This window comes from Paraburkholderia sp. BL21I4N1 (genome assembly GCF_002973525.1).
Lineage (GTDB): Bacteria > Pseudomonadota > Gammaproteobacteria > Burkholderiales > Burkholderiaceae > Paraburkholderia.
On record NZ_PVEN01000009.1, the window covers coordinates 1 to 56,676 of the forward strand.

Below are 56,676 nucleotides of genomic sequence, written 5' to 3' on the forward strand. Positions count from 1 at the left end.
ACAAGTCATGCCTGATGACCATAGCGAGTCGGTACCACCCCTTCCCATCCCGAACAGGACCGTGAAACGACTCCACGCCGATGATAGTGCGGATTGCCCGTGTGAAAGTAGGTAATCGTCAGGCTCCCCTGCAGAAAACAGAAACCCCACCCCCAAAAGGTGGGGTTTCTGCGTTTACGGCAGGGGAAATGCGCAATCACCCGTCGCATGCCGCAGCAAAACTCCACGATCAAGCTTTACTCCCTCCCAAGCGTGCAGAAGAAGCGCGAAGATTCATGCGCGCCCAAGAATAACTCGCATGAATTACCTCGCGCTCAGCGCCAACCATCCAACGCAGCACCGCCTTAAACAACGCCTGCGGCGCACATCGCTAGCTCGATCACTGCTAGCTAGATTCCCCCGCATCGCTTGCGCCTGCCGGAACCGTCGCATCAATAGCCATCTGGCCGACTTCCGCCAGCAGCGCTTCATCGCGTGCAATTACTTTCGGTAGGTGTGTGCGCAGGAACTCAACCCACGTCCGCGTTTTCGCGTCGATAAACTTACGCGACGGATACAGCGCATAAACATTCATCTTCTGCAGCGTATATTCGGGCAAAACACGCACTAGCGTACCATCACGCAATCCCGAAATCGCCGCGTAAAGCGGGACCATACCGATCCCCATTCCCTCGCGAATCGCCACAATCAGCGACTCCGCGATGTTGACGTGCACCGGCCCATTCACTTCCATCATCTCGCTGCCATTCGGGCCGTCGAGCACCCAATCGTGAGGCGGAAAAGCCGGCGTGTGCAAAATCAGACATTCGTGATGCGCAAGGTCCGCAGGCTTTTGCGGTGCGCCATGCGTGCGCACGTAAGCCGGCGACGCGCACAAAATGCTAAACGTCGTTCCCAGCGGCAGCGACACGAGATCTGAATTGGGTAGCGTCGACGCGCCGATCACCGCAACGTCGGCACTGCCTTCGAACAGATCGGGCATGCGTTGCGACAAAGTCAACTCGACAGTCACCTCCGGATATTGCGCGCGATAGCGCGAAATGGCCGGCAGCACGTAGTGTTGGCCGATGCTGGCAAAACTATGCATGCGCAGCGCGCCGCTTGGCCGCTCGTGTGCGCAACTCGCTTCTTCTTCCGCAGTGCCGACATCGGCGAGGATCTGCTGACATCTTGCTAGATAACGTTCGCCGGCCGTGGTGAGGGCGAGTCGTCGCGTTGAACGGTTTAGCAGGCGGGTGCGCAGGTGAGCTTCGAGTTCCGAGACGGCGCGGGACATTGCACCGGTCGTCGAGCTGAGCGACTGCGCGGCGCCGGTAAAACTACCGGCTTCGACCACGCGCACGAACACTCGCATATTTTGTAACGTATCCATCGATCCTTCTATTTCACGGCTGAAGCCGTATTGTCCGCCTGCCGGGCAAGCGCATTGTTGTTCGTTCTGGAAGGGACGTTTCGCCGCAGTCCTCTTAATGTGCGCATTGCAGGCTCCTACAATCGGCGCCTGGCTTGCCGGTGCGAACCTGCATCATCCGGTTCACCGGCGCTTCTCTTTGTGGCAAACCCGAGCGCACCGCTTTCCGATGAAACGTCAACATGCGATCAGACCGACGGCGGGCTTCCGCCGGCAGTGGAACGTTATGTTGCACAGACTCAGTCCGGCGTTTCGCGATTGGCTGAACAGCGACGGTCTGATCGGGCTGCATCTGCTGAAAACCGTCGCGGCCGGTCTGTTGGCGCTGGGCATTGCGATGCTGCTGGATCTGCCGCAACCGCGCATTGCCATGACGACGGTGTTCGTGCTGATGCAGCCGTTCAGCGGCATGGTGCTCGCGAAGAGTTTCTACCGGATTCTCGGCACCGCGGTGGGCACGCTCGCCGCGCTCGCGCTCGGCGCGTTGTTCGTCCAGCAGCCCGAGTTGTACATGATCGGCATGATCGGCTGGGTGAGCGCGTGTATCGCGGCGGCGGTCCGGTATCGGCATTTCAGGTGGTACGGCTTCGTGCTGGCGGGTTATACCGCCGCGCTGATCGGTATTCCGAACGTCACGACGCCGCCCGATCTGTTTCTGGCGGCACTCACGCGCGCGGCGGAGGTGGCGGTCGGCATTGTGTGTTCGAGCGCGGTGAGCGCGTTGATCGTGCCACAGCGATCCAGTCTGGCGCTGCGGCGCGCGCTGCAAATCCGTTACGCAAATTTTACTTCGTTCGCTGCGGACGTGCTGAATCGCGGCATCGAGCGAGGTCAGTTCGAGCGGCGTTTCGCGGACCTCGTCGACGAAATCGTCGGCTTCGAAGCAAGCCGTACGTTCGCCACTTTCGAAGATCCGGCGATGCGTTCACGCAGTCAGCATCTCGGCCGGTTAAACGGCGAATTCATGGATGCCTGCGCGCGTCTGCATGCACTGCATCAACTGCTTAAACGTCTGCGAGCCAATGGATCGGAGTCGAACGTCGGCGCGATAAGGCCGTATTTCGACGAGCTTGCCGCGCTCCTTTCGCCGCCCGCCAGCACGCTCGCGATGGCCGATGCGACGGGCGTCGCAAGTCGCTTGCGGCTGTTTCAGGCGAGCTTGCCGCGTCGCGTGCGTGAAACAAGGCGGCCGCTGGAGGCCACGCCCACGGAGTCGCTGGCCGACTTCGATACATCGGTGGAACTGTTGTACCGCTTCGTCGATGAATGGATCCGCTATTCGGAGACTTACGCGTCGTTAGCCGTGCGGCGCAAGCCGGTGGAGACGCGGCAACGTCATGCTAGCCGCTACGTGAGCAAGACGAACGGTTTTGTCGTCGCGTTCACCTTTATCCGCTCCGCGGCGGTGATGGCGATCGTCGGCTGGTTCTGGATCGAGACCGACTGGCCGAGCGGCGGGCTTGCCGTGATCGGGGCGGCACTGGCTTGCGCGCTGACGTCCACTGCGCCGAATCCATCGAAGATGGCCATGCAAATGGCGGCCGGCGCCGTCCTGGCCACCATGACGGGTTACCTCTTCACATGCTACGTGTATCCGAATATCGACGGCTTCCCATTGCTTTGCGCGACGCTCGCGCCCGTGCTGGCGCTGGGCGCATTCATCGCGACGCGTAAGCGCGCGGTGGGGTACGGCATCGGCTTTTCGGTGTTCTTCTGCCTACTTGCCGGACCGGACAATGTCGTGACGTATGCGCCGGATTTGCTGATCAACAACGGCATCGCGTTGACCGCGTCGATGCTGGTGGCAGCGTTGGCCTTTGCGGTGATTTTGCCTGCGGATATGCCCTGGCTCGTCGAACGGATCATGGGCGATTTGCGCGCGCAAGTCGTGTCCGCGTGCAACGACGCATTGCCCGGTCTCAACCAGCGTTTTCAGTCGAGCACGCATGACCTGACCGCCCAGTTGCGCATGCTGCTGACGCGGCGTTCGAGACGTCGACGGGATGCGTTGCGCTGGATGCTCGCGACGCTCGAAGTAGGGCACGCAGTCATCGATCTGCGCAACGAAGGGGCGCGTGCTGCTTATGCCGCGGCGCTTCATCCGCGCTGGAGCGCTTCCCTCGAGCGCACTTACGACGACCTAGCTCGGCTCTTCGCGCGCCCGAATGCGCAGGCGCTCGAACGTGCGTTGGTGTCTGTTCGCGCCGCGACCTGGATCGCGCAGGATGTTCTAGGCACCGTGCATGCCGAGCGCGATAAGCGTCATGACGTGCAGCGGATTCTGAGCTGTCTGCACTTCATTCGTACGGCGTTGCTCGACAAGGACGCGCCTTTCAATGCGTGAAGATTGCGGCCGCGTGGCTCGTGCGGTCGAACGGCGTGCGTCGGCGGATAGGCTATTGCCAGTGCCCGGCGAGACAACCCCGGCGACGCGGACCCCGCACAAGCATCACCCCCATGCCTCGGCACGAGCCCATTTCGATCCTTCCTCCAGATGGAAATATCACTTCCACCTAGCCCCGTTTATCTGCGGGGACCGCAGCCATATAGTTTCATCACTGCCACGCAGTCGCCACAAGTCGCCGCCGAGCAGTAACCGTAAGTCCTGGAGAACGAAATGAACGTGTTGAAGATTGCCCTGATTGCCTGCTCTTTGTCCGCAGTTGTTGCCCATGCACAAACGGCACCGGCCGCCCCCGAACAACAGCTTGCCCAAACGGGCGCGCAGCGCGCCAATGGTGTCGCCGGGCAAGGCCGCATCGCCTTACCGGCCGCTAAAGCGAACGCCAAGTCCGAAGAGTGCGTCGGCCCAGTGAGCTTCTGCAATCTCTACTTCGGCAGCTAAACAGCGCCACGTGTAACGCATGCCGTAACTGCAAGACCCGTCGCGCGAATGATCGCGCGGCAAAGCGCCCGACCGCGAGGCCGTTGCAAGCTGACGCCGCGGTCGGTGCGACAAACCGGCTACCGAGCGGAGCGTACCGCAGATGTGCGCACCGGTAGACTGGACTGGTGACTATGGAGAGACTCAGTTTCATGTACCAAGACCGGATTCGCTGTGCCGCGTTGCGCGGAAAAATCACGTCGGCCGCCGAGGCGGCGCTGCTGATTCAGGACGGCATGCGCGTCGGCGCCAGCGGCTTCACGCGCGCGGGCGACGCGAAGGCCGTTCCCGTTGCGCTCGCCGAACGGGTGCGCCAGCAAGGCAAGCCGCTGCAGATCACATTGATGACGGGCGCATCGCTCGGTCACGACGTGGACCGCATGCTCACCGAGGCGCGCGTGCTGGCGCGCCGTTTGCCGTTCCAGGTCGACAAGACCTTGCGCGATGCGATCAATCGCGGCGAAGTGATGTTCGTCGATCAGCATCTGTCCGAAACGGTCGAAATGCTGCGGGCAAACCAACTCGGCAAACTCGACGTCGCCATTATCGAAGCCGCCGCGATCACCGAGACCGGCGGCATTGTGCCGACCACCTCGGTCGGCAATTCGGCCAGCTTCGCGATTCTCGCGGACAAGGTGATCGTCGAGATCAATCTCGCGCAGCCGCTCGCGCTCGAAGGCTTGCACGACATCTGGATTCCGGGCCGCCGGCCGCACCGCGAGCCGCTGCCGATCATGTCCGCGCGAGACCGCGTCGGTACGCCGGCGATCGAGATTCCGTTCGAAAAAATCGCGGCGATCGTGATCACCGATATGGCCGACAGTCCGTCCACCGTGCTGCCGGCCGACACGGAAACCGAGTTGATCGCCGGTCATCTGATCGAATTCTTCCAGCATGAAGTGACGCTCGGGCGCATGCCCAAAAACCTGCCGCCGTTGCAGGCCGGTATCGGCACGATTGCCAACTCGGTGCTGGCCGGTTTCGTCGATGCGCCGTTCGAGCCGTTCGAAATCTACTCGGAAGTGCTGCAGGATTCCACCTTCGATCTGATGGACGCCGGCAAGGTCACGTTTGCGTCCGGCGCGTCGATCACGTTGTCGGCCGCACGCCAGGCGCAGGTGTTCGGCGAGCTCGAACGTTATCGCGATCGCCTCGTTCTGCGTCCGCAGGAAGTCAGCAACCACCCTGAAGTGATTCGCCGGCTCGGTTTGATTGCGTTGAATACCGCGCTGGAATTCGACATTTACGGCAACGTGAATTCGACCCACGTGGGCGGCACGCACATGATGAACGGCATAGGCGGCTCGGGCGACTTCTCGCGTAATGCATCGTGCGCGATCTTCGCCACCAAATCGATGGCGAAAGGCGGCCGCATTTCCAGCGTGGTGCCGATGGTGCCGCATTGCGATCACAACGAACACGACGTGGACGTCGTCGTGACGGAACAGGGGTTGGCCGATCTGCGCGGATTGGCGCCGCGGGAACGCGCGGCCTTGATTATCGAGAACTGTACGCATCCGCTCTATCGCGATCTGCTGCGCGACTACTATCGGGACGCTTTGAAGTGGGGGGGGCAAACACCGCACCAGTTGGATCAGGCATTCGCCTGGCATATCCGGCTGCGCGATACCGGCTCGATGTTGCCGGTGGAAGAGGCGGGGCTTTGACTTTGAAAATCAGTTGGCCTGGCTAGCGCTGTAAGCCATGCCGGCGTCAGACGGCCTTCGCCGCTGACGCCGTTAAATCAGATGCGGTACTCAGGCGCCTCGTCTGACGAGCCGGATAAGAAACAGCAGAATGACCGCGCCGATCACCGCCGTGATGATCGAACCGATCCAGCCGCCGCCCAGCGAGATATGCAGCACGCCGGCGAGCCAGCCGCCGATGAACGCGCCGACGATCCCGACGATGATGTCGACGATCAGGCCGAAGCCGCCGCCCTTGACGAGCACGCCTGCCAGCCAGCCAGCGATCGCGCCGATGATGAGCCATGCAATGATGCCGTGTTCCATAATCGAGACTCCCTAGTTGAGTGTGAAAAATTCACGGTGACAGAGCTTAGTCGAAGCTTATGGGACAGTCCATATTCAGGACGCGGAATTAACATTGTCTGAATCTATTGCAAGCTAAGTGTAGACGATGCGCGCGAATATGGGGGACTTACACGCGACGCTCATTCAGGCGTGGGCTCCGCTTCCCTCGCGGTCCAACTGACGCTGGACACGCTCTTTTCCATGCTGATGCGACTGGCCATCTGCTCCAGCTTCGACTGATCCTTGGGATGCAGCTTGACGATCGCGGTAACGCGAATGCGTTGCGAATCGTCGTCGACGTCTTCGCTCGTCAGGCTTTGAAACGACAGCGGCGTGGAATACATCGAGTTGGAGACGGCGGTGCGAATGTGGATCTCGTCGGCCTCGCGGCAGACGATCGTCAGCACATACTCGCGTACCAGATCCGCGTTGGACACCGGCGTGGCGTTGATCATACGGCTGACTTCGCGCAGCACAGTGTTGGTCAGCAGCACGACCGCCGTGCCGGCCAGTGCCGGTCCGTAGTGCCCCGCGCCGCACAGCACGCCTACCGCGGCCGAGCACCATAAGGTCGCCGCGGTGTTGATCCCCTGAATGGAACCCTTGTCGCGCATGATTACGCCGCCGCCGAGAAAGCCGACGCCGGACACCACATACGCCGCGATCTGCGTGATGCCGGCGGTGCCGTTGCCGGTCAGCACGCCGAGCGTAACGAACAGGCACGCACCGCTCGCGACCAGCGTGATGGTGCGCAGGCCGGCATTGCGCTGCCGCATCTGCCGTTCGAGGCCGATCGCGACGCCGCAGGCGAAAGCGGCGAGCAGCCGCCAGACGAATTCGATTGTCATGGTTAAGAAAGGTTGAGGCGCGTGTTCGCACAGTGTGAACCCAACGCATGACAGCAGCACGCTTTCCTCGATGGAACGCGGCGGCGGACAGGCGTGACGAAGCGCGCGCAAGCGAGGCTTGCGGTGCTGTAATGCATCGGTGTCGGCATGGCGTCGAGCCACGCGGCACTTCACTGGCAGTACGAGACTATCAACGCGAGACTATCAACGCGAGGGAATCGACGACGTGCACCGTCGGCCCGAAGGCAAGACGGCGACAGAAAAAGACTGACGCGGAAATCTTGCCGATCAGGCGATCGGGCGAATCGAAGCTCGACTGGTACAACTGCTACTGTCCAAGATCGTGATTCCGGTTAATTGAACTGGCCGAATTTTAGGCAGCTCTGCAAAATTAAGTCAAGCTGCGCCGACGCGTGATGGAGAACGTTTTGTCGTGGCCCTGGGAAGAGTGAGGTGGTACATACGGAATTATCCGTGCATCAATACGGACTCCGAATGTTGACGAAGGTCGTCTCGGAAAACAGACTATTCGCTCGCTCCCAAACGCGTCGTGCTCGCGTCGCGCAACTGCTACGGCGCCACCCATCCGCACGGCGTCGCCCGTTTATCGCCGTTCATTCCAATCGAGGAAACTATGAAAGCTAAAGCTCTTGGCGTCGTTGCCGGTGCGTTGATCGCAGCCGCGCCGCTCGCTTCGTTCGCCGCCGGTCTGCCCGCGCCGTTTGAAGGCAGCAGCACGCTGCAGGCGGACGGTCTCGTGAAATCGGTCGACCAGGTGAAACATTCGGTGACCGTGCTCGACGCGCAGGGCGGCGAAGCGTCGTTCGATATCACCGACCCGGCCAGCCTCGCGCAGATCAGGCAGGGCGGCAAGGTTCACATCCGGATGGTGCGCAATGCGATGGTCAGCGTGACGCGCGGTGCGGACGGTCACGGTGCCGGTGCCGGCGCGCAGAGCGCGCAGTCGAACACGATTCATAACGTGACCGCCGAGGTCCAAACCATCGACCATGCGTCCGGCATCATGGCGCTGAAGAGCCCGAACGGCGCGGTGTTTCATATCCAGGGCCGCGAACCGGCCAAGGTCGCCAGCGTGACGCCGGGTATGCAGGTGGTGGTGTCGTTCGCGCAGCAGGTCGACGTGGCGGTGTCGCCCGCGCAGTAAGCTTCGGCTTACGGGTCAGTCCGGCTCGCCGGGAACGAGACGCAGGCGCGTGATTTCAGACGGCGCGCCGAGACGCTTCGGCGGGCCCCAATAGCCGGTGCCGCGGCTCGTATAGACCCACAGACCGTTCAGGCGGGCGAGGCCGGCCGTGAACGGCTGCTGGAATCGCACGAAGAAGTTCCACGGGAAGAACTGGCCGCCGTGCGTATGCCCTGACAGTTGCAGCGTGAAGCCCGCGGCGGCCGCGGCTTCGGCTGAACGCGGCTGGTGCGCGAGCAGCACCTTGATCACTACGTCGCCCGGTGCGCCGGCCAGTGCCGCAACCGGATCGCTGCGATGCAGCGGATCGTGATGTCCCGCCGAATAGTCGGTCACGCCGGCAATCACGGCGCGTGCGCCGTCATGATCCACGATCACATGCTCGTTGAGCAGCACGTTGAGGCCCAGGCGCCGGAACTCGTCGATCCACGCATTCGCGCCCGCATAGTATTCGTGATTGCCGGTCACGAGAAACGCGCCATGACGCGCGCTGAGACGTGACAACGGCTGGGTGTGCCGGGTCAATTGCGGCACGCTACCGTCCACGACGTCGCCGGTCACGGCAATCAGATCGGGCTTCAGCCGATTGACCGCGTCGACGATCGCATCGACATAGCGGTGCTTGATGGTCGGGCCAACATGAATGTCGCTGATCTGGACGATCGTGAAGCCGTCGAGCGCGGGCGGCAAATCGTCGATCGGTACGTCGATCGTGACTACCTTCGCGCGGCGGCGGGCGTTGAAGAGGCCAACCAGCGTCGAGAGCAAGGCGAGCAGCGGCACTGCCGCAGCCGAGCCCGTGCGCCAATGCGCGATGTTGATCGTGTTCGGCCAGATCGCATCGACGGTGAGCAGCGAGGCGAGCATCAGATCGCGGGCGAAGGTCAGCACCAGCAGCGACGAGAAGAAGCCCATCGCCAGCAGGCCGACCCACGCGAGCCGGTCACCGAGCGGCTGCCGTTTGATCGTGCGCGCCAGCATGCCGAGCGGGATCAGGAAGATCGACAGCACGAGCCACAATGCGCACAGCCAGCGGCCGGTGGTGTCGACCGGCATGTCCGGAATCAGACGTAAGCCGACGTAGATATGCAGCAGGATGCCAATGAGGATGATGCGGACAAGAAACGATGAGCGGCGCATAGGGAGCACAAAGGCGGGAAGGGGCCGGCGCGAGCGGATGACCGGCGGCGACTCGCCGGCCGCGCTAACGTCGTGCCGAACGAGTCGAATCATTCTACCGGCATGCGCATCGGCTTGCCGGCGGTGCCAAATTCGCTGCCGCATCGGTCCCACGGCGCTTTCGGGGTGCGGTCAGAGAAGTCTGTCGCATCGCAGCATTCACGGTGGTTTCCGGCGCCATCTGATTGCCGCGGCAACCTAATTAAATGGGCTTTGAATTGTGTCCGCGCGTGGACTATGCTCAAAAAGAACCGCCTCGTATCAGGGGTGACCGCGCGTGCAGACGCGGCCATGCGGCGGTTCGCGCCAGTTGGATGGGGCGCCGGAACAGGGCGAAGCGGGAGGGGCATCATGAGACTGCTCAGATCAGACAATGAGTTGCATCACGGGCACCACGCCCATCATGTCGGGCGTGAGGGCAAGCGTGTGATGCTACCGCTCGTCGTCATCTCGCTGATGGCGATCGGCTTGTATTACAGCGTTCGCGGCATCGACTTTTCCGAGCTGGGCCGCAGCGCGCTGTTCGATGTCGTGATGCTCTGCGTGGCGCTGGGTATCGCGGGCTTGTTCGGCGTCGTCGGCGCATGGGTGCGTTCGAATGGCGACGACGCCGGCGAAGGCGAAGGTTTCTGCTTCGTCGGCGCATTGATCGGCGCCGTGGTGTTCTACGTCGCGCTGTTCAGTTGAGCGCGACGCCGTTCTCCACCTCTACGTATCAGACGATCTGGGCGGCTTCGTCGAATGCGAAGCGCGGGCTGCGCGCGAACAGTTTCGACGCATCGCCATAGCCCAGATTGATCAGGAAATTCGACTTGACGGTCGTGCCGGCAAAGAACGCTTCGTCGACCTTGGCGGCGTCGAAACCGGACATCGCGCCCGTGTCCAGACCGAGTGCCCGCGCGGCGAGAATCAGGTAGCCGCCTTGCAGCGTCGAATTGCGAAAGGCTGTGTCCGCGATCGACTTGTCGTTGCCGACGAACCAGCTGCGCGCGTCCGCGTGCGGAAACAGTTTCGGCAGGTGCTCGTAAAACGCCATGTCCATTCCGACGATCACCGTGACCGGCGCGGCCATGGTTTTGTCGAGATTGCCCGCCGACAAGGCCGGGCGCAGCTTTTCCTTGGCTTCCGGCGTTTTGACGAACACGAAGCGGCCGGGGCTCGAATTGGCCGAGGTCGGGCCGAGCAACACCAGTTCGGTGAGCTGCCTGAGCACGGCATCGTCGACCGGTTTGGCCTGCCAGCCGTTATGCGTGCGCGCTTCGCGAAAGAGTTGAGCGAGTGCCTGGTCGGATAGCATCATGGTGAAAGTCCTTGAAAGGTCTAAGAAGTTAAAGGCATGAACCGATTAATCCGGATGAAGCCAGCGGATGACAGCGCAAGCCGCGCGTATCAACGGCGTCTTCGGTGCCGCCATCATAGCCAAGGTTTCTACACGCACGCGCTTTGCGTGCGCCTTCGTTCCAGCGTCAGCATTCACATACGTATTGGTATCAGGCCATCTCATGACGGATCTTTTCGCGGGTTCCGCCGACTCCCTGCCGACGCCCGACGTCGACTGGTATCCCGACTGGCTAACGCCCGCCCGCGCGGCGCAGGTTTTGACGCAGCTAATCGACGAAATCGCCTGGCGTCAGGACGTGATCGGCACGCCCGCCGGTCGCGTGCCGCTGCCGCGTTTGACGGCGTGGCAGGGCGAGCCGGACGCCGTCTATGTCTACTCGGGCATTCGCAACGTGCCGCAACCGTGGACGTCGGCCGTTGCGGAACTCAAGGCCGCGGTGGAGGCAGTCTGCGAGACGCGTTTCAACAGCGTGCTGATTAACCGCTATCGCAGCGGCACCGACAGCATGGGTTGGCACGCGGATCGCGAACCTGAACTCGGCGCGCGTCCGGTGATCGCGTCGGTGAGTTTGGGTGTGGCGCGCACATTCGATTTGCGCCACAACAAAACCGGCGTCGTGCAGTCGTTTTCGCTGAAGGGCGGCAGCCTGCTCGTGATGAAGGGCGACACGCAGGCGGACTGGCGGCATCGGGTGCCGAAGGAGCCGCGCGTGGCCGGCGAGCGGATCAATCTGACGTTTCGCTGGGTGACGCCGAGGTGAGGCGCTGCCCGCTTGAGCGGGTTCGCGGCGCTTGCCGTTAAGGCGAGGAATCGGTGGCGGCGTATCTCATCTTGGTCTGCGGCAAGGACCGCCAACCGGCTTCGAGCCGGATCCGCTCACTCATACCAAAATTGGTATCGCCAACGCGAATCATAGGATTGGACGGTTAACGCCCCACACACTACGCTACATCACGATCCACCCACCGTGAGGGCTGCAAGCACCGGGCAGGTTCGATGGATCGCCGACACTACAACGATCAGGAGACAGTCATGGCGAATACACGACGCGCCGCATGTCGTGCGTTGGGCGCGCTCGCGTTCTGCGCGGGCATCGGTACGCTAGCGCTGACCGCGCCGGGCGCTTACGCGCAAGACAAACAGATCACCCTCGGTTTCGCGCAGGTCGGCGCGGAAAGCGCATGGCGAACGGCCAATACCGAGTCGGTGAAGTCGGCGGCGGCGGACGCGAAGATCAAGCTCAAATTCTCGGACGCCCAGCAGAAGCAGGAAAACCAGATCAAGGCGATCCGCTCTTATATCGCGCAAAAGGTCGATGTGATCGCGTTCTCGCCGGTCGTCGAATCCGGCTGGGAGCCGGTGCTGCTTGAAGCGAAAGCCGCGAAGATTCCGGTGATCCTGACCGATCGCAACATCGACGTAAAAGACACCTCGCTGTACGTGACGATGATCGGCTCCGACTTCATGGAAGAAGGGCGTCGCGGTGGGCATTGGCTCGAAGATCACTATAAAAGCGAGCAAGGGCCTGTCAACATCGCCGAACTGCAGGGAACGGTCGGGTCGGCGCCGGCCAACGACCGGCATTCCGGCCTGCTGGAGGTGATCAAGAACGATCCCAAATTTAAGATCATCGCGTCGCAAAGCGGCGACTTCACCCTGGCCGGCGGCAAGCAGGTCATGGAAGCGTTTATAAAAACTTATGGAAATAAAATAAATGTAGTTTATGCGCATAACGACGATATGGCGCTCGGCGCCATCCAGGCGATGGAGGAGGCCGGCATGCATCCGGGCAAGGACATCACCGTCGTTTCGTTCGATGCCACCAAGGGCGGCTTCCAGGCGATGGCTGCCGGCAAGATGAACGTCGACGTGGAGTGCAGTCCGTTGCTGGGACCGCAGTTGATGTCGGCGGTGAAGGACGTCGTGGCCGGCAAGCCGTTGCCCAAGCGCATTCTCACGCAGGAGACGGTGTTCCCGATGAGCGTCGCTGCGCAGACGCTGCCGACGCGTAAATACTGAGGCTGATGCCGACCCGACAAAGTCCTCAGGGTTACTGAGGAACGGCGGGACATGGCAAGCGAAGTGTGGATTGAGCGAAAAGGTTTCTCCAGCGGTGCCTGGCCGCCCGGTTGCTTCGGCAGCGGGCGGTCTATTTTCCGGTGAAGGTTGCGCGGAAGGCCGCGAAGAATCCCGTATGCCGTCGCACTCCGGTGCAACCCATTGAAGCACCGCACCACCCATCAAGCGAGGTCTATGACGTCTCCCGCTTCCGAACCGACTCCGCAGGCTGCGGGCGCTGCCGCTCACGGAACGGGCGACGCAATCAGTGCGGCCAACGCCGAAGCCCGTGCGCCCATCCTCGCCACCACCGCCGTCACCAAAACCTTCCCCGGCGTCAAAGCGCTGCAGCGGGTCGATTTTCGCCTGTTTCCCGGCGAGATCCACACGTTGATGGGCCAGAACGGCGCGGGCAAATCCACCTTGATCAACGTGCTAACCGGCGTGGTCGCGCCTGACGCCGGCACGATCCGTCTCGGCGGTGAAGTCGTGGCGTTTGCGTCGCCGCAGGAAGCGGAATCGGCCGGCGTGCGCACGTTGTATCAGGAAGTGAACCTGTGCCCGAACCTCTCCGTGGCGGAGAATATTTTCGCCGGCCGGCAACCGCGACGTTTCGGCGCGATCGATTGGCCGACCATCAAGCGCCGCGCGCAGGCCGCGCTGGCGCGTCTCGACGTGTCGCTCGACGTGACCCGTTCACTCGATGCCTACCCGATCGCGGTGCAGCAGATGGTGGCGATCGCGCGGGCGTTGTCGGTCGACGCGCGCGTGCTGATTCTCGACGAACCGACCTCGAGTCTCGACGACGGCGAGGTCAGTCAGCTTTTTAAAATACTTCGACATCTTAAGCAATCAGGTATTGCGATTCTGTTTGTCACGCATTTTATCGAGCAAACGTACGCCATTTCCGACCGCATCACGGTCATGCGCAATGGCGAGCGCGAAGGCGAGTATCTCGCGCGCGATCTGCCGGCGGATCAACTGGTCGCGAAGATGGTCGGCCACGAGCGGATGAGCGCACGCTTGCGCGAGGCCGCGCATGAAGGGCATGTCGGTCACGAGGGCCACGGCGGCCACGCGGACCAACCCGTCACGCAGACCTCGCAAGCAGCACCCCAGACAACCGAAGCCGCGCAAACCACGCAACCTGCCCATCCCTTCATCGAACTCCAGGGCGTCGGCCGCCGCGGCACGCTGCAGCCGATCGACCTGAACCTGCAGCGAGGCCAGATCCTCGGACTCGCCGGCCTGCTCGGCTCCGGCCGCACGGAAACAGCGCGATTGCTGTTCGGCGCGGACCGCACCGATAGCGGCGTGATCCTCATCGAAGGCCGCGCCGCGAAGCTACGCTCGCCGCGGGACGCGGTCCGTCACGGCATTGGCTATTGCGCGGAAGACCGCAAGAAGGAGGGCATCGTCGCCGAACTGTCGATCCGCGAAAACATTCTGCTGGCGCTGCAAGCAAGGCGCGGCTGGTGGCGCAAGATCAACCGGCAACGTGCGCGCGAGCTGGCCGATCTGTGGATCGAGCGGCTCGGCATCAAGGCCGCGGACGCCGAACAACCCATCGGCTTGTTGTCCGGCGGCAACCAGCAGAAAGCGCTGCTGGCGCGCTGGCTCGCCACCGATCCCCAACTACTGATCCTCGACGAACCCACGCGTGGCATCGACGTCGCCGCCAAGTTCGACATCATGGACCGGCTGCTGGCGCTGTGCGCGAACGGCCTGAGCATTCTGTTCATTTCGTCGGAGATCAGCGAGGTGCTGCGCGTCAGTCATCGCGTGGCGGTGTTGCGCGACCGTCGCAAGATCGCCGAAGTCGCGGGCACGGCCTCGAACGAAGACAACATCTATCGACTCATCGCGGGGAGCGGCGAATGAAACTGGCGAACTGGTTCGTGCGCGACGGCGCCGAGCGTCCGTTGATCTGGCCGTGCGTCACGCTGGCGTTGCTGTGCGGCCTGAACCTGTGGGTCAATCCGCACTTTCTGTCGCTGCGGATGCTCGACGGTCACCTGTTCGGCGCGCCCATCGACGTGTTGAATCGCGCCGCGCCGCTGGTGCTGGTGGCCACCGGCATGACGCTGGTCATCGCCGCGCGCGGCATCGACATTTCGGTTGGCGCGGTGGTGGCGATCGCGGGCGCCGCGGCGGCCACGCTACTCGCGACGCAACCCGAACCGGGCGCGGCGCTGATCGCGCAGGCGCTGGTGGCGGCGCTGATGGTCGGCGTGCTGAGCGGCATGTGGAACGGCTTGCTGGTGTCATTCGTCGGCATGCAGCCGATCATCGCAACCTTGATTTTGATGGTGGCCGGCCGCGGCGTCGCGCAATTGCTGACGGCGGGGCAGATCATTCCGATCGGCGCTCCGGGCTATCTTTTCGTCGGCGGCGGATACTGGCTAGGCGTGCCGTGTTCGGTGTGGATCGCCACCGTGGCGGTGCTCGCGACCGCGGCGCTCGTGGAAGGCACCGCGCTCGGCCTGTTCATTCGCGCGATCGGCATCAATCCGGTTGCGACGCGGCTGGTCGGGCTGCGCTCCAAAGCGCTGGTTTTCGCGGTCTATGGCTTCTCGGGACTGACCGCCGCGATGGCGGGCATTCTCATCAGCTCGAATGTGCGCAGCGCCGACGGCAACAACGCCGGCCTGCTGCTCGAACTCGACGCGATTCTCGCGGTGACGCTCGGCGGCACCTCACTGCTCGGCGGCCGCTTCAGTTTCGCGGGCACCGTGCTGGGCGCGCTGATCATTCAGACGCTCACGTACACCACGTATTCGATCGGCGTTCCACCGGAGGCGACGCTGGTCGTCAAGGCGGCGGTGGTGCTTGCGGTGAGCGTGATCCAGTCGCCGGCGGCGCGCGCGCTCGCCATGTCGTTCGGCAGATCGCTGCTCGGGCAACGCGGGGTGGCGCGATGAGACGACTCCTCGACGCGTTGGCTCACCTGGTCGATCCGCGTACGCTGCCGATCGCTGTCACGATTCTGCTGTTCTGCGCGCTATTCGGCTTTGGCTCGGTGATGTACACCGGTTTCTTCTCGTGGCAGGTGCTGCTCGATCTGTTGGTCGACAACGCGTTCCTGCTGATCGTCGCGATCGGGATGACGTTCGTGATCGTGTCCGGCGGGATCGATCTGTCGGTGGGCTCCGTCGTTGCGCTTACAACCATCGTCGAAGCGGTGCTGTCCGAGCATCTGCACCTGTCCGTCTGGGTGATCGTGCCGATCGTGCTGCTGATGGGCACGGTGTTCGGCGCGGTGCAGGGCGCGCTGATTCATTTCTTCCGTTTGCAGGCGTTTATCGTCACGCTGGCGGGCATGTTCTTCGCGCGCGGGTTGTGCTTTCTCATCACCACGCAGTCCATCACCATCACCGATCCGACTTTCCGGAAGATCTCCGCGTTCCGGCTTGATATCGGCGTGGGCTCGGTCACCGCGAACGTGCTGATCGCACTGATTGCGCTACTGGCAGCGATCTATGTCGCGCATTTCACGCGGTTTGGCCGCAATGTGTATGCGGTGGGCGGCAATGCGCGCTCGGCATTGCTGATGGGTTTGCCGGTCGCGCAGACACGCATCGGCGTGTATGCGCTGAGCGGTTTCTGCTCGGCGCTCGGCGGCGCGGTGTTTACGTTCTACGTGCTCTCGGGTTATGGCCTGCAAGGGCAAGGTATGGAACTCGACGCGATTGCGGCGACGGTGATCGGCGGCACGTTGTTGACGGGCGGCGTGGGCTATGTGATCGGCTCGCTGTTCGGCGTCGGTATTCTCGGCACGATCCAGACGCTGATCACGTTCGACGGCACGCTGAGTTCGTGGTGGACCCGTATCGTGATCGGCGCGCTGCTGTGCGCGTTCTGCCTGCTGCAGCGGTTGATCGAGCGGCACGCGAAATCGGTGCGGCGGCCTGGCGGCACCGATGCGGCGGTTGTCACGGCGGGGCGCGAACGCGGACACAGCGAGGGAGCGGCGTCGTCGGACTCACAGGTGATCGGGCGAGCGCCGGGGCAGGCTTGAGTGCGCGTTGCCGTTTTTTGAAACCGTGGTGTCATGCGGCGACACGCGAGCCACGCGTTGTGAGGGGCGCGATACAGCACAGCACCCACCGCCCCTCGGATCAAGCGCTCAGCTCTCGCCCCTTGGTCTCCGGCAACGTCAGCGCGGCAAGAATCACGACGCCGTACGCCGCCGCGGCAAACACGCCGATCGCATGGCCGAGCGTCATGGTTTGCGATACGTAGCCGATAAAAAACGGAAAGGTCGCACCGACTGCCCGGCCGACGTTGTAGCAAAACCCTTGACCTGAGCCGCGAATCCGCGTGGGAAACAATTCGGTGAGAAAGGCGCCCATGCCCGAGAAAATGCCTGATGCGCAAAAACCCAGCGGAAAACCCAGCACGAGCATCGACAGATTATCGAGCGGCAGTTGCGTATAAAGCAGCGCAATCGCACACGACGCCAGCGCAAATCCGATGAACGCACGCTTACGGCCGAACCGGTCGCTGACATACGCGCCCGTCAGATAGCCGCAATACGAGCCGGCGATCACCACGCCGAGGTAGCTGCCGGTGCCGATCACGCTCAGATGCCGTTCGGTTTTCAGATAGGTTGGCAGCCAGGTGGTGACCGCATAGTAACCGCCTTGCACGCCGGTCGCGAGCACCGACGCACGCAGCGTCGTCCAGACGATTTCGCAGCGAAAGATATCGAGCAACGAGCTGCGCGTTTGCATGGCGGCCTGCGCCGCTTTTTGCTGCCGATGCACTTCCGGTTCGTCGACGAAGCGGCGAATCCAGATCACGAACGGCGCTGGCGCTATGCCGATCGCGAACAGCACGCGCCACGCGTAGTCGGCCGGCACCAGCGAGAAGACGGCCATGAACAGCAGCGTCGCGATGCCCCAGCCGATCGCCCAGCCGGCCTGCACGAGCCCCACCGCTTTGCCGCGGTCGCGCGCGCGGATCACCTCGCCGATCAGCACGGCGCCCGCCGTCCATTCGCCGCCAAAGCCGAGGCCCATCAAGCCGCGCGCCCACAGCAGCTGCGAGAAATTCTGCGCCAGCGCGCAAGCCAGCGTGAAAATCGCGAACCACAGAATCGTGATCTGCAAGGTCTTCACCCGGCCGATGCGATCCGACAGCACGCCGGCGGCCCAGCCGCCCAGCGCCGAACTCAACAGCGTGACCGTGCCGATCAGGCCCGCGTCGCCGCGTGTGATGCCCCATGTCGCGATGAGCGTCGGTATCACGAAGCTGAGGAACTGCGTGTCCATCGCGTCGAGCACGTAGCCGATCTTGCAACTCCAGAACGCGCGCTTCTCGCTCGCGGAGGTCTGCCGATACCACGCGAACGGGCCTTTCCCTGTGCCGGATGCGCCGTAGCGCTCGGCGTCTGCGGTCAACTGCGCTTCGGTTTCCATGCTTAACTCCGGTCGTCGTGGTTGGCCGCGCGTCGTGCTGGCGCGCGGCTTTGGGTTGCGGCGGTTGAGGTGCCCTCGGTGCCCTCGGTGCCCTCGGTGCCCTCGGTGCCCGAGGTCTTCGCGGTGCTCGCGCGGAATCGGGCGCGCTTACAGCACCGCGAGCGAGGTGTTTGGAATGTCGGTCACCAGCATGTGCCCCGGCTTGTGCGCGATGGCAAACGGCAAACGCGCGCTTTCGATCGCGACTTGCGGTGTGACGCCGCAAGCCCAGAACACCGGCAATTCATCGCTGCGAATCTCGACCGCGTCGCCGAAATCGGGCCGCGCCAGATCGCGAATACCGATCAGCGATGGGTCGCCGATATGAACCGGCGCGCCATGCACCGCGGGAAAACGGCTGGTGATCTGGATTGCGCGGATCGCGTCGGCGGCTTTCATCGGTCGCATCGAGACGACGCGGTTGCCGCCGAACACGCCGGCCGCCACGTTGCGTTCGCGCGTGCGATACATCGGCACGTTGACCTGTTGTTCGATGTGACGAAGCGCGATGCCTTCGCGTCGCAGCATTTCTTCGAAGGAGAACGAGCAGCCGATCGCGAACACCACCAGATCGTCACGCCACAGTTCGTCGAGACTGTGGACTTCCTCGGCGCGTTCGCCATGGCGGTACACGTAAAACGCCGGTACGTCATGACGGATATCCAGATCGGCGCCTAGCGCGGGCACGCGCCAGTCGCCTGGTTCGCCGATGCCGAGTAGCGGACACGCTTTCGGATTGAGCATGCAGAAGCGCAGGAAGTCGCCGGCGTGCTCGCTCGGCAGAATCGCGAGATTGGCTTGCGCATAGTCGCCGCAATACCCGGCGGTCGGACCGGACAGGCGCCGCGTGCGAATCTGCTGACGAAACTCGGATGGGGTGTAAGGCATGAAGGTGCTGGCTCCAGATCGATGACGTCGCCGCTGCGGCCCGATCGGATGGGCCTGCGATGGAGCCAGATTAGTAACGTCAAAAATATCCTTCCAGCGAGTTTTTATTGCGTTTAGTTAAATTAAACTTAACGCCATCGAGGTGACTCGCGGCGCGTTTGCGGCGATGATCGCGTGCCATTCGTCGCCAACTGGAGAGCGTCCGTCATGAATACCCGCTTCGTCGAAACGTTTCTGACGCTCGCCCGCCTGGGCAGTTTTCGCGCGACCGCGGCAGCGATGCACGCCACACCCGCGGCGATCTCGCTGCGTATCAAAACGCTTGAGGCCGAACTGGGCGTCGAGCTGATTGAACGCGAGGCGGCGGAGTTTCAGCTCACGGCGAACGGCGAGCGTCTACTCGCGCACGCGCGCTCCGTCGTGCAGGCCACGCGCTCGCTGCAACTGGCCGCGCAGGACGAAACGCAATTGGCTACGCGGCTGCGGCTCGGCGTGATTGAAACGGTGGTGCATAGCTGGCTGCCGGACTACATCCGGATGCTGAACGTGGAGTATCACCGTATCGCCGTGGACCTCACCGTCGATTCGAGCGCGGTGCTCGGACCACGGCTGCGAGCGGGCGAACTGGATCTGGTCATTCAGGTGGAGGAAACCGCCGAGCACGAAACGTCGATCGTGTCGGCGTTGCTGGCGAGCTACCCGGTGCGCTGGATCGCGCGTCGCGACCTGATACCGGCCGGCCGCGCGAAACATGTTCAGACGCTGTTGAGCAAACCGGTGCTGACGTTCGGTCGCGGTACGGCGCCGCAACTCGCGGTCGAAGCGATCGTGCAGACGCTCGCGAAGCGGGCGGGGGTACCGCTGGCCGAGACACAGGTAACGTGCATGCCGTCGGTCGCGGTGATCGTGAAGCTGCTGCGCGATGGCTATGGGATTGCCGCAGTGCCGGCGCTGTTCGTCGAGCCTTATCTGAGCAGCGGCGAGCTGGCGCAATTGCAGGTGCGTCCGTTGCCTCCGCCGATCAACGTGGCGATGTATTACCGCGACGATGCGGATGTCGGCGTGCTGGCGGCGTCACGAGTGGCACGCAGCGCGTGTGATCGGTACGCGAAGGCGATGGGGCGGCAGTTGATCGAGAAGCGGTGAGAGAGGGGCGCGTTACGTTGCGGTAGTGCGCGTTCGCCAACGTGCGACGGAAGATGCGAGACAAGGCATTAGACAAAGCACCAGACAAAGCACCATGCAGCGTGACAACGCCCACGCCTGACTCAATGCGCGTCCATCCGCCGCCGCGCGGTCGCCACCAATCGCTCGAATGAAAAGCTGCTTGCCGCGAGCGCGGCACTATCCGGAAAGTACTCGCGCACGATATCCGTCGATACCTGTCCGGGCGACGCTTCGATCAGCACACGGGCGCCCATTTCCTGCATGACGGTCAGCGCGTCGAACCAACGTACGGTGTGACGCATATTGGTCGCGAGATCGTCGCGGATGGCGTCCGGTGTATGCAGGGAACGCGCGCCGCGATTACCTATATAAGTGCTGCGCGGCGCGTTAAACGGCACCTGTTGTGCGTAGGCGGCCAGTTCGTCCGTGGCATGGGCGAGCAATTCGCAATGCGAGGGCACGCTCACCGCGAGGCGCGTGGCTTTGCGCGCGCCCGCCGCCAGCGCGCGTTCAATGAATCGGTCCAGTGCGTCGTTCGCACCCGCCATCACGATCTGGCGCGGCGCGTTGACGTTGCCGATATACACGCGTTGTTGCTCTTCATCCGCGTGCCGCGCGGCGAGTGTTTCCAGTTGATGCTCGGTCAATCCCGACACCGCCGCGAGACCGTAGCCCGACGGGTACGCCGTTTCCATCAATTCGGCGCGCCGTCGCACCATCTTCAACGCATCGTCGAAACGCACCGCGCCGCAACTCACCGCCGCCGCATAAGCGCCGACCGACAGCCCCGCGCTGATTGCCGGCACGAGTTGTTCAGTGGCTAACGCACGGGTGACGGCCACGCCCGCGACTGTCAAACCGATCTGCACGGCGACCGTCGAGCGCAATGCGTCCGGCGTGTCGAGCGTCAGCACGTCGGCATCGAGTACATGGGAGGCTTCATCGAGTGTGTCGCGCACCGCGCGATGCGACGGCAGACGGTGCAGGAATCCGTCGGTTTGCGCGCCCTGGCCGGGGAAGATCAGCGCTAGCATCAGGCGAGCTCGCCGCAGTGAACGACGGCCCACGGATCGGCGATCCGTTGCGGGCCGCTCGCACGACGCGCCATCACGCGAGGTTTGTCGGTTGCCCATTCGGCTAACGCGACGCCGCCAGCGGGGGTGTCGAGTTGTGCATCCACACGAATGCCGGCAGTTTTTGCGTGCGTTTGCAACTGGTTCAGCAGTGCAAGCGCGCGCTCTCGCGTGAGCGATTCCGGCGTGCGGATCAGCAGGTCCAGATCGCTTGAAGCGTTCACGGTGGGCACCTGGGTTGCCAGTTCAAACCCCGCGCTGCCCGCCGGGCCCCAGATGAAGTCGTGCAGCGGGCCCGCCATATCGTTTCGCAGCTCCGTAAAAGCGATAAACGCTGGCAGATCGCCGCGCGCTGCAAGTGGTATGGACTGCGCAAGCGCCTCCGGCGGCACCGCCGTTGCGATGTCTGCAACGCGCGCCCACGTGCCATAACGCTGCGCGCGTTCCACACCGCGCACGCCGATCGCGACAAAACCGTCGGCGGCCAGCGCTCGTCTCACCACCGCAACCGGCGCGCGTGCGAACGCCTCGCGAACCCACTGCGGTTCATCATCGGGCATTTCCAAATGATGCAGGCGCAACAGATCGTGCGGCTGCCATCGCCTATCCCACGACAGCGCGTGCTCGATGACGAATGGCGGGACCGCGCAGGTCTGCATCAGACGGCATCCCATTGTTCAGCGAGACGTCGGCGCACTTCGATCGACGCCGCGCGATTCGTCTGCGCCGCCGCCGATTCCAGCCGATGCGACAGGCCCTTGCTCCGATCGTTGCGCGCGCTACGAATCTGCTCGGTCAGTACCTGCCGCACGTGTTCGATTTGCGACGCATCCGGCGCATCCGCATCGACGCCATCGATCAATTGATCGAGCAGACCGAGCTTCGCGAACGACGCCATCGAATACGACATCGGCACGATCGTTTCGCCGAGCGCGTCGAGCTCCTCGACGGTACGGCGTGTGACGCGCGCGGCCGCTTCCTTGCCCATGGCGTGAACCATCGTGCCGGGCGCGTCGAGCGCGACGATGCGGTTGGCCTGATAGCCGTGCGCGAGAAACGCGCCGGACATGGCCGGCCCGACAATCAGCGCAACCACCGGATGCCCGGCGTCGCGAGCCGTTGCGTACGCATCGACACCGGCCGCGCAGGCGAGGTGGATGCCGAGCATTTCCTCGCGATAGCCATACGCCTGGCTTTTCACGTCGACGATCGCGACGATCGGGCGGCGCGTGCCGCTCGCCGCGTCTTGCGCGATCGCTTCGCGCACGGCGCGCGCGAGCAGCCAGCCCTGTTCGAGACCGACGACGTTGTCCGTTGCACGGGGAAAGCGGTTGGCGGGATCGGGCACGACGGTCACGAAGCGTGCGGTCTCGCCGCCGAGCGACGCGTCGCCGCTCCACACGGGCGCCGCGCTGGACGGTTCGCCGGCCAGCGCATGAAACCAGCGCGCGCCGCGGCTCAACGGGGTGAGAGTCTTATCGCTCATGCTTGCTCCTTGCGCGGATCGGTCGCGGCGTGATGGTTGAAAACTTCGCGCATGCTTTCCGGCGTGACGCTGGCGGGATCGATGTGCGCGAGCCGGTTCAGAAACAGGTCGACCTGTTCGCTGCGATGCGCGGCCGGCACGCCTTGAACGAACGCGGCTCGCACGGCGGCACGCACGGCGTCGGCATCGTCGTCGACCAGTTGGTCGGCAAGTGCGGTCGCGGCGCGTTGCTCACCGCCGATCAGTTGCCACACGCGGCGCCGATCGCTCGCATCGAGTTCGTCGATACCGGCTTCCTGTTCGATCACTTCGGGGCCGTTCATGCCGAGCCGCCCTTGCTTCGTGACGACCAGATACGAACACAGCGACGCCGCGAGCGACATGCCGCCGAAACACCCCACCATGCCCGCGATCACGCCGACCACCGGCACATGCCGGCGCAACGCGACGATCGCGGCCTGCATTTCGGCGATCACCGCGAGGCCGAGATTGGCTTCCTGAAGCCGCACGCCGCCGGTTTCGAACAGCACGACCGGACGCACGATCTTGCCGCGCTCGCAGTCGCGCAGCGCCAGTTCGAGCGCGGCGGCGATCTTGCTGCCCGACACTTCGCCGATGCTGCCGCCCTGGAATGCGGACTCGATCGCGGCGACCACGGCGGGCTCGCCGTCAATGGTGCCGCGCGCGATCACGCAGCCGTCGTCCGCCTGGCAGACCACGCCTTGCAGCGGCAGCCACGGCGATTCGATCCGGTCGAACGGACCGAGCAGTTCGCGGAAGCTGCCAGCATCCAGCAGCGCGCGTGCGCGTTCGCGCGCCGGCAGTTCGATGAAGCTGTCGCGCAAGATCGGCGCGGGCTGAAGATTCGCGACGGTGTTCATGCGGCGTCTCCTTCTTCGGCGGCTTCGACGGCTTCCGCGAGTCGTAACGCAACCACGCCGGGCGTCGCGCCGAAGTCGTTGATTTCGATTTGCGCGGCGCCGTCGTAGCGGGTGAAGAAGCGGTCGAGCACGCTTTTCCAGATGTGGCTGTAGCCGTCGACGCTAGTGCGCACGACCACATGCGCGCTCAGCGCGGCAGCGGCCGCGGGGGAATCGGCGGGCGACAGCAGCACTTCCAGATCGCCCGAGCCGACCACGCCGACATGCGCGCGGGTCGTGACGGCGCGTTGCGCCGGATAGTCGAAGGTCAGATGTTCCATGAGTCCGGGCTCCCGCCGGCGTCGTGACGCGCCAGCATGTCGAGAAAAAGGGTGGCGGCGAGCAGATCGGCTGCGCCGCCGGGGGATGCGTTAAGCGACAGCAATTCATGGTCGAGCGCGGCGAGGGCGTCGCGGCCCGCTGGCGTCGAACTGCCGCCGGCGCTTAGCACGCGTTGCGCGCCACGCTGGCCGGCGTGCAAGCCCGGCTGCCCCGCGCGATGCAGCAGGCAGGTGTCGTCGAGCGACGCCATGATCGCGAGCAGCGCGTCGACGCGCGCGGCGTTTTCGCCGACGCCTCGCGCGCGCGCCGCGAGCAAGGCGGGCAGGCCGACGTCGATCACGTGCGGAAAACCGTCCTGCGCTTCGCGGCGCGCGCCGCCCACCTGGTAGCGCTGGCGCGCGCGTTCGCCGTGACTGTCGGAGGGCGCGGCGAAGCGGTCCGGAAAGCAGGCGATTTGCGCGGCATAGGCGCAGATTTGCGAGGCTTGGGACCAGATCGGTTCATCGCCGACGGGCGTCATGGTTGCGCCCGCAACCAGCAGGCCGACGATCCAGATCGCGCCGCGATGCGCGTTGCTGCCACCGGTGGCCCGCAGCATGTCCTGCTCGCCGCTGCGGCCAATCTGCGCCAGTTCGGCGCGCAACAACGCGGATGGTTCGCCGCGGCGGCGCGCCGCGTGCGCGAGCGCGGCGAAGGTCGGTGCGAGCGAGTGCGCCGAGCGCAGCATGAGCGCGAGATCGAGATCGCGATGCGCGCCGCTGCCGCGCTGATCGACCAGCGCGGGTTTGGGTGTGAGCTGGACTTCGTCGATGAGCGCGGTGACCGCGTAGCGGGCGAGTTGCGCATCGGAAGGCAATGCGTGGACCGACATGGCGCACGCAGCGGGTGCGGAAGAGACGTCAATGCATCCGACGAACCGCGCGGCAGGCGCGAATCCCTGCTTGGCGCATTCCTGCACGGCAACCCGGGCGGACGACCGCTCGACACGTTTCAACAACGCAGCGGGCGCCATGCTTACCAGCTCCTGAAGCGTGCCGGCGGCGCGTACAGACCGCCCGACCACGTCACCAGATCGTCGATGCTGCGCGCCGCCAGCAGCGAGCGCTTCGCTTCGCCGCGACGAATGCCGAGATCTTCCGGATACGCGACGATGCCACGCCGGCGCAACTCCGCCGTTTTCTCCGGCTTCGCGCGCAGCCCGATCGGCGTGACGCCGGCCACGGCCGCAATCGCCGCGAGCCGCTCGTCGATGCCTTCGGCCTTGTGCAGATGCGCGATACCTTCCTCTGTGACCACATGGCTGACGTCGTCGCCGTAGATCATCACCGGGGCGATCGGCATGCCGCTCTTCGCGCCGACCGCGACCGCGTCGAGTTCATCGACGAAGGTCGGCTCGCCGCCTTTCTTGTACGTCTCTGCCATTTGCACGACGAGCTTCTGGCCGCGCGACACGGGGCCCTGATCTTTCAGCAGCTTGAGCCACGCTTCGCTCGAATGACGCCGGCCGCGCGGATCGTGGCCCATGTTCGGCGCGCCGCCGAAGCCGGCCAGACGGCCGCGCGTGACGGTGGATGAATTCGCGTCCGCGTCGATCTGCAAGGTCGAGCCGATAAACAGGTCGACGCCGTATTGCCCGGCCAGTTGGCACAGCACGCGGTTCGAGCGCAGGCTGCCGTCGTTGCCGGTGAAGAACACGTCGGGACGCGCTTCGATATACGCCTCCATGCCGACCTCGCTGCCGAAGCAATGGATGCTGTCGACCCAACCGGATTCGATCGCCGGGATCATGGTGGGATGCGGATTGAGCGTCCAGTTACGGCAGATCTTGCCCTTCAGACCGAGCGCGTCGCCATAGGTGGGCAGCAGCAGTTCGATCGCGGCGGTGTCGAAGCCGATGCCGTGATTCAGCGACGTCACGCCGTACGGCTCGTAGATGCCGCGTATCACCATCATCGCGGTCAATACCTGCAGGTCGCCGATATGGCGCGGATCGCGCGTGAACAAGGGCTCGACGGCGAACGGCCGGTCGGCCTGCACGACCACATCGACCCACGAACCCGGAATGTCGACACGCGGCAGCTCGTCGACGATCTCGTTGACCTGCACGATCACGATGCCATGCCGGAACGCGGCCGCCTCGGCGATGGTGGGGGTGTCTTCGGTATTCGCGCCGGTGTACAGATTGCCGTGACGGTCGGCCTTTTCCGCGCACAGCAGCGCGACATGCGGCGTCAGATCCACGAACATGCGCGCGTACAGCTCGACATAGGTGTAGATCGAGCCGATCTCGAGCTGGCCGTCCTCGAGCAGTTGCGCGACCCGCAGGCTCTGCGGTCCGGCGAACGAGAAGTCGACCTTATGCGCGATGCCGCGCTCGAACAGCGTCAGATGCTCGGGCCGCCCGATGCTCGAAATCAGCAGGTGCACGTCGTGAATCTTTTGCGGATCGACCTGCGCGAACGAACGCGACAGGAAGTCGGCCTGCTTCTGGTTGTCGCCTTCCAGCGCGACGCGGTCGCCGGGCTGAATCAGCGTTTCGAGCGCATCGACGATACGGTTAGTGGGCAGTACGCCGTCTTGCAGCCACGGCGCGATGGCCGCGAGGCGGCGGTTCTTTTCGTCGCGGCGCGTGGTCCACGAGCGTGCGGCAGGCGGCGATGCAGCGGCTGAAGCAGCAGTGATTTCGGCAGGGCGGTTCATCGGCTCAGTCAACTCCCGGTGGCAAGACGCGGGCGACGGCCGCGCGGCTTGGGTTGATTTGCGAGCGCGGCTTCGGCCTGCGCGCGTTCGGTCAGAAAACGGTGCAGCAGGTCGCCGGTGCCGAGCAGATGCGCGACGACCTGTGCCTGCGCGGCGGGAATATCGCGGCGCTGCACGGCGTCGAGCAAGGCGCTGTGCTCGTTGTCCGATTCGCCCTTGCGCGACGGTAAGTCCAGCTTCAGCCGCAGATAGCGTTCGCCGCGCCGATGCAGCGTGCCGATCATGTCCTCGAGTTGCGGACGGGCGGCGGGCGCGTACAGGCTCATATGGAACGCGACATTGCGCGCCACATACAGCGACGGGTCCGGCTCGCGTTCGGCGGCGCGGCACAGCCGCGCGGATTCGCGCAGCGTGGCGGCCGTGTGATGGGGAATCGCGAGACCAATGGCGAGGCTCTCCAGCGCCGACCGGATCTCGTAGATTTCGCGCGCTTCATCCGCCGACAAGGGCGCGACGGTCGCGCCTTTGTGCACGGCGGCTTTCGCCCAGCCTTCGGTTTCGAGCAACCGTAAGGCCTCGCGCACGGGAATTGCGCTGACTGAGAAATGCCGCGCGATCGCGTCCTGGCGCAACGGCGCGCCAGGCGCCAGGGTGCCGTCGACAATCGCGGCGCGCAGGGCCTCCGCGATCACGCGGGACGTGCTCTCACGCGGCGCCGCCGCCGGTAAAAGCGGGCTGCGCGCGGAGGCGTCCAGGGGAAAACCATCTATTGCGTCGCTCATAATATTGAATATTATATATAAAAATGCGCATTTATAGGCGGGCAAACCCGGAAAGTTTTTTCCGGTTCGCCGCGACCGTTCTTCTCAGTTGTATGAGGGCGGCACGGTTCGTTCAAGCTGCCGCGCGCTGTTGCATCGATTCCCTTTAAGGGTGCCAACCCGTACGTCAACTGCAGGGCCGGAGGAGCATGATGAATTCACTAACCGACCGCACGTCGGTCACACGGCGGCGCACGCCGCTCAATCGCTCGCAGATCGCTGGTTTTTGGGGCGCGTGGGCCGGCTGGACGCTCGACGGCATGGACTCGTTCATCTACGCGCTCGTGCTGACGCCAGCCTTGACCGAGTTGTTGCCGCGCTCCGGCTACGCGGCCACGCCGGCAAACGTCGGCCTCGCCGGCTCGATTCTGTTCGCACTGTTTCTGGTCGGCTGGGGCCTGTCGTTCATCTGGGGGCCGCTGGCCGATCGCTTCGGCCGCACCAAGGTGCTGGCCGGCACCATCTTCACGTTCGCGATCTTTACCGGCCTCGCCGCGACGTCGCACAATGTGTGGGAGTTGGGTATTTACCGCTTTATTGCGGGCGTGGGGATTGGCGGCGAGTGGGCGCTGGCCGGCACCTATGTGGCGGAATCCTGGCCGGAAGACCGTCGCAAGATGGGCGCCGGTTATCTGCAGACGGGCTATTACGCAGGCTTTTTCCTCGCCGCCGCGCTCAACTATACGGTCGGCGTGCACTACGGCTGGCGCGTGATGTTCCTGACCGGCGCGGTGCCGGTGGTGGTCGCGATTCTGGTGCTGCTGCGCGTGAAGGAAACGGACAAGTGGCAGAAGGCCGAAGCCGGCGCCGCGCGCGCCAGGCCGCTGCGCGAAATCATGGGTCCAGCCTATCGGCGTCGCACGTGGGTGGCGTGCATTCTGCTGACGATCGCGATCATCGGTTTGTGGGCCGGCGCGGTGTATGAGCCGTCCGCGGTGATTCAACTGGCGACCAAGGCCGGCATGGCGAAGAACGATGCGATCAGGACCGCTTCGCTCGCCACGGGCTTGCTGTCCATCGCGACGATTCTCGGCTGCCTGGCATTGCCGCCCATGGCCGAACGGATCGGTCGCAAGAAGACGCTGGCGGTTTATTTCGCGGGGATGGCGATCGCGATCGTCGGCAGTTTCGGCTGGGCGTTCTATCTGCCGAACGGGCTCGCGCCGTTTATCGCGTGGCTCTTCGTGCTGGGCTTTTTCGGCGGTAACTTTGCGCTGTTCAGCTTGTGGCTGCCGGAGCAGTTCGAAACCCGCGTACGGGCGACGGCGTTCGCCTTCTGCACGTCGTTCGGGCGGTTTGTCGGCGCTGGGGTCAACTTTCTGCTCGGCGCGGCAGTGCTGCATATGCATACGCTCGGCGTGCCGGTGGCGTTGACGGCGCTCGCGTTCGTGGTCGGGCTGTTTATCATTCCGTTCGCGCCGGAGACGAAGGGGGAGGTGTTGCCGCAGTGATCGCCTGACGCTTCCATTGCAACGATGAAAAAAACCGGTGCCTCTCGCGAGGCGCCGGTTTTTGCATTCCCACCCTCGACGCGCCCAGCGCGCCGACACGCTTACATCTTCCACCTCACCGATGCCGTCAACGTGCGCGGTGCGCCCGGCATGTTGTACATATCCGCATTGCCGTGCGCCGCGATGAAGTACTTGCGATCGAACAGGTTGTCCAGCGTCAACGCGACGTCGACGTTCTTGCCGTGATAACCCGCGCCGAGGTCGAAGGTCACGAACGACGGCAACGTCACCGCGTCGCTCGCCGACGTATAGCGCGCCGACTGGAATTGCGCGCCGCCCGCCGCATAGAAACCGTACTTCAGATCGCGCTTGATCCACACGCTCGCGCTGTGACGCGGCATCAGCCCCGGTGTGTTCTGGTTCAGCAGCAGACCGGCCGAACTCGCTTGCGGCGAGCCATCCACATTGCCGTTCAGGTACGCGTAGCCCGCGTAGACCGACCATTTCGGTGCGATCTCGCCTGTCATCGACAGTTCCAGCCCGCGGGTGTGCTGCGTGCCGATAGGCAGTGCGTAAGTAGGATTGGCCGGATCGGCGATCTGCTGGTTGGTCTGCTTCATATCGAACAACGCGACGCTCGCGCTCGCGCGGCCCAGGTCGAATTTCGAGCCGATCTCGAAGCTGGTGGTTTTTTGCGGCGCGAGCGCCGAACCGTTCGCGAACGCGCCGCTGCTGATCAGCGTATCGGCGAGCGGCGAGAACGACTGGCTATACGACGCGTACAACGATACCCAGTCGAGCGGCTCGTAAATCAACCCAACTCGCGGACTCCACGCGCGATCCGTACGGTCCAGATTGACGTGCGCCGACGTGTAGTCGTTGCGGGTCTGCGTCAGATAGTCGAAGCGCAGGCCGGCGAGAATCTTCCAGTGCTCGGTCAGCGAGATCAGGTCCTGCGCGTAGACGCCGGCCAGCCCCAACACCGTCGCCGCATTCGTCTTGGCCGGCACGCCCGGCGTCACGCCGGGCAGATTCACCAGTTGCGGGTTATACAGGTTGTAGGTTGCGACCTTGGTGGTCGAGTAGATCGTGTCGAACTTCTGCTGCTGCGAGAGTTCGACGCCGTACAGCAGCTCATGCTTCATGCCGAACAGCGTGGTTTTCTGCGTCAGCTCGAAGAGACCGTCCACGCCGTGATCCTGGCGGAAGCGCGTGCTTTGGTCCAACGTCACGACCGGATTCAACGCGGTCTTGATCGGCTCATACGTGACGTAGTTTTTGCGTTCGAGCGAAAAGTCGTACGCGCGCACGGCAGTGTGCAGCGACAACGAATCGTTGAAGCGGTGATCGAGCGACGCGGTCGCGCTTTTTGCGTCGACGTCGTTATACGAGGTGTTCGCCGCGTTCGCCGAGCCGTAATACGTGTTGATCGGCACGTTGACCGGGCGGCCGAGATAAGCCGGCAAGCCCTGATCGGACGTGCGGCGATCGTGCAGATAATCGGCTTCGAGATTGAGCGTCGTGTCTTTATCGATCCGGAATTGCACCGACGGCGCCACGGCCTGGCGATTCAACTGGAACTGGTCGCGAAAACTGTTCGAATTTTCGGCCGCCCCGGTGATGCGAAAACGCGCGGCGTCGTTCGCATTCCAGCCGAGGTCGAATTCGCCGCGCCGTTCGCCTTCGGTGCCGAGCGTCACGCCGACCGACTGCTCGGGATTCGCGCCCGGTTTCTTCAACACGCGATTGATCAGGCCGCCGGCCGAGCCGCGTCCATAGAGTACGGCGGCCGGTCCCTTCAACACGTCGACGCGTTCCACGTTCGACAGGTCGCGGTAGTAGAGCGCGTCGTCGCGAATGCCGTCTACGTATTGATCTGTGATGTTGTTGAAGCCGCGCAACGTGATCTGGTCGCGCTGGCCGTCGCCGACGGAAAAGCCGATGCCTGGCACGTTGCGCAACGCGTCCTGCAACGAGGTCGCGTTCTGCTCGTCGAGCAGCGCGCGCGGCACGACGTTGACGGTTTGCGGCACGTCCATCAGCGACATGTTCATTTTCGTCGCCGTGTTCGACGTGCTGCTGTCGTACGAGCGGTCGGCGGCGGCCTTGACGGCGATTGCGGGCAACGTGCTGTCGGCCGGGCTGGCGACAGGTGCGGCTTCCTGAGCCAGCAAAGGCCGGGCGCTGGCAAGCGAGGTCGCGAGCAGCAGCGCGCGGTAAGTCTTCTTTTTGACGTTCATGATGACGTTCTTCGAGTGTGGATCGGTGGAGTTATTGATTTGAGGTACGGCAAAAGCGCATGCAAAAACGCACGCGCACGGCAACGCAACACGCCGTGTGGGGTCGGTCAGTTGAAACGAAGGTGGTGAATTCCCCTGAAGCGATCGATGAGTTCGAAATTGAAACGGCCGGGGCGCCGTGCGTCAGCGCACGAAGGGTGCGGACGTGACATCGGCTGCCTCGGGATGGCATGTCGATGTGGGGTTGGGAGGTGCAACGGAAGCCGGATCAATGTCTGGCTTGTAATATCCTGAAATTATAAACGAGAACAATTCTCGACTGTGCGAAATGAATGGAAAAGCACAGGTTTTTGCAGGGTATTGTTGGGTGAAACGAAAGGTGAGAGCGATTCGCCGGCGAGGCTGCCGGATGCCCGAACCGAGGTCTCGGCCGAGCCCTCAATCCACCTGCCGCCGCGTTCGCGCGCCGGGCCGCAACAACGTCAGCAGCGGCCAGCCCAGATTGACCCCCAGACTCGCGACGACGATCAACGCCATGCCCGCGAGTTGCGGCATCGACAGCGCGCGTCCATACACGACGGCATCGACCACGATCGCGGTCAGCGGATAAACGAACAGCAGCACGGCGATGATAGGCGTGGTCAGCTTCGGCAGCGCGCCGTAGATCAGCACATACGAGAGCCCTGTATGCAGCACGCCCATGCCCACCAGCCAGAACCACTGCATCGGGCCGATATGCACGGCGGTGAGCGGAGCGATGAACGGCAGGCACACCACGCCGACCGCGCACTGCACGAGCGTCAGCAGATGCGGGCGCAACTCGCCGAGCCCCTTGGCGATCAACGTGACACTCGCATACAGCACCGACCCCGCGAGCGCTTCGCCGATTCCGATCAGATAGCTCGCATGGCCTTGCAGATTCTCCGTGGCCGCCACGCCCGACGCGAGCACGAGTCCGACGAAGGCGGTCGCGATCCAGCCGAGCCGGTCGATACCGAGTCGCTCGTTGAACAGCGCCGCGCCGATCAGCACGACCCAGAACGGCTGCACATGAAACACCACGGTCGCGACCGCAATGCTGGTGCGATGGATCGCGTCGAAGAAGCCGACCCATTGCGTGACCATCAGCACGCCGGAAATCAGCGCCAAAACCGCGGTGCGGCGCGTGAAATGCGCGCGCGTGAAATAGCCTTTCCACGCGCAATACGCGGCGAGCGACAGAAAGCCGAACAGGCAGCGAAAGAACACGAGCGTCAGCGCGCCGAGCCGCGCTTCCTCGACGAAGACACCGATCGTGCCCATCAGAAGCCCGCCGCTGGCCAGCGTGATGGCGCCTTGTTGACGTGGGGTGAGGGGCATGCGAAACGGTCTCCGTGAGTTGATGCTGAATCGATGCCGTCAAGTATTGCGCGGCTTGCATGGCACCGACAAACGAATTAAATTGAGTAATTCCATAAGGCGGATTGATAAATCATGCATCCCGAGTTCGACGTCGATTTGCTGCGGACCTTTACCGCCGTGGTGGAAACGGGCAGTTTCACGAAGGCGGCGGCGACCGTGCATCGTTCGCAGGCGGCCGTCAGCATGCAGATCAAGCGCCTCGAAACGATGCTCGGCACCACGCTGTTCGCCCGCAACACGCGCAATCTGTCGCTGACGCGGCCCGGCAATACGCTGCTCGAATACGCACGGCGTGTGCTGGCGTTGCATGAGGAGGCGTGGTCGGCGATCGTGCGGCCTGAGGTGAGCGGGCGCGTGGTGCTCGGCGCGCCGGACGACTACGTGTCGTCGCTGCTGTCGCCGGTATTGCGGCGTTTTTCGACGCTGTATCCGCATGTGGAAATCGAAATCGTCTGCGCGCAGAGCACCTCGCTCGCGCCGATGCTGGCGGACAACAAGATCGATCTCGCGTTCGTCACACGCGACCGCAAGCTGCGCGGCGAATTCGTGCGCAGCGAGCCGATGGTGTGGGTGGGGGCGTCGGTGGATACGCCGGTGCTGGCGGCGTCGCCGTTACCGGTGGGGCTGTACGAGCCCGGCTGTGTGGCGCGGCAGCATACGCTGGCCGCGCTCGACGGCGCGCGTATTCGCTATCGCGCGGCATTCAGCAGTGCGAGTCTGATGGGGCTGGTAGCGACCGTGGATGCGGGTTTGTCGGTGATCGCGCTGACGCGTTGCAGCGTGCCGTCACGTCTCGCGATTCTCGGCGAAGCACAAGGCCTGCCGAAGATCGCACCGCTCGAAATCGTGGTGGCCCGCAGCGCCAAATCGGATCGGCCGACCTGCGACTATCTGGCCGCGCAGATGGTGCAGGATTTGTCGCTGGGGCCGCAGATGCAGTCGTCGACGCAGACGCCGCCGCCGCAGTCGCGCTCGAAGGGTTCGAGCGCGGCGCAGGCTTAAGCGCGCGGGTAGGCCGTCACTTCGCCGTCCACCGACAGCCGCACGCGCTCGCCCGGCTGCGGCGACAGGTAGCCCGGCACGCGGGCGCGCACCATGGTTTGCGTGCCGGACTGCATTTGCAGCGCAACGCCGGCGTCCTGACCCTGAAACGTCACCTCGGTGACGATCGCGTCGTAAGCGCGAGTGTCGTTGACGAGGCGATCCTCTTCGCGAAACAGGCGGATCTGCTCGGGCCGTACCATCACGTCGACAGCGCCCTGGCCGATCGGCGTGGACAGCGGCAAATCGCCGAGTTCGCAACTCACCCGATCCTGCGTGACCGTACCCGGCAGCAACACCGCTTCGCCGACAAACGACGCCAGTTCGCGCGTGACCGGCCGCCGGTACAAGGTCTGCGGCGTCGCCGTCTGAATCAGCCGGCCGTTCCACAATACCGCGACCTCATGCCCCAGCGACAAAGCCTCGGATTGATCGTGCGTGACCAGCACCGCCGTGGCGCCGGTCGCGGCCAGCGCGCTCGCCACCGCCTGACGGGTTTCGAGCCGCAACGCGGCGTCGAGCGAGGAAAACGGTTCGTCGAGCATCACCAGCGTAGGCGACGGTGCAAGCGCGCGGGCCAGCGCGACGCGCTGCTGCTGACCGCCCGACAACTGCTGCGGCGCACGCGTGCCGAAGTCCGCCGGCAAGCCGACCAGTTCCAGCAACTCGGCCACCCGATGCCGCGCGCGCCGTTGCGTGCGCGGCAAGCCGAATACGATGTTGTCCGCCACAGACAGATGCGGAAACAGCGCGCCTTCCTGCGGCACATACCCAATCCGGCGCTGTTCCGACGGCACATGCAGGTTATCGCCGACCACGCTGCGGCCGTCGATTTCGACGCTGCCGCTATCCGCGCGTTCGAAGCCGCACAACAGGCGCAGCAACGTGGTCTTGCCGCTGCCCGACGGCCCCAGCAGCGCGAGCAGGGTGCCGCGCTCAACCGAGAGATCGATGCCGTGCAGCACCGAGTGGCCGTCGAACGATTTTTGCAGTCTGCGGATACGAAGTTCGCTCATGAAAATCCGATGGTTAAAGCTGGTAGAGCATGGGCATCGATCGGCACTGAATCAGCCGCGTTCGCCGAGCAGCGCCGATTTGCCGAGCAGCGCGAACAGCAGGCCCGACGCGAACAGCGAAATGCCGGTGAGCAGCGCAGCATACGGCGCGGCCGCGGCGAACGCCATGGTCGACGTGTCGGCCCAGACCTGGGTGGCGAGCGTTTGGGTGTCGAGGGGGGAGAGCAGCAGCGTCGCGTTCAGCTCGGTGACGACCGAAATAAACACCATCGACGCGGCGGCCCCGAGTCCCGGACCCGCCAGCGGCAACACCACGCGGAACAGCGTCTGCGACCAGTTCAGGCCGAGGGCGCGCGCGGTTTCTTCCAGACGCGGTTGCGCCTGCATGAAGGCGGCGCGCACGCTGACCAGCGCGACCGGCATGAACAGCATCGCATAGGCGACCACCAGCAGCGTCGCGCTTTGATAGAGCGGCTGCAGCGCATGCACCGCGAGCGAGACGATTGCCAGCGCGATCACCAGACCCGGTACGCCTTGCGCGAGAAACACGGTGCGTTCGAACAGCGTCGCGAAGCGGGTCGGGTAGCGCACCAGCAGGAACGCAAGCGGGATCACCAGCAAGGTGGTTAGCGCCGCCGCGGCGAGGCCGAAACCGACCGACGACAACGTCGCGTTGAACAGCAGTTCGGGCGACACGTCGGCCGGCGTGACAGCCGCCGCGCCCGGTTGAGTCAGCCAGTAGCCGATCATGCCGAGCGGCACGCCGAGCGTGGTAACGGTGAGCAGCGCAAAGCCGGCGACGACGATCCAGCGCCACGCGCCGAGGTCGTAGCGCAGCACCGCGCGACGGGTGCCGCGATCGACGCGTTCATAACGCGCCGCGCCGCGCACGCGAAACTCGAACGCGAGCACGATCAGGCAGATCACGATCAGCAGGCAGGCGAGCAGCGAGGCGCCGCCGCCGTCGAAACTGGTGCGGAATTCCGCGTAGATCTGCGTGGTGAAGGTGTGAAAGCGCAGCAGCGTGAAGGCGCCGAATTCGGACAGCACACCGAGCGCCACCAGCAGCATGCCGCCGAGCAACGCCGGCCGCAGTTGCGGCAGCACCACCCGCATGAAGCTGCTCCAGCGGCTGCAGCCGAGCGCGCGCGCGCTTTCTTCGAGCGCGGGGTCCATGCTACGCAGCGCGGCGGCCACCGGCAGATAAACGAGCGGGAAATACCCGCAGGTCAGCACCAGGAGCGCGCCGTTGAAGTCCTGCAAATCCTGGCTCAACGATACCCAGGCATAGCTCGAGATAAACGCGGGCATGGCGAGCGGCGCGGCCGTGAGCACGGCCCACAGGCGACGCCCAGGCAAATGCGTGCGCTCGACGAACCACGCCGCCGCCGTGCCGAGCACCGCGGACACCAGCGTGGTCGACACGGTAATCAGCACGGTGTTGACCAGCAGTTCGCCGACCAGCGGGCGGAAGATGAGATCGGCCGCTTCAGCCGCGCCGAAGCTCGCGGCACGCCAGAACGTAAACGCAATCGGCAGCAGAACCAGCAAAGCGCTGATTGCTGCTGCCGCGAACAAACCGCGCGGCGCGCGCGAACGGGCGCGCGCCGCCACGGTGGATACAGCCGGCGGACCGGCTGACAAGGCTTCGCTCATTTACAGCAGACCTGCCTGACGCAACAGTTTGCCGGCCTGGCTGTCGTCGCCGAGCTGCTCGATGGTCAGTGCCGGCGGCTTCAGTTCGGTGAACGGCTTGAGGATCGGGTCCGACGCGACACCTGCGCGCAGCGGATATTCGAACATCACGTGGCTGTTCGCCATCAGTTGCTGCGCGCGATCACTGACCAGATACGCGAGGAACTTCTGGGCGCCGTCCGCGTTGTGCGCGGACTTCAACACCGCCGCGCCCGACACGTTCACCGCTGCGCCGGCGTCGCCGTTGCCGAAGTGATAGATCGCGCTGCGAGTCTTGCCGTCGCCGATTTCAGCGTGCAGGCGAGCCCAGTAGTAGTTGTTGATCAGACCGGTCGCGACACCGCCGCGATTGACGGCGGCCACCACGCCTTCGTCGTCGTCGAAGAGTTGCGCGTTGGCTTTCAGGCCCTTGAGCCATTGCACGGTTTGCGCTTCGCCCTTCAGCGCGAGCACGGCGCTCACCAGCGGCAGGAAGTCGCCGTCGCTCGGGGCGATACCGACGCGGCCTTTCCATTCCGGCTTGGCGAGATCGAACAGCGATTGCGGCAGTTGCGACGGTTGCAGCTTCGTGGTGTTGTAGGCCAGCACGTTTTCACGCGCGGTCACGGCAACCCACGAGCCCGTCGGCGAGCTGAAGCGTGCCGGCACGGTGGCGAGCGTGGCGCTGTCCACCTTGTTCAGCAGGCCTTTCTCTTCGAGCAGCATCAGCTCGGGCGAGTTTTCCGTGAAGTACACGTCGGCCGGCGTGGCCGAGCCTTCCGCGACGATCTGCGCGGCCATCGCCGGGCCTTCGCCGTTGCGGATCTTCACCGAGATGCCCGACTGCTTTTCGAAGTCTTTGGCGAGCAGGTTAACGACCTGTTCGTGCTGCGCGTTATAGACCGTGATGGACGCAGCCTGCGCCGCCGAAGGCACCGTCGCGAAAGCCGCGAGCGTGAGCGCTGCGGCGCTGCTGATGAGGCGCACGCGGGTGCCAAACCATGATTGAGCCATGATCCTGTGTTCCGTTGGTGATGTTGTTGTTGATCTTTCGATGCGTCGCTTGCTTGTTCACCGTGCCTGCGGCCCGCTTGCGCGGATCGCCGGCACGGCATGCTACCGGGCCTCTGTTACGCCTCGAACAGCCCCGCGCCGATATACGAACCCGGCTTCGCGCCCGGCGGCACCGCGAACACCGCGCTGCCTACATGGGTCGTGAACTGGTTCATCATGTCGAACTTCGCGAGCCGGTCGTTGATCGGAATGAAGCCCTTACGCGGGTCGCTCTGGTGAGCGACGAAAATCAGCCCCGCGTCGTATTCCGTTTCCTGACGCCATGGCGGCCAGCGCTCGATGTAGAAATCCGTGCTGTCGTTGTACGAATACGAGCGGCGCAGAATCTGCGCACCGTTGTTGCTGGCCTGATTCGACAGACGCACGTGCGAGTTCTCCGGAATCACCGGATTGCCGTCCTTGTCTTCTTCCTTCAGGTCGACCGCGTCGAACTCGCTCTTTTTGCCGATCGGCGCACCGCTGTACTTGTGACGGCCGAACACCTGTTCCTGGAAGTCCACCTCGGTGTTGTCCCAGTGTTCCAGCGTGATGCGGATACGTCGCACGACGGTGTACGTGCCGCCTTCCATCCACGGCGCGTCCGCGGTGGCGCCGGCCCACACGAACTCGTTCATCAGTTGCGGTTTCGCGGTGGACGGATTGTTGGTGCCGTCCTTGAAGCCCATCAGATTGCGCGGCGTCTGACCGCGCGGACCCGACAGGAAACCGGCCTGGCCCCAACGCATGGCGGCCGTGCCGTAAGCAAGGCGCGCCAATTGGCGGACCGCATGAAACGCGACCTGCTGATCGTTCGCGCACGCCTGGATGAACAGGTCGCCGCCGGTTTTCTGTTCGATCAGTTGATCGCCGTTGAAACGCGGCAGATCGACGAGCGCGGCGGGGCGGCGCGCGGCGAGACCGTAGCGGTCCTTGCCGTCTTTCGTGAACAGACCCGGGCCGAAGCCGAACGTGATCGTCAGGCCGCACGGGCCGAGGCCGAGCACGTCGCCGGAATCGGGCGCGGCTTTCGCGTTGACCGGGCTGTAGGCGCTGCCGTCGTCTTTACCGCCCGACTTGGCGGCGGGTGCGCTCTCGACCATGCCGTCGACTTGCGCGGCTTTGGCGGTCGCGCCGGTCGGCAGCGGCGCGGCCGTATTGCCTTGCGTCAAACGCGCGGCCGCGTCGGTCCAGGCGCGCAGCAGCGCGATCACGTCGGCGCGGTTTTCGGTCGTCAGATCGAGCGCGGCGACATACGTGTGACTCTGCTGCGCCGTGACGACGCCACCTTGATGCAAACCGTAAAACGGCTCGACGGCCAGTTGCGGATCGGCGCTGTGCGCGGGTGGTTTGGCGAGCGCGGCCTGAGCGACCTGCGCCGCACCGAGACTCGCGCCGGCGGCGACCGCGGCGCCGCCCGCTTTCAGAAATCCGCGCCGTGAGGGCCGCGGGGGTTGATCGTGTGCCATGGCTACTTCACCTTCATTGCGCTGTGGGGTGTTTTGCTTACTTCGCGAGAACCAGCGTGTTCACGTCGTCTTGCACGTAGTAGAAACCGTCGCCTTCGGGCGTCAACGCAAGACCGAACAGGTCGCCGTTGCCCGGGGGCGATTGTGCCTTGTCCGTGTCGATCCAGCGAGCGTAAATCTGCTTGCCGGTGGCCGGGTCGATCTCGACGATCTGGCCGTTCAGCGCGTTGGTCACCAGCAGGTGGCCGTTAGGCGCGGTGACCATCGCGAGCGGGCGATGCAGCAGGCCGTCGGCGGTCAGTTGGCGGCCCACGCCTGCGCTGGTGTCGCGCGTCATCGGTTCGTCGATTTCCGTCACGCGGTTGCCGATCGCGTCGGACACGTACAACAGTTTCTGGTCGCCCGACAGCGCGAGGCCGGTCGGGCCGACGAGAAACACGCCCTTGTCCGCCTGCGCGCCGAAGCCGCTGCCCACCACGGTTTCCTTCTTCACGACCGGCGGCTTGTCGGCCGGCACGTCGAGGTCCAGGCGCAGCACGGTGGCCTGCTTGAACACCGGCGGATTGCCCTCCGCACCGCCCACGCCGAAGCCGGCGTTACTGACGAACAGCGTCGCGCTCGAGCCGTTGTCGACGACCGCCATGTTGCCCCACGGGTCGTTGATGTTCGGGCTCGTGATGGTCGAGGCGACCTTGCCCTGCGGATCGATCACGATCAGGCAGCCGGCGCCCTTGGTGCCGGTGGTGCCGTCGTTGCTCGGCGTGCTGCCGACGATCACGTAGCCGGACTTCAGCATGGTCATCGCCGTGGAAAGGCCGATGCCGCCGGGGCACGCCTTCAGATCGCGCGGCACCGTCGCGAACACCGTCATCTCTTTGGTGTCCGGATGGTAGTTGATGATGGTGCTGCCGGTGCCTTGCAGGTTGGTCGAGTTGTTGAAGTTGCCGACCAGCACGTCGCCCTTCTTGACGGTACCGACGCTGACCGGCGCGACCACGACCGCGTACGGGTTCTGGTCGCCGTTGCCCGGCACGGTGTTGATCAGCGTGGTGTGGTGCTTGATGGTTTCCAGGAAACCTTGCGGCTCGGCGTAGGCGCCGGCGGCCGTTGTCAGGGCAGCGGCGGCGATCAGGGCCCGCGCGGCGCGCGGCGAAAACTTGCGCGTGGGTTGGTTCATGATTGGATCTCCGTGCGGGCGCACAAAGCGTTGATTGCGGTCATGATCGAAAGCATGGGATTCGATTTGTCGGTAGCGTGTAAGTTGGGCGAGCGCGGCATCAGAACGTGATGTTGGTCCGCACGCCGATGACGAACGTGTTGCGCAGCGGCTGCGTCGGGTCGCTCGGGTTCTGGCCGGCGCCGGCGTTGAACGTATATTGTGCATCCGCCTGCAGCTGCCACCACGGATTGACCTGATACTGATAGGTGGCTTCTAGCGTGGTTTCGCTGGTACGCACGCCGTACGGGCCGCCGCTGAATGCCTGATTGTCCTGATCGAGACCGTTCACGTGGTTGCCGATCTTGATGTACGTCAGCGCGATGCCGGCGCTGTCGTTGTCGCGGCCGGCGAACGGCGCCTTCAGCACGACGCCGACGTTGGCGGCCACGCTGACCAGATTGCGGTCGCCGGGCGCGCCCATCACGCGGGCAAATACGTTCAGGCTGCGCGGTTCGTCCGGGTCCGGGCGCCAGATCATCTGGTCGGCGACCGCGTAGAAGCTGTAGTCGCCGTGATGATTCTGGGCAATGCCGGTGGAGGCCGGATTCGCAAGCGACAGACCGGTGTTGTCGAAACGCTGGTCGGCAAAGCTCTGGTTGTTGTACCAGAGGCCGAGCTTGTAGGTGCCCGGCAAACCGCCGCCGCCCATGCCGACCATTTCGCCGTCGGCCGGCTGGTTGATCGCGTACTGCAACTCGCCGATGAACAGCGTGCCGTTGTGCAGGTTGAAATTGGTGCCGCTCTTGTTGTTCGGGCTATTGCCGAGCGGGTCGCCGTCGAAGACACCGGCGAGCGCTGTCAACGAAGGCGTGATCTGGCCGCGCACGCGCACGCCGAGATCGGCCAGCGGATAAGCCGGGCCGCCCGAGGGCATGTCGTACGAAGGCAGCGCGGGCCAGCCGAACATCGTATTGACGAACAGCGCCGAGTTCGTGCTGGTGATGAATTCCTGGTCGATACTTTGCTGACCGACCTTCACGTCGATACGCTTGTTCAGGAACGATTGCTGATACCACAACTCCCACAGGCGGGTCGTGTCCTGCGCTTCGATACCGCTCGCCGTATTCAGCGTGCCGAGCTTGTTGGCGCTCAGGTTGGCGCCGTGAATCTGCAGCGCGCTCACGTTGAACAGACCGCCCGGCAGACCGAAGGCTTTCTGCGTATCCATCTGCACGGTGGCGGTCGTCAGACCGTCGTAGTCCGCGCCTTTCGAGAGACCACCGCGCACATTGGCCAGCACTTCACTGGTTTCCGTGAGCTGCAAGGTCACGCCGTATTTGCCGAGCCACGGACGCAAACCGCCAATGTCGCCGAGCAGCGTCGCGCGATTCCAGACACCCGTCCACTGATTGGTCTGGGTGGCCTGAATGTTCAGGTCGGCCTCGGGGGCTTCGGGCGTTGCGTCGGGGTTGGCTTCAGCCATGGCCACGCCGGCTGTCAGCGAAGCCCAGGCAAATGCCGTGAAGAGCGCGGCGCGCCGCAAGGAGGGCAGACGCGAACGGCTACCGACACCAGCGCGCCTGGCGGAATCGCGAAGCGGACGCGCTTGAACAGCGGGTCCGTTGAGTTGGGCGAACTTCATCGAAATCCTTGTTTGTGTTGTATCGACTGAACTGATCACCGCGGTATGACGTTGCTGTCACGACTGCGATTTGCTGCGACGGGTCGCGACGCCGGGCACAGCAGATGGCGAGATCGTACGCATGCGAAATAGGTGCGTCAACACAAATGAGAACGATTCGCATCAATATTACTGACATGTAACTTTGATCTTTACGGACTGCTACTAATGGCTATTTGAGCGTAATGAAAAGAGAATTAAAACGTAATTTAAACGTAGGGTTGTGGTCTTATCGAATGCGTTTTCAATAAACCTGCCGCGTGCGGAAGCATTGCGATTGCTGAGCCGCTATGATCTTTTTCGAAGCCGCCTGGCGGCACAAGATCGATCAGCGTCGAGCGCCTCAGACCTAACCGGGAACATGCCGATGTCACACACCGTCAATCTGGACCATTACTTCACCCGCATCGGCTACGACGGCCCGCGCGCGGCCACGCTGGAGGTGCTGCAGGCGCTGCACCGGCTGCATCCGCGCGCCATTCCGTTCGAGAACCTGAACCCGTTCACGCGCCGCGCGGTGAAGCTCGATCTCGAATCGGTCGAGCGCAAGCTCGTCACGAACCGTCGCGGCGGTTACTGCTTCGAGCAGAACGCGTTGCTCGCGAACGTGCTGATGCAACTGGGCTTCAACGTGACGCCGCTGCTCGCCCGCGTGCTGTGGGGCCGTGAATCCGACGAGGTGCCGCCGCGCACGCATATGGTTTTGCGGATCGACCTGGACAACGAGGCATGGATCGTCGACGTCGGTTTCGGCAGCGTCACGCTGACCGCGCCGTTGCGTCTTGCCGTGGGCATCGCGCAGCGTACGCCGCTGGGCACGTTCCGTCTCGCCGACGCATCGCACGATGCGCTTTACCTCGACGTGCAGGCGCGCGACGAAAGCTGGACGCGCGTCTATCGCTTCGATCTGCACGCGGTCGAGTGGGTCGACTATGAAACCTCGAACTGGTACACGTCGACGGCGCCGGAATCGATTTTTGCCACCACGCTGATCGTGTGCCGTGTCCTCGACGACTCGCGGCTCACGCTGCGCAACGACCAGTTGAACGAACGCGGCGCCGACGGCGAGGTCGTGCGCGAACGGCAACTCGCCAGCGCGGACGAACTCGCGGCCTGCCTGCGCGATCAGTTCGGCCTGAATACCGGCGACATCGATCTCGTCGACGTGTTCAATCGCGTACGCACACCGGTCCACAACGTTTAGCAACTCAGTCACCTACATGGTCAAGCGTCTCGTTCTGCAAACGGCGGTCTGGCTCGCCGCCATGGGCGTGCTGCTATTCGGCGCGGCCGGCACGCTCGAATGGCCGGCCGGATGGTGGTATCTGATCGAGACCGGCGCGCTGAGTCTGTGGATCGGACTGTGGCTCGCTCGGCACGATCCGGGGCTGCTGGCCGAGCGGCTCGCGCCGATCGTGCAGGCGCAGCAAAGCAGATGGGACCGTGTGTTCATGGTGAGCGTGTCGCTGGTGTGGTGCGCGTGGCTGGTCCTGATGGGCCTCGACGCCGTGCGCTTGCACTGGTCGCCGCCGGTGCCGTTGGCGCTCGTGAGTCTCGGGTCGCTGTGCATCGTCGTCTGTCTGGTCATGTGCCGCGCGGTGTTTCGCGCCAACAGCTATGCCGCGCCCGTCGTGAAGATCCAGGCGAGTCGTGGCCACAAGGTGATCGACAGCGGGCCGTATGCGTACGTGCGTCACCCCATGTACGCCGCCGCGTTGTTTCTGTTCGTCGGCACGCCCTTGCTGCTCGGCTCGTGGTGGGGGCTCGCCTGTGTGCCGGTCATGGTGCTCGGCATCGGCTGGCGCGCGGTGCGGGAAGAGCGTCTGCTGAACGCCGAACTCGACGGTTATCCCGACTACGCCTCCCGCGTTAAATACCGCTTCGTGCCGCTTATCTGGTAACGGTCAATCACGCCGGCTTGCCCAATGCGCGAGATCGGGCGCGGCTCGCGCGCGTCCACGCATCCCCCTCTCTGGTTCATGATGCACCAACCTGTCTAGACAAAATGCACCGCGCTGACGCGCGCATTCGATGCGTCGCGACGCTTCTGTAATCAACGTTCCGTTCTGTAGAACCCCGCCAGACGGCACTAGTAGGGGCTTACCCGATGAACGGCGGTTTTTCTTACCGAACCCCTTGCGACCGCTTTTTGACTCATGCAGACTTGTCTATACAAATTCAGCGATGGTTAGAACATCCCAGTTCGACGGTTTCCTCAATCAAAGGAGTTTCGACGTGAAAGTGAAGCACACGACGTTAGCAAAAGCATTGATGGGCGCCGTGCTCGGCGCCGCGACCATTTTCGCGGCACCGGCGCAGGCTAAAGACTGGAAGACCGTGACCATCGCGCTCGAAGGCGGTTATGCACCGTGGAACCTGACCTTGCCGGGCGGCAAGCTCGGCGGCTTCGAACCGGAGCTGGTCGCGAATCTGTGCGAGCGCATCAAGCTGCAATGCAATCTCGTGGCGCAAGACTGGGACGGCATGATTCCCGGTCTGCAAGCGGGCAAGTTCGACGTGCTGATGGACGCCATTTCGATCACGCCGGAACGTGAAAAGATCATTGCTTTCTCGCGGCCGTATGCCGCCACGCCGGCCACCTTCGCGGTGGCCGACGCGAAGGTGCTGCCCAAGGCAGCGCCGGGCGCGGGTGTGGTCAAGCTGTCGGGCGATCCGAAAGCCGACCAGCCGACTGTCGACGCACTGCGCAAGCAGCTGAAGGGTAAGACTATCGGCATTCAGTCGGGCACGGTCTACACCAAGTTCATCAACGACGGCTTCAAGGACGTCGCCACGATCCGCGTCTACAAGACCTCGCCCGAGCGCGATCTGGATCTGGCCAACGGCCGCATCGACGCGTCGTTCGACGACGTGACGTACTACGCCGCCAACATCGACAAGAAAGAAACCGCGTCGATCGTGATGGCCGGTCCGAAGATCGGCGGCCCGATCTGGGGCCCGGGCGAAGGCCTCGCGTTCCGCAAGCAGGACGCCGATCTGAAAGCGAAGTTCGACACCGCGATCGGCGCGGCGCTTGCCGACGGCACCGTCAAGAAGCTGTCCGCCAAGTGGTTCAAGACCGACGTCACGCCTTGATTCGCTGAGCAAGACGAGCGCGGCGCGTGGGACCCACGCGCCGCGCTCGTCCACGGATTCGATCCGCTGTCATGGATGAGGGGTAGGGAATGGCACTGATACAGATGCTCGGCTTCGGGCCGGATGGCTGGGGCGGCGTGATATTGCTCGCGGCCTTGATGACGGTCGCGCTGACGCTCGCCGCGCTCGCGGTCGGCGCCGTGTTCGGCGGCCTGATCGCGGCGGCCAAGCTGTCGCGGTTTCGCACGTTGCGCGTGATCGGCGACATCTACACCACGGTGTTTCGCGGCGTGCCCGAACTGCTCGTGATCTATCTGTTCTATTTCGGCGGCTCGACGTTGGTGACGACCATCGGCCAGTGGTTCGGCGCGGATGGCTTTGTCGGCGTGCCGCCGTTCGTGATCGGCGCGCTCGCGGTCGGCATGATCTCCGGCGCGTACCAGGCCGAGGTGTACCGCGCGGCGGTGCTGGCGGTGTCGCGTGGCGAACTCGAAGCCGCACGCTCGATCGGCATGCCGACGCTGACCATGGCGCGCCGCATTCTGATTCCGCAAGTGCTGCGTTTCGCGCTGCCGGGCATCGGCAATGTCTGGCAATTGAGCCTGAAGGATTCGGCGCTGATCTCCGTCACGGGGCTCGCCGAATTGCTGCGCACCAGCCAGGTGGCGGCGGGCTCCACGCATCAGTACTTCACGTTCTTCGTGGTGGGCGGCGCGCTGTACCTGGTCATGACCAGCATCTCGAACCGGGTCTTCAACCGCGCCGAGGCGCGCGTGGGCCGGTCCTTCAAGCGCAACTTCGCGCGCAACTGACAAGGACGGTCACCATGCATTTCGATTTCGACTTCCTGTTCGACACGCTCAAGCAACTGCTGGCCGCCGTGCCGACCACCCTCGGGCTGTTCTTCTGTTCGCTGATTCTGGGCGGCTTGCTGTCGCTCGTGATCGTCACGATGCGGGTGTCGCCGCACTGGCTGCCGAACCGTTTCGCGCGCGCTTATATCCTCGTGTTTCGCGGTTCGCCGCTGCTGATCCAGATGTTCCTCGTGTACTACGGGATGGGTCAGTTCGGCGTGATCCGCGAGAGTTTTTTGTGGCCGGTGCTGCGTGAGCCGTATATGTGCGCGGTGTTGTCGCTGGCCTTGTGCACGGCCGGCTATACCGCTGAAATCATTCGCGGCGGCTTGATGGCCGTGCCGGTCGGCCAGATCGAGGCGGGCTATTCGATCGGTCTGTCGGGCTTTGCGCTGCTGCGCCGCGTGATCGGGCCGATCGCGTTGCGTCAGTGCCTGCCCGCGTATTCGACGGAAGCCGTGCTGCTCGTCAAATCGACCGCGCTCGCGAGTCTCGTGACCGTGTGGGAAGTGACCGGCGTCGCGCAGCAGATCATCCAGCAGACCTATCGCACCAGCGAAGTATTCATCTGCGCCGCGCTGATCTATCTGTTCCTGAACTTCGTTATCGTGCGCCTGCTCGGCATGCTGGAGACGCGTCTGTCGCGCCATCTGCGCGCCGCGCCCACGCAAACCGCGCCGAATCGCCCGGTGTCCGCGAATACCGAAGCACGTCGCGCCGCGTCCTGAGCGGCCGGCCATTCCGAATGAATCTGGAGAACTCCATGAACGCTACGGCTCCCGTCGCACTGTCGGTCAAGAACATTCATAAGTCGTTCGGTGAGCACCACGTGCTCAAAGGCATTTCGCTCGACGCGCATCAGGGCGACGTGATCTCGATTCTCGGCGCGAGCGGTTCGGGCAAGAGCACGTTTCTGCGCTGCTTGAACCTGCTCGAAACGCCCGACGACGGCTCGGTCGCGCTGGGTGGCGAAGAGTTGAAAATGAAGCGCCGCGGCGACGGCAAGCCGCAACCGAGCGACCGCCGCCAGGTGGACCGTGTGCGCTCGCAACTCGGCATGGTGTTTCAGAACTTCAATCTCTGGTCGCATATGACGGTGCTGGAGAATCTGATCGAAGGGCCGATGCGCGTGCAAAAGCGCAGCCGCGCGGAATCGGTCGAAGAGGCTGAAGCGTTGCTCGCCAAAGTCGGTCTCGCGGAAAAACGCGGCCACTATCCGGCGCATCTGTCGGGTGGTCAGCAGCAGCGCGTGGCGATCGCGCGCGCGTTGGCGATGCATCCGAAGGTGATGCTGTTCGACGAGCCGACGTCGGCGCTCGATCCGGAACTGGTCGGCGAAGTGCTGCGCGTGATGCGCTCGCTCGCCGAAGAGGGCCGCACCATGCTGGTCGTCACGCACGAGATGGGCTTCGCGCGTCACGTGTCGAATCGGGTGATGTTCCTGCATCAAGGCCAGGTGGAAGCCGACGGCACGCCGGACGAAGTGTTCGTCGAGTGCAAGTCGGATCGCTTCCGCCAATTCGTGTCGAGTCATCAGGACCGCACCACCAATTGAGCCGCCTGGCCGGGCGGGGTCGTCCGGTTGCGTGAGCATGCCGTATTCGCCTGGCCGCGTCGCCGGGCTAACTACCACTGAGCAGAGCACTACCATGGCCGTGATCCGTTCCGATCGTCCTCTCGACTGGGCTCAGGTGGCGGCTGTCGCCGCCGGTGAACCGCTCGAACTGTCCGCCGGCGCCCGTGCGCGCATCGCGGCGGCGCGTGTGCTCGTCGAGCAGATCGTCGCGCGCGGCATTCGCGCTTATGGCGTGAATACCGGCGTGGGCGCGTTGTGCGATGTGATCGTCTCACCGGCCGAACAGCGCAGCCTGTCGCGCAACATTCTGATGAGCCACGCGGTCGGCGTCGGTGCGCCGCTCGGTGTCGCCGAGACACGCGCGATCATGGCCGCGGCCGTCAACAACTTCGCGCATGGGCACTCCGGCATTCGCCTCGAAGTCGCGGATCGGCTGGTCGCCTTGCTCAATGCCGATTGTTTGCCGGAAGTGCCGGCGTTCGGCTCGGTCGGTTATCTGAGCCATATGGCGCATATCGCGCTGGTGTGCATCGGTGAAGGGCACGTGCGCTATCGCGGCGAGCGGCTCACGGGACGCGACGCGTTGCGGCGGCTCGGGCTCGAACCGCTGGTGCTCGAAGCGAAAGAGGGCTTGAGTCTGGTCAACGGCACGCCGTGCGTCGCGGGACTGGCCGCGTTGGCGCTGGCGCGCGCGGCGCGTCTGCTCGACTGGACCGATATGGTCGCCGCGATGAGCTTCGAGAATCTGCGCGGCCAACTGGCCGCGTTCGATGAAGATTCGCTCGCGTTGCGCATTTCGCCGGGCTTGAACCAGGTCGGCGAACGGATGCGCAGCGCGCTCGCCGACAGCGGCATTCTGGCGGCGGTGGTCGGCCAGCGCACCCAGGACCCGTTGAGCATGCGGACCATTCCGCACGTGCACGGCGCCGCGCGCGACGTGCTCGCCGCAACCGCCGACGTGGTCAATCGCGAGCTTGCTTCGATTACCGACAACCCAATCGTCGCCGGCACGCCGGACGCGCCGCGCGTCTATTCGCAGGCGCATGCGGTGGGCGCTTCGATCGCGCTGGCCATGGACAGCCTCGCCACCGCGATCGCGCAAGTCGCGGCAATGGCCGAGCGGCGTCTCGACCGCCTCGTCAATCCACTGGTTAGCGGTTTGCCGGCGTTTCTCGCGCAGCCTGGCGGCTCCTGTTCCGGCTTCATGATCGCGCAGTACACGGCGGCTTCGCTGGTCGCGCAGAACCGGCGTCTGGCGTTGCCGGCGAGTCTCGACGGCGGCATCACCTCCGGCTTGCAGGAAGATCACCTGTGTCACGCCACACCGGCCGCATTGAAAGCGCTGGAAATCGTCGACAACGCCGGGCGCATCGTCGCGATCGAATTGCTGGCGGCTGCGCAAGCGTACGACCTGCAAAGCATCGACGCGCCGCGCGCGCCGCACACCGAGGCGTTGTGGCAACGCGTGCGGTGCGTCGTGCCGACCTATCGCGACGACCGCCCGCTCGCGCACGACATGAGCGTGGCATTTCGCCTGATCGCCGATCAGGCGCCGCCACCGCTGCCGAACCCGGGTAACATGGGGCCCCGGCCGGTTACGTCGGCGCAGGGCGCGGATCTGGTTGCGCCCGCAACCGTCACGAATCTGGCGGCGGGCAAGCTGCGCGCTGCCGCGAATGTCGCGCTCATGTCGATCGACGACGGGCGCGGCGCGACGCAGACGGCTTGATGGAGACAACGGCGGTGTGAGGGCTTACCCGCTTGCGCACCGGCCAAGGCGTGCCCCATGGGCACTTCCTGCGGGGCGTCCTCCACAAGGGACTTCCTACGGGGCGCGTTCCGGGGGCATTGCCTTGGGGCGCATCACCCTGTACAACCCGCGTACCCCCCACGAGGTCGCAGTGAACACAACGATAAACGCGCAACCCGCAGAGACGCAGGAACGCTGTCAGGAGACGCCGGCGAAGGCCATGCCCGCGTATGAACAGATCAAACGCTACGTGATCCGACGCATTAGCGAAGGCGACTGGAAACCGGGCGGACTGATCCCGTCCGAAACCGAACTGGTCAAGGAATTCGGCGTGGCGCGCATGACGGTCTCGCGCGCGCTGCGCGAACTGACCACCGACCGCGTGCTGACGCGCGTGCAAGGGTCGGGCACTTTCGTCGCGCCGCAGCGCTACGAGTCGACCGTACTGGAGATCCGCAACATAGCCGACGAAATCGCCGCGCGCGGTCATCGTCATTCGGCGCGCGTGCTGACGCTCGACCCGAGCGACGATCCGCAGGCGCTCGAAGCCCTCGGTCTCGCCGGCGGCCCGGCGTTTCACTCGTGCATCGTGCACAGTGAAGAAGGCGAGCCGATCCAGTACGAGGACCGCTACGTCAACCCGAAGGTGTTCCCCGACTATCTGCAACAGGACTTTACCGTCGAGACGCCGAACCACTACATGGTGCGGCTCGCGCCGATCCAGCGCGCGGAATTCCGCATCTATGCGCAGAAGCCCGACGCCTACGTGCGCCGTCATCTGATGATGGATATCGGTGAGCCGTGTTTGCAGCTATGGCGCCGTACGTGGGTGGGTGACGATGTCGCGACGTCGGTGCAGTTGTGGCACCCGGCGTCGCGTTTTCATCTGGCGGGGAACGTTTAGCGCTCTCTGGGTGCGCTGGGCGCTTGTCGCGCCCGGCGTCAGCCCTGGCGTTGCGACAGATCCGGCGAAAACCGGCAACCCAACCGGTAACGCGAACCGGGATGCACAAAGCGCGCAAAGGTCACCGCCACGCCGCTTGTCCACGTGCGGCGCATTAGCGTGAGACAAGGTTCCTCGGCGCGGATTTCCAGCAGCTCGGCCTCGGCGCGCGTCGGCAGACCCGCGTCGACCACATGCTCGACATCGTGCGCGGGCACGACGGCATACAGATACTCGGACGGCCTGACCGTGGCGAAATCCTGCTGCAAGAATTCCGGCGCGGTCGCGGGATTCACGTAGCGGTCTTCGAGCTGCACCGGCAAGCCGTTCTCGCGGTGCACGCAGATCACGTGAAACACCGACGCGCCAGGCGCGAGACCCAGCGCATTCGACACCATCACCGAGGCCGTTTCGCGTTGCGACAGCACCGTGTCGTAGCGGTATTCGTGGCCGCGTGAACGGATTTCGTCGCCGATATGGGCGATCATCAATAGCGTGGATTGCGGCTTGGTTTGCGCGACGAAGGTACCGACGCCGGAGACGCGTGTTACCAGCCCTTCGTCGGCGAGTTCGCGCAGCGCGCGATTCACCGTCATGCGCGACACGCCAAGCGTCGCGACCAGATCCAGCTCGGAGGGTAGCCGGTCGCCCGCGTGGCGCTCACCCGATTCGATGATGCGGCGAATGTGGTGCTTGACCTGTTCGTAGCGCGCGGCCGGCGCCGCGGCGGCGCGCGTGTTCATGGCGTCGGCGCGTCGTCGGGGCCGCGCGCCCAGAACGCGTTGCGGTCGAAATAGTTTTGCAGGAATTGCCGCAGGCGCGGCTGGCCCGTGTCGTGAAAGACCTCGCGCGGCGCGCCTTGCACGGCGATCCGGCCTTGATCGATGAACATGACCTTGTCGGCGACCTGCGCGGCAAAGCCCATTTCGTGCGTGACCACGGCCATTGTCATGCCGTCGCGCGCGAGTTGTTTCATGACCTGCAGCACTTCGCCGACCAGCTCCGGATCGAGCGCCGAGGTTGGTTCGTCGAACAGCATGATGTGCGGCTCCATGGCCAGCGCCCGCGCAATGGCCACCCGTTGCTGCTGACCGCCGGAGAGTTTCGCCGGGTAGGCGTCGCCCTTATGCGCAAGGCCGACCGTGTCGAGCATCGCGTTGGCGCGGCGGCGCGCTTCGTCGCGCGAGAGATGCCGCACGCGCAGCAGCGCTTCCATCACGTTGCCGAGCGCCGTCATGTGCGGCCACAGATTGAACTGCTGAAACACCATGCCGACGTTGCGCCGCACGCGATTGATCTCGCCTTGCGAGGCTCGCACGCGTTTGCCGTTGCGCTCGCTGTAGCCGAGCAATTCGCCTTCTATACGCACAGCGCCCTGATCGTAAGTTTCGAGCGCGGCGAGGCAGCGCAACAGCGTGCTCTTGCCCGAACCCGACGGGCCGATGATGCACACCACTTCGGAGCGCGCGATCTCGAGATCGACGCCGCGCAGCACCTCGACGTCGCCGAAGCGCTTGCGCAGATCGCGCACTTCGATCAGCGGCGCTTGTCCGTTTGTGGCAGCGGCGGTGGTGGACGCGGAGGAGGGCATGTCGGCGATAGCGTTCATCAGGGAGTCCGGATTGCGTTCATGCCATGAAACGTGCGATGCGGGTCTCGGCCCACATGCCCGCGCGCGAGGTCAGCTCGACCAGCGCGAGATAACACACGCACAGTGCCAGCAAGGTTTCGACGAAAGCGAAGGTGGCCGAGCCGATGCCGGTCAGTACGAAGGTGAGCTCGGGCACGGTGACGATGGACAGCACCGCCGTCTCCTTGCTTAGCACGATGATGAGATTGGTCAGTGCGGGCACGATCAGCACCAGCATTTGCGGCACCTGAATGCGCAGCACCGCTTGCCAGCGCGTGAGTCCGAGACACGACGCCGCTTCGAGATGGCCCGGCGGCACCGATTGAAATCCGGCGCGGAACGCCTCGGCGAAATACGCGCTGCCGTAGAGACCTAAACCGAGTACGCCGGCTGTCATTGGTTCGAGCGTGAGGCCGAACGACGGGCCGCCGTAGTAGAGCAGAAAGAGTTGCACGAGAAACGGCGTGCCGCGAAACAGCTCGATATAGAAGCGCAATCCGCCGCGTACCCAGCGTCCGCAAAAGAGTTGCAGCACGGCGATCAGAAAGCCGATCAGCAGGCCGAGCACGACGCCCGCGATCCATGTGCCGAGCGTCGTTGCGAAACCCGCGGCGATCGGCTGAAGGTTGTGCGTGATGACGGTCGGATCGAGCTGTTGCATGACGTGGGTCCGGAGTCGGTCAGGCGTGTTGCAGCCGGTATTCGGCGGCATGCGCGATGAGCGCGAGCGCGCCGCAGATCACGAAGTAGATCAGCCCGGCGGCCAGATACGCTTCGAGCGGCCGGTAGGTGCTGGCGGCGATGTTCTGCGCGGTGCGCGTCAACTCGGCCACGCCCACTACCGATATCAGCGAAGAAGCCTTGATTAGCAGCACCATTTCGTTGACGAGCGAAGGCAGCGTCAACCGGATGGCTTGCGGCACGAGAATGCGCCGCAGCATGTCGAACGGCGAGAGCCCGAGCATGCGCGCGGCTTCGAGATGGCCAGGCGGAATGCTGAGAAAACCGCCGCGCAGGATTTCGGCGATATACGACGCGGAGCACAGCGACACGGCGCTGATGGCGGCGACGACCGGCGAGACGTTGATGCCCGCGAACGGCAGCAGGTAATACACCAGCAGCAGTTGCACCAGCATCGGTACACCACGAAAGAAGAACACGTAGGCGCCGCCGAATAAACGGGCGGCGCGTGTCGGCGAGAGCCGCGCGGCGCACACGCCGATCGCGACGAAGAAGCCGATCAGCAGCCCCGTCAGCGAAATGCCGATGGTGGCGAGCGCCGCGTGCAACAGCAGCGGCAAGCCCTGAACGAAGACGGTCGTGCTGAACATAAGCGTCGCACTCTACAGCGATCAATAGTTCGGCATCGGCATGGTTGTCGGCGCATCCATGGCCACGCCGAACCACTTCTTCTGCAACGCCGCGAGGCGGCCGTCGTTGTGCATTTTCACGAGCGCGGCGTTGAACGCATCGGCGAGCGGCTTGCTGTCCGCGTCTTTACGCAGGCAGTAGGCGAAGTACACCTTCGCGCCGAACGGCGGCTGCACCACGGCGAACGCCTCCGGACGCTGCTTGGCCACATATGCAATGTTCGTCATGGAATTCGCGACCGCCGCGATCCGGCCGGCCGCGAGATCGGCGTAAGCCTGATTGTTGTCGACGTATTCGCGGATTTCAGGCGGCTTCGGCAGCGTCGCGACGTAGGTCTTCAACTGATCGAGCTGCGCCGAGCCTTTGCCCGCGCCGACCGTCTTGCCGGCGATATCCGACGATTGTTTGAGCGCGGTGTCGTTGGCGCGCTTGAGTAGCGCGTCGGTGGCGTCCGCGATGGGCAGCGTGTACGTGTAGCGTTCCATGCGCGCCTTGGTGACCGTCAACGGGCCGCCCACCATGTCGAACTTGCCCGCTTCCAGACCCGGCAGCACGCTCGGCCACGGCAGGTCGATAAAGCGCACCTTCACGCCCATTTCCTTGCCGACCTCGGCGAACAGATCTTTGTTGAAGCCGGCTTGCTGACCGTTCTCGAGGAAGTCGAACGGCGCGAACTGCATCTCGGTGCCGACCACCAGTTCGCCGGCTTTCTTCACTTTGGCGAGCTGATCTTCCGCGTGCGCGGTGACGCTTGCCGCGCACAAGGCCAACATCAACAGACGACACTTCCAGCCTGCAAGGATACTCATGGGATTCTCCAGTGGGCAAAGCGGTGTCGCGCGAAAAACGGCGAGCGAAAGCGGTGAGCGGTTCGGGCCCGGCGCGAGTCATGCGAGGCAGTATATACCGCGTTTTTGCCGCGAAAAAAATAAACGCGCGACTAGAGAAAAGCCCTAACGCAGCACATTGCAACGCAACTTGCGGGGGTGCTTTTGGCGGTATATACAACTGCTGATGCACGAAGCGCGCGACGCTTTTTCAGCGGTATTCTCGTCAGTAGATTGCAACGGCCTTTCAGGGAGCCACGCGATGCCAGTGACCTGCATTCCCATCATCGATCTCGCCGGCGTTCGTGCGGGCGACTCGCACGCCTTGCAGCGCGTGGCGGGTGAAATTCACGAGGCGTGCACGACGATCGGCTTCTTTTACATCGTCAATCACGGCGTGCCGCAAGCGTCGATCGATGCGGCGGAACAGGCCGCGCGCGAGTTCTTCGCGTTCCCCGTGGAGACCAAACGGCGCGCGGCGGTCAATCATCGGCATCGCGGTTTCAATGCGTTGGGCGATGCGACCATGTACCAGGCCAAACGTCCGGATTACAAGGAGTTTTTCAGCATCGGCCTCGAACTGCCGGAGGACGATCCCGACGTGCTCGCCGGCCAGGCGCTGCGTGGGCCGAACAACTGGCCGGACTTCATGCCGGCATTGCGTCCCGCGCTGTACGGCTATTACGAGTCGGTCGCGGCGTGCGGCGCCGATCTGTTGCGCGCGGTCGCGGTGAGCCTCGGCGTCGACGAACATTTCTTCGCGCCGCGTTATACCAAGCGGATGCAGCGCACGCAGATGGTCTACTATCCGCCGCAGCCTCCGCAGTCGGACGCGGATCAGTTCGGCGTCGCGCCGCATACCGACTACGGCTGCATCACGTTGCTATGGCAGGATCAGGTGGGTGGTTTGCAGGTGCGCGAAATCGCCAACGATACGTGGGTCGACGCGCCGCCGGTGGAAGGCAGTTTCGTGGTGAACGTGGGCGATCTGCTGGCGCGCTGGACCAACGACCGCTTTCGCTCCACCTTGCATCGCGTCATCAATGCGTCGGGTCGCGAGCGGTATTCGATCGCGACGTTCTATGATCCGACTTACGGCGCGAGCGTCGATCCGCGCGACCTCGGCGCGGATGAGGCCGAGGTCCGCTATCAGCCGGTTGCGGCGGGCGACTATATTCTCGGACGCATTAACGATTCGATGGGCTATCGCAAGAAACGCGCGGAAGCAGCGTCAAGCTGAAAGCGCGCAAGGAACCCCTGCATGACAGATAACGGAAAGGCTAACGACACGGCGCCGCTAACATCGATACTCGACGCCCTGCGCGCCGCGCTAGGCGACGACGCGGTTCGCGTGGGCGAGCAGATCGGCGAACGCGCGATGACCGACTGGACGCGTCACGATCCGACACGCCCGGCAGCGTTGCTGTTGCCGCGTACCACTGAAGACGTATCGCGCGCGCTGGCCATCTGCCACGCGGCGCATCAGCCGGTGGTGCCGCAGGGCGGCATGACCGGACTCGCGGGCGGGGCGATTGCGCGGGCCACGGATATCGCGTTGTCGCTGGAACGCTTGAGCGGTGTCGAAGAAATCGACGCCGCCTCGGCCACGCTGACCGTGCGCGCCGGCACCACATTGCAAACGGCTCAGGAAGCGGCGGCGCAAGCCGGTTTCGAACTCGCGCTCGATCTCGGCGCGCGCGGCTCGTGCCAGATCGGCGGCAATCTCGCGACCAACGCGGGCGGCAATCGCGTGATCCAGTCGGGCACCGCGCGCGATCAGGTGCTCGGACTCGAGGTCGTGCTCGCCAACGGCGACGTGCTGACGTCGCTCGGCAAGATGGTCAAGAACAACACCGGTTATGACCTGAAGCACTGGTTCATCGGCTCGGAAGGCACGCTGGGTGTGATCACGCGCGCGGTGTTGCGGCTGCATCCGCCGCGCGCCACGCGCCACACTGCGCTGGTCGCGCTCGACGGTTACGACGCCGCGGTGGGCCTGCTACGCCGCCTATCGACACGTTTTGGCAACGACATCGGCGCCTTCGAAATCATGTGGCCGGATTTCTACGACTTCGGCGTGAAGCTGACGGGTACGCGTTCGCCGTTCGCCGAGTCTCATCCGCTGTATGCGCTGATCGAACAGGCGAGTTTCGATGCCGGCGACGACGGCGAGCGTTTCGCCGCCGTGCTGACCGAAGCGCTCGACGCCGGCGCGCTCCGCGACGCGGTGATCGCGCAATCGGTGGCGGATGCACGCGCGTTGTGGGCGATCCGCGAATGCACGGCGGAATTTCCCGCGCGGCTCGACGCCATCAACTTCGACGTGAGCTTACCGATCGGCGGGATCGGCGCGTTCGTCGACCGTTGCCGCGCCGCGCTCGATCAGCGCTGGCCCGGCAACGAATCGTATTTCTTCGGGCATATCGGCGATTCGAATCTGCATGTGACCGTAGACGGACATTCGATTCCGGGTGTCACGCATCACTCGGTGTACGCGTTCGTCTACGAGATGCTCGGGCCGTTGCAAGGTTCGGTGTCGGCGGAACATGGCATTGGTTTGCTCAAGCGCGAGTTCTTGCCGATCTCGCGCTCGCCGGCGGAGCTGGCGGCTATGGCCGCGATCAAACACGCGCTGGACCCGCACGGGATTCTGAATCCGGGCAAGCTGTTTTGATCGGGTGAGTGGGCGGCA

General features: G+C 64.2%; 51 protein-coding genes and 1 rRNA gene. 24 read left to right on the top strand and 28 right to left on the bottom strand.

The features are described 5' to 3' along the window. Window positions 1-10 precede the first annotated feature (10 nt). A 5S ribosomal RNA gene (gene rrf / locus B0G83_RS22230) occupies window positions 11-124 on the top strand. 261 nt (window positions 125-385) lie between these two features. Here the strand turns inward: rrf and B0G83_RS22235 are convergent. Further along, a complete protein-coding gene (locus B0G83_RS22235) occupies window positions 386-1,372 on the bottom strand; it encodes a LysR family transcriptional regulator (protein WP_105509566.1) in 987 nt (328 codons plus the stop codon). 208 nt (window positions 1,373-1,580) lie between these two features. Between B0G83_RS22235 and B0G83_RS22240 the strand changes: the two genes are divergently transcribed. The 3 genes from B0G83_RS22240 (at window position 1,581) to B0G83_RS22250 (ending at window position 5,962) form a co-directional block, all read left to right on the top strand. Further along, window positions 1,581-3,755: an FUSC family protein gene (locus tag B0G83_RS22240; RefSeq protein WP_105509567.1), complete on the top strand. Its 2,175-nt coding sequence runs from the start codon at window positions 1,581-1,583 to the stop codon at window positions 3,753-3,755. A gap of 273 nt (window positions 3,756-4,028) precedes the next feature. Further along, window positions 4,029-4,256 (top strand): hypothetical protein, encoded by a 228-nt coding sequence (locus tag B0G83_RS22245; protein WP_105509568.1) that lies wholly within the window; start codon window positions 4,029-4,031, stop codon window positions 4,254-4,256. 191 nt (window positions 4,257-4,447) lie between these two features. Beyond that, window positions 4,448-5,962 (top strand): acetyl-CoA hydrolase/transferase family protein, encoded by a 1,515-nt coding sequence (locus B0G83_RS22250; protein ID WP_105509569.1) that lies wholly within the window; start codon window positions 4,448-4,450, stop codon window positions 5,960-5,962. A gap of 90 nt (window positions 5,963-6,052) precedes the next feature. On the opposite strand, the gene B0G83_RS22255 is transcribed toward B0G83_RS22250, so the two are convergent. Further along, window positions 6,053-6,307 carry a GlsB/YeaQ/YmgE family stress response membrane protein gene (locus tag B0G83_RS22255; RefSeq protein ID WP_105509570.1) on the bottom strand — a complete coding sequence of 85 codons (255 nt, stop codon included), beginning with the start codon at window positions 6,305-6,307 and terminating at the stop codon, window positions 6,053-6,055. A 161-nt stretch (window positions 6,308-6,468) separates the two neighbouring features. Beyond that, the gene (locus B0G83_RS22260; protein WP_105509571.1) at window positions 6,469-7,176 is read right to left on the bottom strand and encodes an MgtC/SapB family protein; all 708 of its coding nucleotides are present in this window, start codon (window positions 7,174-7,176) and stop codon (window positions 6,469-6,471) included. Between the two features lie 634 nt (window positions 7,177-7,810). On the opposite strand from B0G83_RS22260, the gene B0G83_RS22265 reads away from it, so the two are divergent. After that, complete coding sequence (locus B0G83_RS22265; protein ID WP_105509776.1) at window positions 7,811-8,341, top strand: hypothetical protein; 531 nt, start codon at window positions 7,811-7,813, stop codon at window positions 8,339-8,341. 15 nt (window positions 8,342-8,356) lie between these two features. Here the strand turns inward: B0G83_RS22265 and B0G83_RS22270 are convergent, their stop codons facing one another. Further along, on the bottom strand, window positions 8,357-9,520 hold the full coding sequence (locus B0G83_RS22270) for a metallophosphoesterase (protein WP_105509572.1): 1,164 nt from the start codon (window positions 9,518-9,520) through the stop codon (window positions 8,357-8,359). 390 nt (window positions 9,521-9,910) lie between these two features. Here B0G83_RS22270 and B0G83_RS22275 point away from each other — a divergent pair, with 390 nt between their 5' ends. Then, entirely contained in the window at window positions 9,911-10,246 is a 336-nt protein-coding gene (locus B0G83_RS22275; RefSeq protein ID WP_105509573.1) for a hypothetical protein, read from the top strand. Window positions 10,247-10,274: 28 nt separating this feature from the next. Here B0G83_RS22275 and B0G83_RS22280 read toward each other — a convergent pair whose 3' ends face one another. Then, a complete protein-coding gene (locus tag B0G83_RS22280) occupies window positions 10,275-10,859 on the bottom strand; it encodes a malonic semialdehyde reductase (protein WP_105509574.1) in 585 nt (194 codons plus the stop codon). Window positions 10,860-11,061: 202 nt separating this feature from the next. Between B0G83_RS22280 and B0G83_RS22285 the strand changes: the two genes are divergently transcribed. From B0G83_RS22285 to yjfF, 5 genes are all read left to right on the top strand, one after another. After that, window positions 11,062-11,661 (top strand): alpha-ketoglutarate-dependent dioxygenase AlkB, encoded by a 600-nt coding sequence (locus tag B0G83_RS22285; RefSeq protein ID WP_105509575.1) that lies wholly within the window; start codon window positions 11,062-11,064, stop codon window positions 11,659-11,661. 272 nt (window positions 11,662-11,933) lie between these two features. Beyond that, entirely contained in the window at window positions 11,934-12,920 is a 987-nt protein-coding gene (locus B0G83_RS22290; RefSeq protein ID WP_105509576.1) for an ABC transporter substrate-binding protein, read from the top strand. 234 nt (window positions 12,921-13,154) lie between these two features. Beyond that, window positions 13,155-14,840: a sugar ABC transporter ATP-binding protein gene (locus B0G83_RS22295; RefSeq protein WP_105509577.1), complete on the top strand. Its 1,686-nt coding sequence runs from the start codon at window positions 13,155-13,157 to the stop codon at window positions 14,838-14,840. Continuing rightward, a complete protein-coding gene (locus B0G83_RS22300; RefSeq protein ID WP_105509578.1) occupies window positions 14,837-15,880 on the top strand; it encodes an ABC transporter permease in 1,044 nt (347 codons plus the stop codon). The genes B0G83_RS22295 and B0G83_RS22300 overlap by 4 nt, the downstream gene beginning before the upstream one ends. Further along, complete coding sequence (gene yjfF, locus B0G83_RS22305; protein ID WP_105509579.1) at window positions 15,877-16,977, top strand: galactofuranose ABC transporter, permease protein YjfF; 1,101 nt, start codon at window positions 15,877-15,879, stop codon at window positions 16,975-16,977. The genes B0G83_RS22300 and yjfF overlap by 4 nt, the downstream gene beginning before the upstream one ends. A 100-nt stretch (window positions 16,978-17,077) precedes the next feature. Here the strand turns inward: yjfF and B0G83_RS22310 are convergent, their stop codons facing one another. Together B0G83_RS22310 and B0G83_RS22315 are read right to left on the bottom strand one after the other, a co-directional pair. After that, a complete protein-coding gene (locus B0G83_RS22310; RefSeq protein ID WP_105509580.1) occupies window positions 17,078-18,379 on the bottom strand; it encodes an MFS transporter in 1,302 nt (433 codons plus the stop codon). A gap of 147 nt (window positions 18,380-18,526) precedes the next feature. Further along, a complete protein-coding gene (locus B0G83_RS22315; RefSeq protein ID WP_105509581.1) occupies window positions 18,527-19,306 on the bottom strand; it encodes a putative hydro-lyase in 780 nt (259 codons plus the stop codon). 207 nt (window positions 19,307-19,513) lie between these two features. Here B0G83_RS22315 and B0G83_RS22320 point away from each other — a divergent pair, with 207 nt between their 5' ends. Further along, window positions 19,514-20,452, top strand: coding sequence for a LysR family transcriptional regulator (locus B0G83_RS22320; protein ID WP_105509582.1), 939 nt, complete (start codon window positions 19,514-19,516; stop codon window positions 20,450-20,452). Between the two features lie 122 nt (window positions 20,453-20,574). Here B0G83_RS22320 and mdcH read toward each other — a convergent pair whose 3' ends face one another. From mdcH to B0G83_RS22360, 8 genes are all read right to left on the bottom strand, one after another. Further along, window positions 20,575-21,507, bottom strand: coding sequence for a malonate decarboxylase subunit epsilon (gene mdcH / locus B0G83_RS22325; RefSeq protein WP_105509583.1), 933 nt, complete (start codon window positions 21,505-21,507; stop codon window positions 20,575-20,577). Continuing rightward, complete coding sequence (locus B0G83_RS22330) at window positions 21,507-22,205, bottom strand: malonate decarboxylase holo-ACP synthase (RefSeq protein WP_105509777.1); 699 nt, start codon at window positions 22,203-22,205, stop codon at window positions 21,507-21,509. Before B0G83_RS22330 ends, mdcH begins: the two co-directional genes overlap by 1 nt. Beyond that, window positions 22,205-23,032 carry a biotin-independent malonate decarboxylase subunit gamma gene (gene mdcE, locus B0G83_RS22335; RefSeq protein ID WP_105509584.1) on the bottom strand — a complete coding sequence of 276 codons (828 nt, stop codon included), beginning with the start codon at window positions 23,030-23,032 and terminating at the stop codon, window positions 22,205-22,207. The genes B0G83_RS22330 and mdcE overlap by 1 nt, the downstream gene beginning before the upstream one ends. Beyond that, window positions 23,029-23,913, bottom strand: a complete 885-nt coding sequence (locus B0G83_RS22340) for a biotin-independent malonate decarboxylase subunit beta (RefSeq protein WP_105509585.1) — start codon at window positions 23,911-23,913, stop codon at window positions 23,029-23,031. The genes mdcE and B0G83_RS22340 overlap by 4 nt, the downstream gene beginning before the upstream one ends. Then, the gene (locus B0G83_RS22345; protein WP_105509586.1) at window positions 23,910-24,233 is read right to left on the bottom strand and encodes a malonate decarboxylase subunit delta; all 324 of its coding nucleotides are present in this window, start codon (window positions 24,231-24,233) and stop codon (window positions 23,910-23,912) included. The genes B0G83_RS22340 and B0G83_RS22345 overlap by 4 nt, the downstream gene beginning before the upstream one ends. Then, window positions 24,221-25,105 (bottom strand): triphosphoribosyl-dephospho-CoA synthase, encoded by an 885-nt coding sequence (locus tag B0G83_RS22350; protein ID WP_258168125.1) that lies wholly within the window; start codon window positions 25,103-25,105, stop codon window positions 24,221-24,223. The genes B0G83_RS22345 and B0G83_RS22350 overlap by 13 nt, the downstream gene beginning before the upstream one ends. Before the next feature lie 143 nt (window positions 25,106-25,248). Next, on the bottom strand, window positions 25,249-26,934 hold the full coding sequence (gene mdcA, locus B0G83_RS22355; RefSeq protein WP_105509588.1) for a malonate decarboxylase subunit alpha: 1,686 nt from the start codon (window positions 26,932-26,934) through the stop codon (window positions 25,249-25,251). An 8-nt stretch (window positions 26,935-26,942) separates the two neighbouring features. Beyond that, entirely contained in the window at window positions 26,943-27,716 is a 774-nt protein-coding gene (locus B0G83_RS22360) for a GntR family transcriptional regulator (RefSeq protein ID WP_105509589.1), read from the bottom strand. 191 nt (window positions 27,717-27,907) lie between these two features. On the opposite strand from B0G83_RS22360, the gene B0G83_RS22365 reads away from it, so the two are divergent. After that, window positions 27,908-29,206, top strand: a complete 1,299-nt coding sequence (locus B0G83_RS22365; protein ID WP_134965387.1) for an MFS transporter — start codon at window positions 27,908-27,910, stop codon at window positions 29,204-29,206. A 101-nt stretch (window positions 29,207-29,307) separates the two neighbouring features. On the opposite strand, the gene B0G83_RS22370 is transcribed toward B0G83_RS22365, so the two are convergent. Together B0G83_RS22370 and B0G83_RS22375 are read right to left on the bottom strand one after the other, a co-directional pair. Further along, on the bottom strand, window positions 29,308-31,446 hold the full coding sequence (locus B0G83_RS22370) for a TonB-dependent siderophore receptor (protein ID WP_105509591.1): 2,139 nt from the start codon (window positions 31,444-31,446) through the stop codon (window positions 29,308-29,310). Window positions 31,447-31,884: 438 nt separating this feature from the next. Beyond that, window positions 31,885-32,805 carry a DMT family transporter gene (locus B0G83_RS22375; protein WP_105509592.1) on the bottom strand — a complete coding sequence of 307 codons (921 nt, stop codon included), beginning with the start codon at window positions 32,803-32,805 and terminating at the stop codon, window positions 31,885-31,887. 114 nt (window positions 32,806-32,919) lie between these two features. Here B0G83_RS22375 and B0G83_RS22380 point away from each other — a divergent pair, with 114 nt between their 5' ends. Beyond that, entirely contained in the window at window positions 32,920-33,849 is a 930-nt protein-coding gene (locus B0G83_RS22380; protein WP_105509593.1) for a LysR family transcriptional regulator, read from the top strand. Here the strand turns inward: B0G83_RS22380 and B0G83_RS22385 are convergent. The 6 genes from B0G83_RS22385 to B0G83_RS22410 form a co-directional block, all read right to left on the bottom strand. Then, window positions 33,846-34,904: an ABC transporter ATP-binding protein gene (locus B0G83_RS22385; protein ID WP_105509594.1), complete on the bottom strand. Its 1,059-nt coding sequence runs from the start codon at window positions 34,902-34,904 to the stop codon at window positions 33,846-33,848. The genes B0G83_RS22380 and B0G83_RS22385 overlap by 4 nt on opposite strands. A 51-nt stretch (window positions 34,905-34,955) precedes the next feature. Further along, window positions 34,956-36,560, bottom strand: coding sequence for an iron ABC transporter permease (locus tag B0G83_RS22390; RefSeq protein WP_105509595.1), 1,605 nt, complete (start codon window positions 36,558-36,560; stop codon window positions 34,956-34,958). After that, the gene (locus B0G83_RS22395) at window positions 36,561-37,592 is read right to left on the bottom strand and encodes an iron ABC transporter substrate-binding protein (protein WP_105509596.1); all 1,032 of its coding nucleotides are present in this window, start codon (window positions 37,590-37,592) and stop codon (window positions 36,561-36,563) included. It abuts the gene before it with no gap. Window positions 37,593-37,708: 116 nt separating this feature from the next. Further along, window positions 37,709-39,097 carry a Dyp-type peroxidase gene (locus B0G83_RS22400; RefSeq protein ID WP_105509597.1) on the bottom strand — a complete coding sequence of 463 codons (1,389 nt, stop codon included), beginning with the start codon at window positions 39,095-39,097 and terminating at the stop codon, window positions 37,709-37,711. Between the two features lie 37 nt (window positions 39,098-39,134). Then, window positions 39,135-40,274, bottom strand: coding sequence for a hypothetical protein (locus B0G83_RS22405; protein ID WP_105509598.1), 1,140 nt, complete (start codon window positions 40,272-40,274; stop codon window positions 39,135-39,137). Window positions 40,275-40,374: 100 nt separating this feature from the next. Beyond that, window positions 40,375-41,898: a carbohydrate porin gene (locus tag B0G83_RS22410; protein WP_105509599.1), complete on the bottom strand. Its 1,524-nt coding sequence runs from the start codon at window positions 41,896-41,898 to the stop codon at window positions 40,375-40,377. 406 nt (window positions 41,899-42,304) lie between these two features. On the opposite strand from B0G83_RS22410, the gene B0G83_RS22415 reads away from it, so the two are divergent. The 8 genes from B0G83_RS22415 to hutC (B0G83_RS22450) all read left to right on the top strand — a co-directional run bounded on the left by B0G83_RS22415 (window position 42,305) and on the right by hutC (B0G83_RS22450) (window position 50,117). After that, window positions 42,305-43,141, top strand: coding sequence for an arylamine N-acetyltransferase (locus B0G83_RS22415; RefSeq protein ID WP_105509778.1), 837 nt, complete (start codon window positions 42,305-42,307; stop codon window positions 43,139-43,141). A gap of 16 nt (window positions 43,142-43,157) precedes the next feature. Further along, a complete protein-coding gene (locus tag B0G83_RS22420; protein ID WP_105509600.1) occupies window positions 43,158-43,838 on the top strand; it encodes an isoprenylcysteine carboxylmethyltransferase family protein in 681 nt (226 codons plus the stop codon). Window positions 43,839-44,208: 370 nt separating this feature from the next. Next, on the top strand, window positions 44,209-45,033 hold the full coding sequence (locus B0G83_RS22425; RefSeq protein WP_374954935.1) for a transporter substrate-binding domain-containing protein: 825 nt from the start codon (window positions 44,209-44,211) through the stop codon (window positions 45,031-45,033). Between the two features lie 89 nt (window positions 45,034-45,122). Next, window positions 45,123-45,845 carry an ABC transporter permease gene (locus B0G83_RS22430; RefSeq protein WP_105509601.1) on the top strand — a complete coding sequence of 241 codons (723 nt, stop codon included), beginning with the start codon at window positions 45,123-45,125 and terminating at the stop codon, window positions 45,843-45,845. Between the two features lie 14 nt (window positions 45,846-45,859). Further along, window positions 45,860-46,615 carry an ABC transporter permease gene (locus B0G83_RS22435; protein ID WP_105509602.1) on the top strand — a complete coding sequence of 252 codons (756 nt, stop codon included), beginning with the start codon at window positions 45,860-45,862 and terminating at the stop codon, window positions 46,613-46,615. 35 nt (window positions 46,616-46,650) lie between these two features. Continuing rightward, window positions 46,651-47,442, top strand: a complete 792-nt coding sequence (locus B0G83_RS22440; protein ID WP_105509780.1) for an ABC transporter ATP-binding protein — start codon at window positions 46,651-46,653, stop codon at window positions 47,440-47,442. A gap of 94 nt (window positions 47,443-47,536) precedes the next feature. Continuing rightward, on the top strand, window positions 47,537-49,192 hold the full coding sequence (locus B0G83_RS22445; protein ID WP_105509603.1) for an aromatic amino acid ammonia-lyase: 1,656 nt from the start codon (window positions 47,537-47,539) through the stop codon (window positions 49,190-49,192). Between the two features lie 241 nt (window positions 49,193-49,433). Then, window positions 49,434-50,117 (top strand): histidine utilization repressor, encoded by a 684-nt coding sequence (gene hutC, locus B0G83_RS22450; RefSeq protein ID WP_181157047.1) that lies wholly within the window; start codon window positions 49,434-49,436, stop codon window positions 50,115-50,117. 38 nt (window positions 50,118-50,155) lie between these two features. Here hutC (B0G83_RS22450) and hutC (B0G83_RS22455) read toward each other — a convergent pair whose 3' ends face one another. Genes hutC (B0G83_RS22455) through B0G83_RS22475 form a run of 5 tightly spaced genes read right to left on the bottom strand, consistent with a single transcriptional unit; the run spans window position 50,156 to window position 53,966 of the window. Next, window positions 50,156-50,899 carry a histidine utilization repressor gene (gene hutC / locus B0G83_RS22455; RefSeq protein ID WP_105509605.1) on the bottom strand — a complete coding sequence of 248 codons (744 nt, stop codon included), beginning with the start codon at window positions 50,897-50,899 and terminating at the stop codon, window positions 50,156-50,158. Next, complete coding sequence (locus tag B0G83_RS22460; protein ID WP_105509606.1) at window positions 50,896-51,765, bottom strand: amino acid ABC transporter ATP-binding protein; 870 nt, start codon at window positions 51,763-51,765, stop codon at window positions 50,896-50,898. Before B0G83_RS22460 ends, hutC (B0G83_RS22455) begins: the two co-directional genes overlap by 4 nt. Before the next feature lie 19 nt (window positions 51,766-51,784). Further along, window positions 51,785-52,447: an amino acid ABC transporter permease gene (locus tag B0G83_RS22465; RefSeq protein WP_105509781.1), complete on the bottom strand. Its 663-nt coding sequence runs from the start codon at window positions 52,445-52,447 to the stop codon at window positions 51,785-51,787. A 19-nt stretch (window positions 52,448-52,466) separates the two neighbouring features. Then, entirely contained in the window at window positions 52,467-53,117 is a 651-nt protein-coding gene (locus tag B0G83_RS22470; protein ID WP_105509607.1) for an amino acid ABC transporter permease, read from the bottom strand. A 21-nt stretch (window positions 53,118-53,138) separates the two neighbouring features. Then, window positions 53,139-53,966: a transporter substrate-binding domain-containing protein gene (locus tag B0G83_RS22475; protein ID WP_105509608.1), complete on the bottom strand. Its 828-nt coding sequence runs from the start codon at window positions 53,964-53,966 to the stop codon at window positions 53,139-53,141. A gap of 280 nt (window positions 53,967-54,246) precedes the next feature. Between B0G83_RS22475 and B0G83_RS22480 the strand changes: the two genes are divergently transcribed. After that, window positions 54,247-55,224: an isopenicillin N synthase family oxygenase gene (locus B0G83_RS22480; protein ID WP_105509609.1), complete on the top strand. Its 978-nt coding sequence runs from the start codon at window positions 54,247-54,249 to the stop codon at window positions 55,222-55,224. A gap of 21 nt (window positions 55,225-55,245) precedes the next feature. Then, complete coding sequence (locus B0G83_RS22485) at window positions 55,246-56,658, top strand: FAD-binding oxidoreductase (RefSeq protein WP_105509610.1); 1,413 nt, start codon at window positions 55,246-55,248, stop codon at window positions 56,656-56,658. Window positions 56,659-56,676: the final 18 nt, after the last annotated feature.

Coding starts and splice junctions, on each gene's coding strand:
- B0G83_RS22235 (WP_105509566.1), bottom strand. CDS start 1,372: ATGGATACGTTACAAAATATGCGAGTGTTCGTGCGCGTGGTCGAAGCC.
- B0G83_RS22240 (WP_105509567.1), top strand. CDS start 1,581: ATGAAACGTCAACATGCGATCAGACCGACGGCGGGCTTCCGCCGGCAG.
- B0G83_RS22245 (WP_105509568.1), top strand. CDS start 4,029: ATGAACGTGTTGAAGATTGCCCTGATTGCCTGCTCTTTGTCCGCAGTT.
- B0G83_RS22250 (WP_105509569.1), top strand. CDS start 4,448: ATGTACCAAGACCGGATTCGCTGTGCCGCGTTGCGCGGAAAAATCACG.
- B0G83_RS22255 (WP_105509570.1), bottom strand. CDS start 6,307: ATGGAACACGGCATCATTGCATGGCTCATCATCGGCGCGATCGCTGGC.
- B0G83_RS22260 (WP_105509571.1), bottom strand. CDS start 7,176: ATGACAATCGAATTCGTCTGGCGGCTGCTCGCCGCTTTCGCCTGCGGC.
- B0G83_RS22265 (WP_105509776.1), top strand. CDS start 7,811: ATGAAAGCTAAAGCTCTTGGCGTCGTTGCCGGTGCGTTGATCGCAGCC.
- B0G83_RS22270 (WP_105509572.1), bottom strand. CDS start 9,520: ATGCGCCGCTCATCGTTTCTTGTCCGCATCATCCTCATTGGCATCCTG.
- B0G83_RS22275 (WP_105509573.1), top strand. CDS start 9,911: ATGAGACTGCTCAGATCAGACAATGAGTTGCATCACGGGCACCACGCC.
- B0G83_RS22280 (WP_105509574.1), bottom strand. CDS start 10,859: ATGATGCTATCCGACCAGGCACTCGCTCAACTCTTTCGCGAAGCGCGC.
- B0G83_RS22285 (WP_105509575.1), top strand. CDS start 11,062: ATGACGGATCTTTTCGCGGGTTCCGCCGACTCCCTGCCGACGCCCGAC.
- B0G83_RS22290 (WP_105509576.1), top strand. CDS start 11,934: ATGGCGAATACACGACGCGCCGCATGTCGTGCGTTGGGCGCGCTCGCG.
- B0G83_RS22295 (WP_105509577.1), top strand. CDS start 13,155: ATGACGTCTCCCGCTTCCGAACCGACTCCGCAGGCTGCGGGCGCTGCC.
- B0G83_RS22300 (WP_105509578.1), top strand. CDS start 14,837: ATGAAACTGGCGAACTGGTTCGTGCGCGACGGCGCCGAGCGTCCGTTG.
- yjfF (WP_105509579.1), top strand. CDS start 15,877: ATGAGACGACTCCTCGACGCGTTGGCTCACCTGGTCGATCCGCGTACG.
- B0G83_RS22310 (WP_105509580.1), bottom strand. CDS start 18,379: ATGGAAACCGAAGCGCAGTTGACCGCAGACGCCGAGCGCTACGGCGCA.
- B0G83_RS22315 (WP_105509581.1), bottom strand. CDS start 19,306: ATGCCTTACACCCCATCCGAGTTTCGTCAGCAGATTCGCACGCGGCGC.
- B0G83_RS22320 (WP_105509582.1), top strand. CDS start 19,514: ATGAATACCCGCTTCGTCGAAACGTTTCTGACGCTCGCCCGCCTGGGC.
- mdcH (WP_105509583.1), bottom strand. CDS start 21,507: ATGCTAGCGCTGATCTTCCCCGGCCAGGGCGCGCAAACCGACGGATTC.
- B0G83_RS22330 (WP_105509777.1), bottom strand. CDS start 22,205: ATGCAGACCTGCGCGGTCCCGCCATTCGTCATCGAGCACGCGCTGTCG.
- mdcE (WP_105509584.1), bottom strand. CDS start 23,032: ATGAGCGATAAGACTCTCACCCCGTTGAGCCGCGGCGCGCGCTGGTTT.
- B0G83_RS22340 (WP_105509585.1), bottom strand. CDS start 23,913: ATGAACACCGTCGCGAATCTTCAGCCCGCGCCGATCTTGCGCGACAGC.
- B0G83_RS22345 (WP_105509586.1), bottom strand. CDS start 24,233: ATGGAACATCTGACCTTCGACTATCCGGCGCAACGCGCCGTCACGACC.
- B0G83_RS22350 (WP_258168125.1), bottom strand. CDS start 25,105: ATGTCGGTCCACGCATTGCCTTCCGATGCGCAACTCGCCCGCTACGCG.
- mdcA (WP_105509588.1), bottom strand. CDS start 26,934: ATGAACCGCCCTGCCGAAATCACTGCTGCTTCAGCCGCTGCATCGCCG.
- B0G83_RS22360 (WP_105509589.1), bottom strand. CDS start 27,716: ATGAGCGACGCAATAGATGGTTTTCCCCTGGACGCCTCCGCGCGCAGC.
- B0G83_RS22365 (WP_134965387.1), top strand. CDS start 27,908: ATGAATTCACTAACCGACCGCACGTCGGTCACACGGCGGCGCACGCCG.
- B0G83_RS22370 (WP_105509591.1), bottom strand. CDS start 31,446: ATGAACGTCAAAAAGAAGACTTACCGCGCGCTGCTGCTCGCGACCTCG.
- B0G83_RS22375 (WP_105509592.1), bottom strand. CDS start 32,805: ATGCCCCTCACCCCACGTCAACAAGGCGCCATCACGCTGGCCAGCGGC.
- B0G83_RS22380 (WP_105509593.1), top strand. CDS start 32,920: ATGCATCCCGAGTTCGACGTCGATTTGCTGCGGACCTTTACCGCCGTG.
- B0G83_RS22385 (WP_105509594.1), bottom strand. CDS start 34,904: ATGAGCGAACTTCGTATCCGCAGACTGCAAAAATCGTTCGACGGCCAC.
- B0G83_RS22390 (WP_105509595.1), bottom strand. CDS start 36,560: ATGAGCGAAGCCTTGTCAGCCGGTCCGCCGGCTGTATCCACCGTGGCG.
- B0G83_RS22395 (WP_105509596.1), bottom strand. CDS start 37,592: ATGGCTCAATCATGGTTTGGCACCCGCGTGCGCCTCATCAGCAGCGCC.
- B0G83_RS22400 (WP_105509597.1), bottom strand. CDS start 39,097: ATGGCACACGATCAACCCCCGCGGCCCTCACGGCGCGGATTTCTGAAA.
- B0G83_RS22405 (WP_105509598.1), bottom strand. CDS start 40,274: ATGAACCAACCCACGCGCAAGTTTTCGCCGCGCGCCGCGCGGGCCCTG.
- B0G83_RS22410 (WP_105509599.1), bottom strand. CDS start 41,898: ATGAAGTTCGCCCAACTCAACGGACCCGCTGTTCAAGCGCGTCCGCTT.
- B0G83_RS22415 (WP_105509778.1), top strand. CDS start 42,305: ATGTCACACACCGTCAATCTGGACCATTACTTCACCCGCATCGGCTAC.
- B0G83_RS22420 (WP_105509600.1), top strand. CDS start 43,158: ATGGTCAAGCGTCTCGTTCTGCAAACGGCGGTCTGGCTCGCCGCCATG.
- B0G83_RS22425 (WP_374954935.1), top strand. CDS start 44,209: ATGGGCGCCGTGCTCGGCGCCGCGACCATTTTCGCGGCACCGGCGCAG.
- B0G83_RS22430 (WP_105509601.1), top strand. CDS start 45,123: ATGGCACTGATACAGATGCTCGGCTTCGGGCCGGATGGCTGGGGCGGC.
- B0G83_RS22435 (WP_105509602.1), top strand. CDS start 45,860: ATGCATTTCGATTTCGACTTCCTGTTCGACACGCTCAAGCAACTGCTG.
- B0G83_RS22440 (WP_105509780.1), top strand. CDS start 46,651: ATGAACGCTACGGCTCCCGTCGCACTGTCGGTCAAGAACATTCATAAG.
- B0G83_RS22445 (WP_105509603.1), top strand. CDS start 47,537: ATGGCCGTGATCCGTTCCGATCGTCCTCTCGACTGGGCTCAGGTGGCG.
- hutC (WP_181157047.1), top strand. CDS start 49,434: ATGCCCGCGTATGAACAGATCAAACGCTACGTGATCCGACGCATTAGC.
- hutC (WP_105509605.1), bottom strand. CDS start 50,899: ATGAACACGCGCGCCGCCGCGGCGCCGGCCGCGCGCTACGAACAGGTC.
- B0G83_RS22460 (WP_105509606.1), bottom strand. CDS start 51,765: ATGAACGCTATCGCCGACATGCCCTCCTCCGCGTCCACCACCGCCGCT.
- B0G83_RS22465 (WP_105509781.1), bottom strand. CDS start 52,447: ATGCAACAGCTCGATCCGACCGTCATCACGCACAACCTTCAGCCGATC.
- B0G83_RS22470 (WP_105509607.1), bottom strand. CDS start 53,117: ATGTTCAGCACGACCGTCTTCGTTCAGGGCTTGCCGCTGCTGTTGCAC.
- B0G83_RS22475 (WP_105509608.1), bottom strand. CDS start 53,966: ATGAGTATCCTTGCAGGCTGGAAGTGTCGTCTGTTGATGTTGGCCTTG.
- B0G83_RS22480 (WP_105509609.1), top strand. CDS start 54,247: ATGCCAGTGACCTGCATTCCCATCATCGATCTCGCCGGCGTTCGTGCG.
- B0G83_RS22485 (WP_105509610.1), top strand. CDS start 55,246: ATGACAGATAACGGAAAGGCTAACGACACGGCGCCGCTAACATCGATA.